The sequence below is a fragment of the Carboxylicivirga linearis genome (assembly GCF_018271995.1).
Lineage (GTDB): Bacteria > Bacteroidota > Bacteroidia > Bacteroidales > Marinilabiliaceae > Carboxylicivirga > Carboxylicivirga linearis.
In genome coordinates this window covers 57,672-115,342 of the sequence record NZ_JAGUCO010000016.1, presented here as the reverse complement: position 1 = coordinate 115,342, position 57,671 = coordinate 57,672, and the positions used below count along the sequence as shown (strand labels likewise).

The following is a 57,671-nucleotide window of genomic DNA, read 5'->3' as shown; positions in this document are numbered from 1 at the left end:
GTATAAGTGGTCAGGATTTTCCGGATCAAGATGCATTTGATCTATATCCGCGTGGATTTACAACCGATAAAAAGGAAGATTGGCGCAGAGATAACGTAGATTTAATCATTAAGCAACTGCATGATACAATTAAGAGGGTGGCTCCGCAGGTTGAATTTGGGATTTCACCTTTTGGTGTTTGGCGCAATAATGATAAAGATCCCAGAGGTTCAGCTACAAAAGCTGGTCAGACCAATTATGATGACTTATATGCCGATGTGTTAAAATGGCAGGCAGAAGGATGGATAGATTATGTTACGCCTCAAATTTATTGGCCGATAGGTAAAAAGGTAGCTGATTATGCTGTGTTGGTTGATTGGTGGAATAAAAATGCGTTTGATTGTCCAATGTATATTGGGCATGGTTTGTACCGACTTAATGCGCAATCAAATGAAAAAGCATGGCAAAAATCAAAAGAGATTGATAAGCAGATTAAACTTATCAGGAAGTCGGAAAATGTAGATGGAAGCATGTTTTTTAGTGCAAAATATTTACGTACTAATCCGCTTGGGTTTAAGGAACGTATTCAAAAAAAACGATATAAGTACGAAGCATTACCTCCCAAAAATAAAAGAGTAGAACAGATAATTCCCGAAAGTCCGCTAAATGCGCAGTGGGATAGCAACGAAAAAGAGGTAGTTCTTACATGGGAAGCCGGTGAAAACAATGTGGGTTATGTCATTTACAAGTGTAAAAAAAATAATGAACCTAAACTTGATGAGGTCCGATCGATTGTAGCAATTACAGGTGGAACCGAATTGAGATTTCAAGTTGAAAAGAAAAATTCTCCATTTAAATACAAGTATTTTATTACAGCAGTTAGCCTTACAAACAATGAGTCAAATGCTGTAATGTTTGAATAAAAAAATGGAAGAGATCCCGATAGCCTCTTCCATTAACTTCACCCCTTTTTAGTATTAAACCAGGAATTAATTTATTATCATCTATAATACATAGTTCTCCTATGTCATATTTTATTCAATAATTACCTTAGAAACAGATCTTCCTTTACTTGATTTTATCTCAATTAAATAAAGACCTTTAGTTAGGTGAGATACTGGTAATCTAACCTTATTATCAATAGCTACAGTATTATAAACGCAGGTGCCAGTTGAGCTATAAATACATATGGAAGCACCTTTGTTTTCTCCCAGATCAATATGTAATTGATCACTTGCCGGATTTGGATATACCTTAATATTAATTAAATAGTTATTCGCTGCTGAAGTTGGAATATAATCGTATAAACCATTAATTTCTTCAGTTGACAATGCTCGTTTATATATTCTTATATCATCCAAACTGCCTGTAAAATATTGTGCAATATTTGCACCACAACCAATAAATAAGTCTGTTGAGTTGGTTGTATTACCTGTATAACTAACTGTTTGCTGAATATCTAACTGATTATCGATAAATATAGAGATGCTTTCTCCAGGTTTGTAAACCGCAACATAATGATGCCAGTTACCATCGTTAAGCTCAATTGCACCTCTGTTTTCGGTACCTCCGTCATCATTAAAATACAACCAGCTATACGCATCTCCGGTATAACCTGTGCCAAAACCATAAGCACCATTAGATCCCAGTGATGGGTTGTATTTCGAAAGAAAATACTTATCGGTATTGGCTCCTTCTTGTTTTAACCAAAGTGAAACTGAAAATGACTCATTGTTATTAATGTCAAGATGATCAGCATCAGAAATTCGTATGTAATCATTATCTCCATCAAAATAGATAGCTGCATTAGCATTTCCAAACCGGTCTGTTGTGGATGTCGTCTCATTCAATGTGCCATGGTGTTGATATACACTCTGATCTTCTCCATTTGCATCCAACGGGTAATGAGCAATTAAGCCATCCTCAATGGACAAAGATTCTTTGATAAAAGTATTACTGATGGCACTACTCCAAACATCCGATTTGTCTAAAAATCTGAAGTGTATGGTGTGTGTGCCTGCTACCAAAGTGGTAAAATCAATTGCGTCGGTAATGGTTAGCGATTGGTTGGATTCAAGTATTTCTGTGTATGTGTTTTCAAGATTATCATCCAGCCAATATTGGATTGCAACCATGGAATTTGGCAGGTCAGGATTACTCTCTTTTAAGTAGAAGAATTTACTAACAGGAGAACTCCACTTGTTTTGGTCATCTTTAAAACGAATATTTAAGATATGCATGCCCGTAGCAAGATTGCTGATATCGATAGATGTACTTAAATCATAGGAATTGGTCGATGTGAAATCAGTTGTAGTTGCTGTTTCGATATTATTATCGAACCAATATTGCCACGAAATTAAGTTAGCAGTTGCTGTGTTGGGTTTAACTATGAAAAATTTACTGGTAATAGCACTCCACTTGTTGTTACTATCTTTTGCTCTAATATTAATGGTATGCAAACCATTCTGTAGCCCTGCTAAATTTATTTCAGGTTCCCAAATTATGGTTTGTCCATTAATAGCTTCTGATTTTGTGTTTGATCTATCATTATCTATCCAGTATTCAACTTCTGTCAGACTTACTTCTTCGCTAACCGCACTATACTTATAGAACAGTTGACTTGCTATTGAGCTGCATAAATCGTTTTCATCAATAAATCTAAATTGAATACAATGCAGTCCATCCTCCAAAAAGTTTGTATTAATATTGGTTGATAAAGTAAATTCTTCAACTGGTGTTATCAAAGTCTGCACCAGAGATGAACTACCATCATCAAACCAATATTCCCATGCTTTTATTTTGTTTTGAGCCCGGCATATTGAAAAAGATATAACAATCAGCAGGACTGATATCAATTTTTTCATATCTATTCCTGTTGAGCACTTACTGTGATGCTGATATTTAACATGCCATTTTCATCGGTTGAGGTAGCAATGGATTGTGAACTGATATGTGGATTAGATGGTATTGCTTCCTCCTTATAAGGGAATAAACCACCATAAATACCAACTTGTGTTCCGTCATTACCAAGGTAAGTCTCCGTATTGGTTAAATTATAATCTTGTTCGTAAGTAAAGGTTGATTCATCACCCTGATTCACAAATAGCGAAGCGAAATCAACATTTTCGTAGTTATTTATAAAGGTATTTACTCCGGGTAGTGCTGTTGTCTTAAAAACATTGTTTGAGAATGTTGAAGTTTCACAATCTGATTGAATCAGATTATTTACTCGTCGGAATATATTATTTGCTATAGTTGAGTTGTTAACTGAACGTATTGTGCCGGAACTTGTAGAAGTTGAGGAGTATAGGAAGATATTGTTTAGTAGGGCAATTTTTATACCTCCTACTACTGTAGTTGCAATAATATTATTAGTAAATGTGCAATTATAGGCATTGCTAAGGGTAATATTGGAGGTAATAACACAATTTTTAATAGTGGTATTTACACAGGGGGTAGTTCCATCACCTTGAAGATATACCTGATTTAACTTGCAGCGCGTAATAGTTGCGCTATCGATCTTCTGATTATTATTAAAGAGGAGAGTGCCGGTAATCTCAACACCTTCTATTCTAATGTTATCCGAGTTTTCATTAATATAAACATGACCGTTAATAACAGTTTTATTGGTAGCAATAGTAGCTTCTGGATAATGACCTACACCGTAAATGGTTAATTGTTTATCGATGGTGCTTGGTGGAGTTAGAACCGCACCGGGTAAGTAAATGGTGTCACCATCAAGCGCACTTTCATATGCATCAATAAAAGGCTGTTCGCTATCAAAAGCAGTTGTTGTTCCGTTACTTTGTAGAATAACAATTTGTTGTGCCGATACATAGGTTGTAGCTACAACAACCATAAGGGTAAGTAAAATTTGTTTCATGACTCTGAGTTTAGATTGTCAATAAAACTAGGTTGTTTGCTTTATTATTTCAGATGATTAATAATAAGTGGGCATTTGGCGTAATAAGTGGGTGTTGTTTCCAAAGTACATGTTATTAATGTTTGTCCGGTTATTATTACATACGACCATCTGTTATTAATCTTCATGCCGAAGCAGATAATATCCTTATATTGTATCATTAAGCTTACACTCAATCTTAATGAAAGGAATTATAATTCTTATTTTATATCTCTTCAGTCTTGTGTCATTATTTGGCAAGGATCTGCCTTACAGAATTTATAACACTCATAATGGGTTGCCTCAAATTCAGGTAACTGCTGTTTATCAGGATAATTATGGATATGTATGGGTAGGAACTAAAGCCGGACTTGCTCAGTTTAATGGTGAGCATTTTCATCAATATTTGGGTAATGAGTATATCTATTCAATTGATAGTGATGCATTGGGTAATGTTTTTGTCAAAGCAAGTTCGGGAGTTTATAAGTTTGATGGTGCTCAATTCAGATTGATGAATAGTATTAATGAGCCTTTTCAATTAATGGTTGCGGATAGTTGTTATTTTATATATTCCAAAGATTGGATTGAGCATTATTGTAATGATACCTTAGTTGAGCAATACCAAGTAGGAGTTGATTTTTCGGTTGGAGGTGTTGAATCAGTGGTATATGATCCGAAGCTTAAATTGTTGTATTGCACCGATTTTGTTTCGAATGAGGTCTTTCGTATTAAAGCAAACAAGTTATTAAAAATATATACTGCTCCGAAAGGATGGAAAGTAAACGTTGGACGATTATCACACAATATTCCGGTCATTTTATTGAATAACGAAAACGAAGTAAAGTGTCTTTCTTTACCTAATGGAGAATTACTGTTTACATTTCGTTATGCCAATAATGAAATTAAGAATGTGAAAGTAAATAGCCTGCCAGTACAATCATATTTGCTGAATTATATGTACGATTATTTTCTTCTGGATAGTGCTACAAATAGAGCAAATAAGTTACAGTTAGATTTTATAAAAGCACCTTATCCTGTTATTATCGACAAGGATAATCAGTTATGGGCCGGATCAGATAATGGTTTATACCAAATTTGGGAGGATCCGTTTGAGGTGTATCCTGAATCTTTTATGAAAGACTTCTGGACGTTGATTCAGTCTGATGAAGGCAATTTATATGGTGCTGCCTTTAAACAAGGCTTGTATCTTTTAGATATGGAAAGAAAAGCCAAAAAGGAAATTACAGCTACAGGTTTTTATAACCACAAAGAAACGGATTATTATTATGGAGCATCAAAAGATAAGAATGGCAATTTGTATTTTCCAACTCATTATGGTTTGGTGAAATATAATCAAAAACAAACCATCAAGTTAAATACAGGCATTGTGCTTGTTACATGTTATGATGCTTTTTCAGATCGAATCATTTTCGGTCAGGAAAATGGTTTGGGATTTCTTGATGTGAATGGACAGATTGAATACATAAAGGATGAAACAAAAAGTAAAATTAAGTCACATCCATCAGCTATTGAGTTTTCGGGAGATACGTTAATTTGGATTGGTACAGGGCGATCATTGGCTGTTTACGATCGTAAAAAAAACACATTTTTTAATTCTGAAGAATTGTTTGCTGATGGACCAACTGCTGGTATTATTTCTATGGCAAAAGACCATAAAGATAATATCTGGATGGGAGGAAGAGAGGGCTTATGGATTTTTGATTCAGGAGAAAAAAAGTTTAAAAAAGTTCCGCTTTTGCATTCGGGTTACATAACAGCTATAATGGCTTATTCTGAAGATAAATTACTGTTAGGAACAACCCGTGAATTAATGGTTTTTAAATTAGATGAATACTTAAATAATGAAAAATTAATAATTAAGACATATAATTTCCGAAATGGATTATTGGCTCAGGAGATTGCTCAGAACGGTTTTATTAAATGGGATGATAAAGTACTGTTTCCTTCAACAACCAATACAACTGCTATCAATCCGGAACAGGTACGTTTCTACTCAGAGTTCTTCAATGTTGAGATCACTCACTATAATAATACGCCCATTACATATGCAATGCGCAAATTGGGACAACCTTTATTACTTAGTAATCATGAAAATGATTTGGAGCTGGATTTCGAAACCGTCGGGTTTGGTTTGCCAACCATGCCTGAATATAGATATCGATTAAAAGGAGTTAATAAGGATTGGAGCGAATGGAGTCGTCAGAACTATGCCGTGTATCATAATCTGTCATCGGGCAAATATACTTTTGAGGTGATGGTAAAGCCTGCATTTGTCAGCGGGATAGAAGACTTTAAAACATCATCAATTAATATTGTTGTTCAACTACCTTTTTATAAAGAGCCTCATTTTTATAAATATGCCTTTTTTGTTTTGCTTCTTTTAGGGTTGATCATTGCCTATATTTCACGATCGAGATATTTGTTTAAAGTAAAAGCCATTGAGCAGGAGCGAAAGAAACGCTATCTCGAGATTGCTTCGTTACAGGCTAATCTGAATCCACATTTCATTTTTAATCTTCTGGCTTCGGTTCAAAACTTGGTTACACAGCATAAACCTGAACTTGCGAATCAATACATTATTAAATTCTCTCGTTTAATAAGAGCCTATATGGAGGCAACCATTAAGTCATCTCAGGTTATGGATCAATCTCAGGAAAAAAATGAAATTTCCATCAAAGATGAGGTGGATTTACTAAAAATGTATATCGAGTTTGAACAAATAAAATACCGTGCCAAAGCATTTGATTATGAGCTGGAAGTTTCTGATCCGGATTTGTTGAATAAGACAATTCCGCCAATGATTATTCAACCGTTTGTTGAAAATGCCATCAAACATGGTCTTTATCCGGCTAATAAGGATGGCAAACTGGTTATTCAAATTACATCAGATCATGAAGCTCTTATTTGTACTATTACAGATAATGGTATCGGTAGAAAGAAATCAGAAGAACTAAAGAAAGATTCAATAAAAGTATACGAGTCGCGTGGCATTGAATTGATTCAAAAACGGATTGATATATTAAATGAATTGGGATATAATATCAGAATTCGATACGAAGATCCTGACTTGGGAGGCACGAAAGTAATTATCACTTTTAACTGATTGGTATGGAGCAAATTATTAACGCCTTAGTTGTTGAAGATATTCAGGACACTTCTGATTATATATGTCAGCGTATTCAACAATTGTTTCCTCAAATTAAAAAGGTTAATCAGGCATATGATATAGAAGAGGCGTACGATATAATTAAACGAGAGAATATTCAATTGGTATTTTTAGATATACAACTGACAACAGGTACTGGATTTGATTTATTAAAGAAACTATCTGAAGAGAATTGTATCGATTTTGAAATCATATTTATTACCGGAGAGAGCGCTAAAGAATATACATTAAGAGCCATTAAATATTCAGCTATCGATTTTTTATATAAACCATTGGACGATTCAGAATTGGTTCAAGCTGTAAATAAGGCACTATCCAAGATCAGTTCCCGGAATTTTAATCATCAGATTAAATTATTACTCGAAAGGGTGGGAGGGGCTCAGCAGATTCCCAGTAATAAAATGGCATTTCATCTTCACAATGGTATTATCGAATTTGTTAATATCTCTGATATTGTTTATTTAAAAGCGGATGGAGTAATCTGCTATGTTTTTCTTAAGGATGGTGTTCAGTTGTCGGTTACTCGTAATATAGGTTTTTATAAAGAAATGCTGGTTAGTGATTATCATTTTCATGCAATCAGTAATAGTTTGCTTGTTAATCAGGAGTTTATAAAAAAATACAATCACCGTGAGTTAACCGTAGAACTTACTAACGGAACTGTTTTGTATGCATCAAAACGATTTGGTAAAGATTTTAAAGATCAGTTTGGCAAAAAAGGGGGAATAAACAGTTTTACCCGAACTATTCGTCAATTATTTGGTAGGTAAACTGCTTAATGGATTAATGAAATGCCGACATGTAAGTAATATGATACCATTCCAGATTAACTTCGAAAAGTTTCATGCCCTCATTCGATAATTCTTCTAATTGCGGGAACTTTTGTTTTGCCAAATCCAGAACCACTTCAAATACTTTTTTGCTTATAGGATTAGAAATAATATGTTCGTACTTTTTATTGTATACGCTTAATGCCTCAATTTCGTCTTTTACACGATAAGCGGGAGAAGTAGCATCTTTGTCTAACACAGATCTTATTGCACTTACAACCTGTAGTGCATAATTACGGGTTAACGATTTTAACTCAATAGGTAATATAATGTGCTTATTTTCTTCTTTAATTACAGTATGAATGGTTTGTTTAAATAGCTCCGCAAAATCATTTCTGAAAGAATCTTCCTTTCTAAATTCTTCTTGAAGGCTGTTAATATGCTCTTTGGCGTTATATCTAAACTTAAATAACATAAACTTCCGCTTTTTATTTAAACAGAGAAGGATCTAAAAAGGTTTAGCGATGTGTTGATTTTCAGAATTGAAGATGAATGTGAAAAATATATAATAAACTACATATTTAGGTAACACTATTGCTTAATATTCGTATCGAATTTCGATAGGGGAACAGTCATTATTTTACTAACAATTGTTGATTAGAAAGAGTTTGCAATATGCATTGAGGGATTACAATGTAGTTGAGTAATGACATTATTTTAGGGGTGATAATGTTGAGTATAACAGTAGACAATATTGAGAAGGAATTTAGAAGTTTAACTTTAAACAAAGGCATTGTTATATCGTTTTTTGTGTATCTGGGGTATCTCGTGTTTTACCTCTTTTATTCATTTAAGCAGTTTCTTCCTGTTAGTATTACCATATTTGTATATCTCATTATTCATGGTGCGTTATATTTGTTTTTGAAAAAGGGGAAGTATCTGCTGGTGAGAATTTCGTTTCTCATTTTAAGCGTTCTTTTTTTAGTAAACCTTACATTTTTCATTGCTGGCCCTAAAACAGGAGTTCATTACTTTTTACTTATATTTTCATTGTTGGCACTATCGATGGCGCGTCCTGAGCGCTTATGGATTTCAGTTCTTTACTTTTCGGTGAGTTTGTTCTTTTTCGCCGGGGCTGAATTTGGTTTTTTGCCAGATATGTCAATAGCGGATTATCCTGAAGATTTAGCCTATATCATACGAGTACAGTGTATCATCTCAAGTTTTGTCATTATTTATTACGTTTCGTATATGTTTTATCGAATAAATATTGAGAAAGAAAGGCACATTGTTAGTCAAAACAATGAATTGTATCGAGTAAATGAAAAACTGGAACAGTCACAAAAAGAGATATCTCTTCAGAATGAACAAATGAGGAGTTTAAATGACGAGTTAATTGCAAACATCGATATTATTTCCAAGCAGAAAAAGGAATTAGAAGTAGCTAATTCTACAAAAGAGAAGTTCTTTTCTATCATAGCCCATGATGTAAAAAATCCTCTCTCTTCAATTATTGGATTAACTGAATTGTTACAGTTAAATGTAGAAGATTATCCAATAGAGAAGATGAAAGAATACCTGAAAGTCGTTCATGAATCTGCAAATAGGATTGATGTTTTATTAATGAACTTGCTTAATTGGGCTAAAGCTCAAACGGGTAGTATTGAGGCAAATAAATTAAGTTTTAATCTAAAAGAAGTAATAGATACAAATCAGAAGCTGTTTTGTCAAAATTTGAATGATAAGAATATTAAACTGCTAAATAATTGTTCCGCCAACATTCCGGTGGTGGTTGATAGATATATGATTGATACAGTTATTCGTAACCTGATAAGTAATGCAATTAAATTTACTCCTTCTCACGGATCAATTACTCTACAGGATGAGGTGAGTGATGACTCCCTTAAATTACATATTATTGATACAGGAATTGGAATGGATGATCAAGCAATAAAAGATGCATTCAAAAACAATAAAAGTATTTCATACGGAACTAATGATGAAAGAGGGATGGGATTAGGATTGCTAATTTGTAAAGAGTTTCTGGAAATGAATAATTGTCTATTACAAATCGAAAGTACTCCGCATAAAGGTTCAACTTTTAGTATCCTTTTTTCCAATTGATACGGGCAAAATAGTGCTTTTTGCAGCCAGCTCCTTAATCAATAAAAAAGGGGCTAATTTTCCAACATCATTTTAATAATTTCCTGATCGGTTTCACGCATTCCAATCTTACCTAGTCTTCCAATATTTTTGATTGTGTTTTCAACACCTTTCACAACTATACCGTCGCCTCCATAAAACTGTTGACCATTTTTATACATTTCGTATCCTAAAATTCCGGCTTCAACAGCAGAAGCAATTTTGCCTGCACAAGAAGGTTTAGCTCCGTCGCAAACGATACCTGAAACAATTGCCAAGGCATTAACAATGGTATGAGCTATTTCTTTGTATCCGCCACCGTTTAACCAGGCAATGCCTGCTCCGGCACCTACACCGGCTGAGATAGCTCCACAATAGGCCGATAATCGTCCAATACCGGTTTTTTGATGAATAGTTACCAGATTAGAAATTAACAATGCCCGATACAATTTATCATCATCAACCTTTAATTCTTTGGCATACTCAATTACCGGAACCGAGGCTGTTAATCCCTGATTGCCGCTTCCTGAAACAATCATAACTGGTAACTCACAACCACTCATGCGCGCGTCTGATCCGGCAGCAGCAAAAGCACGGGCCCGGTTTTTTATATCGTTGCCCCAGGTATTTAAAAGAACACTTCCCACATTTGCACCCCAGCTGTTTTTAATTCCTTCAGTGGCAATGGTATAATTAAAATCAATTTGTTGTTGCAAAGCTTCCTTCACCTTTGCCAAGTCAACGGACTCAGCAAAATCTATTATACCATGCACAGTCATCAACGATCGGTCGGTTTTAGTTGACATATTTACTTCATCGCAATCGCTGTTCATGCGCAATACCTCATTATTTTTGACAATACGTGTAATATTGGTATGAAAATGTGAAATTTGAACCGTTACGGAAGAATCACCACAATAAGCATGGATGGTAATATCGAAAATTAAACCACTTTGTGAAGCTTTAACAGAAATATCCTTTGACGATAGATACTCTTTTATTGAGGCTCGTTCATCATCATTAACAACAGAAATTACTTCCAGAACCTTGTCTGCATCGCCGGCAATAATACCGGCTACAGCTGCTGCTTCAATCCCTTTTAAATTTCCGGTATTTGGAACAACTACACTCTTAACATTTTTGATGATGTTATCACTGGCTTCAATAACAATGCGCTCAGGCATTTCATCAAGTACTTTTTTAGCCATAGCAGCAGCATAGGCAATGGCAATAGGTTCAGTACAGCCCATGGCTGGCATTAATTCTTCATGAAGAATATCAATGTAAGCCGAATGTTGATTGGTGTTGTTCATTATCTTTTTATATAAACTTTCAGTTTATAAATATTCCATATTTTGGGAGATGAACACAAAAGTATACAACCATAATTATTAGAAATATGATTATTCGCAATGAAAGACCATTCTTATTAGTGTTGCGGATAATTAGTTTTGATATTCAGTGAATTATTGTCGGTGTTTGAAGCTAAAAAAACGCCTGCTCTGTTAAGAGCAGGCGCACAATATTTAAATATATGTCTTTAAAATTTCAAAGCAAGACGCACCATAAAGTTGGTACCGGCTTGAGGATAATAACCATCTAACACATTATGCTCTCCACCATAATAGTAGCGGTATACCCAAGCGTTAGATTCATACTTTTCATTGAATAAATTATTTACCTTAACCCCAAATGTAACATCACCTAAGCTATTAATTGTAAAATCGTAATTGAATAGCAGGTCATTTACAAACCAGGCATCAAGCTTACGCTCTTCATTGGATGTGTTATCGATGTATTGATCGCTTACATATTTACTGATTAACGAAACAGTAAAACCTTTTGCTGGCATGTAATTAAATTGGCTGGCTGCTGTTACGTCTGGTGAAAAAGCAATATCTGTTTTTCCTAAGTTTTTTACTTCCTGCCCCCAGGTATCCCAGTTGTCAACGTATTCAGTAAAGTTGTTAATTTTATTGGTTGATAAGCTTACATTACCAGTCCAATTAAGGTTTGAAAGTATCATTACGCCTCCGCTTAATTCTATACCTGCACGATAGCTTTCCGGAACATTTTCCATCATAGGAGCCCCTACATCATTAATTTGACCTGTTAAAACAAGTTGATCCTTATAATTCATGTAATAGGCATTCAAATTAAAGAAAGCATGATTGCTTGTGAATGAATATCCTAGTTCATAGTCGAATAGTTGCTCAGGATCAGGTTTTTTATCAACAGGCGCATCTCTGAAATCGCTTCTGGTTGGCTCGCGTTGCGTGGTGGCAAATGATGCAAAAAGACGATGAGAATCATTTATTTGATAATTAATACCGAATTTAGGATTTACAAAATTGAAATTGTATGACTGGGTTAAATCTGCAAAATCATCATGAAGCCCACTCATATCAAATCTTACATTTCTATATTGGATGTCTCCGTAAATGCTAAAAGCATCTGAAAGAATATAATTCAACTTAGCATAAATATTAAAATCCTTTTTAAGACCATTGTTTCGGTACCATTCGTGGTTTTCGGGTATTCCATTATTGGTTTCCCACCAAGTAACCTTACCGTAATGATCTCCATCATATTCGTTATATCCACCTCCTACAATAAGGTGTATGTTGTTGTTTTGATAGTTGGCTGCAAAAGTTGCTCCATAAAAGTGATTATCTAACCATTTTTGTTGTATTAAATCAGATCTTGTGATCGTGTCGTTGGGTTGCAAAACAATGTAATCGAAACCAACATCGTAATCGCTATATTTTCTATCGTACTTAAAAGATTCATAATAGCCTCTTCCATAAGTGTAATGAAGTGCAGCAGTTAAATTAAATTGCTCATTCACTTCATGAGTGAGGTGTAATTGGTAATGATCTTGTTGATAGTTATCGGTTTGATTATCGTAAAGGTAGCGATTGAATGTTCTGGCATCTGACTTAAAAAGATTTTCAGCTTCTTCATCTGTCCAGCCATCGTGAGATATTAATTTCTCCATTCCTGCCTGATCATTTTCAAGTTTTACTTTTGGAACTCCATTCCATGCCTGATAAGTTTGCTCGGTGCCAGAAAAATTAATAAACTTGATGGTTGTATTTTCACCATAGTACCCTCCCGAAAAATAGTATGATTTTAGGTCTGATGATCCACGATCAATAAAACCGTCTGATTTAATACGACTCAATCTTACATCAAAGGCCATATTGTTTTTAAGTAATCCGGTTGACGCAGCAACAGAGTTTTTGATGGTTCCAAATGATCCATAACTGTTATCCACAAAAGCACCTGCCTTAGATGCAGAGTTTAGTGTGTTTAAATTAATAGATGCTCCAAATGATGCGGCACCGTTGGTGCTTGTTCCAATACCTCGCTGTACCTGAATTTTATCAACAGAAGCAGCGAAATCAGGCATGTTTACCCAAAAGACGCCTTGAGATTCGGCATCGTTTAAAGGAATACCATTAACTGTTACGTTAATTCGGGTCATGTCAGTACCTCTGATTCTAAGATTGGTATACCCCACGCCAGCACCGGCATCAGAGTTTGTTACAACACTTGGCATCTGGTCAAGCAAAAATGGCAAATCTTGTCCATAATTCTTTTTCTGCAATTCTTCTTTTGAAATCTCAGAATAAGCTACCGGGTCATTTTTTCCGGCTCTAATGGCTGAAACAACAACTTCGCTTGTCACAACTACATTGGGTTCTAGAACTACCTGCATATTTTTGCTAGCTTTTTGTTCTTTAGTTTCATACCCAATAAAAGAGAAAACCAATGTTTGATCGCCTGACGGTAAAATATTTATGCTGAACTCTCCATTGGCATTGCTAATAGTACCCTGATAGCTATGTTTTTCAACTACATTAACACCAATCAAAGGATTCCCTTTAACGTCGGTTATTTTACCATTAATTTGATTTTGCGCATATGCGCCAGCAGACAATAGTATTGATGTCAATACTAAAAATAAATTCTTCATCTAATAGCAGTTTAAGTTAATAACTAATACCGCAATGAGGATCAAAAGGAGATAACTCTTTCCTTGTCGGAATTACCCGGCCAGGTTCGAAGGGTATGATCTCAGCCCGTAATATTAAGGCACCCCATTGTACTAAATCGGCGCAAATGTACAACACCGATATTAATTCACAAATTTTAATAAGACCTTTTTATCTTAAATATTTTTGAAGATCAATTCAATGTATTGAAAATGAATGTAAAATTCAATTGTTTGTGGAGAAGATTTTATCTTCCCCACATGCCTTCATCCCAATCTTTCCAAACAACTTCATAACCTTGGGTTCGAATAGCAGAACTCACTTCTTCTGGTGTGCGTGCATCGGCAATTTCAAATTGCTCCAAAGCCTTATTATAAACAGCATATCCGCCGGGTTCGGTTTTAGATCCTGCACTCATGGCAGTAATACCCAATTGCATCATATTATCTCTGAATATTTGATTTTCTCGGGTTGATAAGGATAAATCAACATCCGGATCGAAAATACGATAGGCCATAATCAATTGAGCCAACTCCTTATCGTTGATAGGATGATTGGGATTAAATGAACCAACATGTGGACGCAGGCGAGGGAAGGAGAGGCTATATTTGGTGCGCCAATAGGTTTTCTCCAGATAGTTGAGGTGCAAGGCCGTGAAAAACGAATCGGTTCTCCAATCTTCCAAGCCTAGTAAACAACCTAATCCCATTTTATGGATGCCGGCTTTCCCCAATCGATCGCCTGTCTCTAAACGATATTCAAAATTAGCTTTTTTACCTCTTGGATGATAAACAGGATATTGAGCCTGGTTGTAGGTTTCCTGATACACATATACAGTATGGACTCCCATTTCAGATAATTCCTCATATTGATGAGCATCCATTGGTTGTACCTCAATTGAGATAAGGGAAAAATGAGGTTTAACTATTTCAATTATTTCTTTTAAATAATCAAAACCACAATGAGCCGGATGTTCACCAGTAACCAGTAACAAATGCTCAAATCCCATGTCTTTTATCACTTTAATTTCTTCCAGTACCTGTTCTTTGTTTAAAGTGATTCGGGTAATGTCGTTTTTATGATTAAATCCGCAATAAATGCAGGCATTGGCACATGCATTCGATAGGTACAGAGGAATATACATCTGCATGGTTTTCCCAAAGCGTCGTTGTGTAATACTTCGGCTTTTCTGGGCCATTTTTTCCAGAAAAGGTTCAGCAGCCGGCGAAATCAATGCCATGAAATCATCTAAAGTAGCCTTGTTGGTATTCAAAGCTCTTTCAACATCGGTAGCTGTTTTATTGTAGATCGCTTTTTTACATTCATCCCAATTGTAGGATGCATGTACATCATTAAAAGTAAAGCTATTCATTTGGATGGCGATTAATTATCAAGAAAAGCGGTTAACGGACTGGATGCTTCCGCTCCTGTGTTTTTTTCGGCCAATTGAGCTTCAAAAGCCATTCTGCCCGATTCCACAGCCAGTTTAAAGGCCTGAGCCATTTTAACAGGATTGGGCGATACTGCAATGGCCGTATTTACCAAAACAGCGTCAGCTCCCATTTCCATAGCATCAGCAGCATGAGAAGGAGATCCAATTCCGGCATCAACTACAACCGGCACATTGCTTTGTTCAATAATGATGCGCAACATTTCTTTGGTTTGTAATCCCTGGTTGGAACCGATAGGTGCCCCCAATGGCATCACAGCAGAAGTTCCGGCTTCTTCCAATAATTTACAAAGAACAGGATCGGCCTGAATATAAGGTAAAACCGTGAAGCCAAGTTTGGCTAATTCTTCAGTTGCTTTTAATGTTTCAATAGGGTCGGGCAGTAAATATTTAGGATCGGGATGAATCTCCAGTTTAATCAGATCTGTTTCCAATGCTTCGCGAGCCAATTGTGCTGCAAATACAGCTTCTTTAGCCGTTCTTACTCCCGATGTATTAGGTAATAGATGGATGCGTGGATGCTTAAGGTGTTGAAGAATATCATCCGCAGTATTATTTATTTCAACCCTGCGTAATGCAACAGTCACCAATTCCGATTCGCTTATATTGATTGCTTCTTCCATGGTGTTGTTAGAAGCAAATTTTCCAGTTCCGGTAAATAACCTTGATTGGAAGGTGTAATTACCAATTTTTAGTTCTGACATATTTTCTGATGAGTCTAGTTAATGTTTTCTTCGCCAATTTGATGAGCTGAGCTTTCCAATTGTCTTTAATAATTCCAGCGTAGAAGCTCCAGGCTGATCTTGCTGATTAATATATGATGATAAAGCAACACCATAAATTCCGGCATCAAAGAGTTCGTTGAAATCTTCAGGAGTTAATCCGCCAATAGCAATAATGGGAATATGGATGTTGTTCTGCTCACACTGTTGAATTATTTGTTCATATCCTTCAATGCCTAAAACGGGGCTGAGCTTTTTCTTGGTTCCGGTAAACCTGAAAGGCCCCAAGCCAACATAATCTACTCCTTGTGAGACCAGTCTCTTGATGTCCTCAAAAGTATTTGCGGTTCCTCCGATGACTGCTTGAGGTCCTAAAATTTCACGAGCTTCAGTAGGTGCCATATCTTCTTTTCCTAAATGCACTCCGTCAGCTCCAATTCGGGCAGCCAGTTCAACCCGATCGTTAATAATCAGTTTCGCTCCGTTGTCCATGCAAAAGCTTAATGCCTGAACGGCGGTTTTTTCAACTTCCTTTTCAGCTTCTTCTTTCATGCGTAACTGAATCCAGTTACCTCCACCCATTACAACTTGCTGAATCTGCGATAGGATGTTGTGTTTTTCAGATGGTGAAGTGATAAAGTGAAGTCGTGCTATATTTGTTTTCATATCAATTTTATTTTGAATGATACCCTAGTAATCCAGATGTGCTTGCAATAAACGATTTTACATAGAAGTGTGCCTCGCGACAGGCTTCTTTCAGAGAAAGTTGATTCGCTAAATTAGATGCAATAACAGAAGATAAAATACAGCCTGTACCATGTTTTTGTATATTATCTTCAACTTTATCGGACAAAATGAAATATGGTTTTTCATCAGGTATATATAATTCGTCGCAAACAGATGTATCTGTTGAATGACCGCCTTTTATTAGTAGAGAGCAATTGAATTGATCAACAAAGGACTGTGGATCTAATTCTTTAAATAGCTCCTTATATTCAGGAATATTGGGTGTGATCAGATGAATACCTTTCTTTAGCAAATTTTTGATGGAGTTTGAGATATTGTTGTGAAACTCAAATCCGGCCGTGGCTTTTAATATTGGGTCCCATATTACATAGGCTTCTGGCCAGTTTTCGTTAATAAAATCCAGAATGCCAGAAAGTACTTCAACAGATTCGACCAAACCAATTTTAATGCACTTTGGTTTGTATTTCGAAGCCAGGCTATCGAGTTGCATTTTAATTTCATCAAAAGACAACCAGCGAACACCATGGAATTCACTTTCATTCTGAAAAGTGACAGCTGTTATCACACTTAAACCATAGGCGTTATTTTGCTCCATCGCTTTTATATCGCTGCCAATACCTGCACCGTTACTAGGATCAAAACCTGCTATGGTAAGAATAGTTGGTCGTGTCATATCAACTCCATTTATTTGCGATTTCATTATATCGTCTAATAAGTTTATTAATATTGTGGTCTTTTTCAAATTCACTCCAAAGCGAACCCAAAATGGCAAGACCCTCAAAGCCTGCCTCTTTTACTTTATCTGCATTATGAGAATCAATTCCCCCAAGTGCTATTACAGGTACTTTGCATTTTGTATCTAAAAAATTATGGATAGCATTTAGTTTTATAGTTGGCATGTAACCCTTTTTTGAGATGCTTTCGAAAACAGGACTCAAAAAGGCATAATCAACGTGTTCACCCCATTGTTTTAGTTCGTCTAACGAATGAGTAGAGGTGCTTTTCTGATAATTACAATCTATATATTTATCAAGCAAATGACGATTGTATGATGTAAAATGCACTCCCTTCAAATTCATTTCTTCAACTAACGATAAATGGCTGTGAATCATTATATGCTTATGAAACCTTTCGTCAACGGATTTTATCCATTGCTGCAATTTTTCTTTATTGAAATCAGGTTTGCGCACATGAAGTATCTCCAACCCGTTTTCAAAAAGTGCATTAATTGCTTCAAACTCATTGCTGAGTTGCGATGGATGTGTAATAACGATAGGTCTCATAAAAAAATAACAGTGTCTACAAGTAAAGCTCTCCGCCTGATTCCTTGAATACTTCTTTTCGTTCTTCCATTTTTTTAGCCATGTCACGAACTTCATGAGTTGATTTCATGGAGCAGAATTTTTCTCCGCACATCGAGCAGAAGTGAGATGATTTATAGCCTTCATCAGGTAAAGTAGTATCATGAAATTTCATAGCCGTTTCAGAATCAAGAGCCAAGGCAAACTGATCTTTCCAACGAAACTCAAAGCGAGCTTTGCTCATAGCATAATCACGTAGCTGTGCTCCCGGAAATCCTTTGGCAATATCAGCAGCATGAGCAGCCAGTTTATAAGTGATAACACCTGTTTTAACATCATGCTTGTCTGGTAAGCCCAAGTGTTCTTTAGGTGTTACGTAGCAAAGCATAGCTGTTCCCTGCCAGGCAATCATAGCACCTCCAATTGCCGAAGTAATATGATCGTAGCCCGGAGAAACATCGGTGGTTAAAGGACCTAAAGTGTAAAAGGGAGCTTCATCGCAATGCTTTAACTGTCGTTCCATATTTTCTTTGATAGCCTGCATCGGCACATGACCTGGTCCCTCAATAATGGTTTGAACGTATTTGGCACGAGCTCTCCTGTTTAGTTCACCCAGTACTTCCAACTCGCCAAATTGTGCTCTGTCATTCGCATCGGCAATAGAGCCCGGACGTAAACCATCACCCAAAGAAACACCTACATCATAAGCTGCCAGAATGTCGCAAATATCGTCGTAATGAGTATATAAGAAATTCTCTTTATGATGATGCAACATCCACTTCGCCATGATGGCGCCACCACGCGAAACAATTCCTGTTACACGCTTTATGGTTGTTGGAATATGACGCATTAATAAACCGGCATGAATGGTAAAGTAATCCACACCTTGCTCTGCCTGCTCAATTAATGTATCGCGATAAATTTCCCATGATAGTTTTTCTACTTCACCACCCACTTTTTCAAGAGCCTGATAGAGAGGAACCGTTCCAACGGGAACAGGTGAATTTCGGATGATCCATTCTCGGGTTTCATGAATATTATTTCCTGTTGATAAGTCCATAATAGTGTCAGCTCCCCAACGAACAGCCCAAACAGCTTTCTCCACTTCTTCTTCGATGGATGAGGTGGTTGGAGAATTACCAATATTGGCATTAATCTTCACCAGAAAGTTACGACCAATAATCATTGGCTCCGCTTCGGGGTGATTAATGTTTGCTGGTAAAATGGCTCTTCCTGCAGCAATTTCATCCCTTACAAATTCTGGTGTGATTTCTTTTTCTGGAATATTAGCCCCAAATGTTTCGCCCTGATGAAGGCGATATTTCTCTTTAACTTCTTTTAGTTGTTGATTCTCACGAATAGCCACATACTCCATCTCGGGAGTAATATGTCCCTGGCAGGCGTAGTAATATTGCGATACACATTTGCCAGTTTTGGCTTTTAGCGGAGTATGATTTACATGATCGAATCGCAAATGATTCAACGCTTCATCTTTCAGGCGCTCTCTTCCGTATTCTGAAGACAGATGAGGTAACTTTTCTATGTCATCACGTTCTTCAATCCATTTTTTACGAAGTTTGGGTAAGCCTTTTTCTAAGTCAACTTTATAGTCAGGATCGGTATACGGACCACTGGTGTCATAAACCGTTATAGGAGGATTTTTAATTATTTCTCCCTCTGATGTTTTGGTGTCACTTAATTCTATACATCGGTGAGCAACCTCAATATCGAAGATGGAACCTTTTTCATATATCTTTTTTGATGAATGAAAAGGACCAGAGGTAATTCCCTTCTGTGAGATTTTTTGTTGTGTCATTAGTTTAGTTTTTTATCGTCGGAGTAATCTGTATTAGTTGAATTTTAAACTTGGTTTAACCTCCCTGACTGGCTTTTATAATCAGAATTTTATCTCCATCAGAAAGTTGTGAGTTGTTCCAATTGCTTTTAGGAACAACGCAGTCATTTAAAGCAACAGCAATACCGCCCTGATCATGTTGATTCAGTTGTGTGAGAACATCTAATACAGTGTTTGACTCAGAAAATGTATGCTCCTGTCCATTTACAGTTATGGTCATTTGTTTAAAAAATTTGAGAGGAGCCTATGAAAGGTGTAATTCACGTCCCTGCGACAGCATTACCTGCATCAGGTTCAATGGGTATAATCTCAGCCTGTTATTTAAGGCACCCCTGTAATTAAAATATGTATGAGTATTATCAGTCTTGTCTGACAATTTCAAGTCAAAGGTAAAGGAAAATGTTTTTATTAAACAAAAAAGCCGAAGAATATTTTCTTCGGCTTTTTTTGAGAATGCTTTATTTGTTAAAAGAATTTTATGCGTCTTGCAAAGAGACTACTGCCTAAAATCTATAAAACTAATTGTCTATTTCTCAACTTTAAGTATTTCTTTTATCATTTCTTCCATATCAGCTTTTGGTCTAAATCCCATAGCTGCTTGTGGATCTCCTTCTAAAGGAACAAAAACTATGGTTGGCAAGCTTCTTATTCCAAATGTAGCAGCCAACTCACGTTCTTTTTCGGTGTCGATTTTATACACCTGAATTTTTCCGTCATACTCTTTCTGAAGGTCTTTCAATACCGGAGATAACATTTTGCAAGGTCCACACCAATCAGCATAAAAATCCAGAATAGCAGGCACTTTTCCTTCGTACTTCCAGGTTTGATTTTTTTCGTAATCAAACACATATTCTTTAAACGATTGTGCGCTTAAATAAATTACTCCTCCTTCTTCTTCCTCTGAGGTGCTTGCGGTAGTGGTATCTATATTAGTATTACTGCTTTTAGATGTAATTGCAAATGTAACAGCTGATACTAATAGGATACCCAAAATTAATGGATACTTAAATTTTTGCATCTGACTAATATTAATGTGGTTATCGTTTATTTTTCCACTTTCAACACTTCTTTGATAGCTTGCTCAAAAGTGTCTTTTGGTAGTGCACCTTGTGCCATTTGAGGTTGTCCGTCTTTAGGTACAAACAGTAATGATGGGATACTTTGGATACCGAAAGCTCCTGCCAACTCACGCTCAGCTTCTGTATCCACTTTGTATACATTTAATTTTCCATCGTACTCTTGTGCCAACTCTTCCAAAATAGGAGCTACTACTTTACATGGTCCACACCAGTCGGCGTAAAAGTCTATTAAACATGGAACATCACCTTCAAATTTCCATTCTTTATTTTCTGTATAATTGAACACTTTAGTTTTGAAAGTGTCGTTTGTCAATTTCTCTAGCATAATTTTAAATTTAGAAATTAATATATCTATAAATGTCGATAAATGAATATCAAGTTTTGTGCCAAACTGAGTTTATACAATATAACGTCAATATGCCATAAAAAGTTGTAATTTTGTCAGCGATATGACAGAAAATGGCAGGATAAAGATTGAAAAACTGTTAAAGAATCCGGTTTTTCACACAATTCGAGATATAAGTGATGAAATGGGACTACGGTCGTATGTGATCGGAGGTTTTGTTCGTGATATATTTTTAGATCGTCCTTCTAAAGATATTGATGTGGTAGTAATTGGAAGCGGTATAGAATTAGCGGAGAGTGTAGCCAAAAAATTAGGAGGTCTTAAATTATCGGTATTTAAAAACTTTGGGACGGCCATGTTAAAATATCGCGATTTAGAGGTTGAATTTGTTGGTGCCCGCAAGGAATCGTATCAACGACACTCGCGAAAGCCCATTGTTGAGAATGGAACTCTCGAGGATGATCAAAACCGACGCGATTTTTCAATAAATGCATTGGCTTTAAGTTTAAATAAGGAAACGTACGGAGAATTGCTTGACCCATTCAATGGTATGAAAGATATGCAGAAGGGAATTATTCGTACGCCTCAAGATCCGGATATAACCTTTTCTGATGATCCCTTACGAATGATGCGAGCCATTCGTTTTGCTACACAGCTTCAATTTCGTATTGAAGAATCGACTTTTGAAGGGATCAAGAATAACAAAGAAAGGATTGATATTATCTCTGGTGAGAGAATAGCAGATGAGCTGAATAAGATTGTAATGGCAGAAAAACCTTCTATCGGTTTTAAATTACTTGAATTAACTGGTTTGTTGTCGATAATATTTCCTGAGTTGCAGGCAATGAAAGGGGTTGACAAGGTGGATGGAAGAGCTCATAAAGATAATTTCTACCATACTCTTGAAGTATTAGATCGAATTGTTCCAACAACTGATAACCTTTGGCTGCGCTGGTCTGCTATATTACACGATATAGCAAAACCTGTCACAAAACGTTACGATAAAAAGCTTGGCTGGACATTTCATAATCATAACTTTATTGGCACAAAAATGATTCCTAAGATATTTAAAAGGATGAAGTTGCCTTTGAATGAAAAGATGAAGTTTGTTCAAAAGATGGTTGATTTACATATGCGGCCTATCATATTAAGTGAGGACATTGTGTCAGATTCTGCTGTCAGGCGGTTGCTTTTTGAGGCTGGTGATGATATTGATGAGTTAATGACATTGTGTGAAGCTGATATTACTTCAAAAAATCCAGAGAAGGTAAAGCGTTATATGCGCAATTTTAAGGTGGTGCGCCGAAAATTAAAAGAAATTGAAGAGAAAGATAAAGTTCGGAATTTTCAGCCTCCTGTAACAGGAGAGGAAATTATGAAGACATTTGGTATTGAGCCTTGTAAAGCCATTGGTGATTTAAAAGCGATTATAAAAGATGCTATCTTAGACGGAGAGATAGGTAATAATCATGAAGAGGCTTTTGCGCTTCTGTTAAAAAAAGGTGAAGAGATAGGATTAAGGCCGGTAAAAAAGTAAAGATGGAAACACACTCGAAGTATTTTTTTTCAAATTTTAAGGTGCCATCATTAGTTAGTGATATCAAACCAATCATTATTGCCGACTCGTTTTCAACACCATCAAATATTGGAAGTATTATTCGTTTGGGTGCTAATATTGGTGTTTCAAAGATAATTGTGCTAAATTCATCTCAACTTAGAGATAGTAAAATTAAAAAAACGGCAGGTGCTGCAATACAACATGTTGAAATAGTATTTGCAGAAACAAATGAATTGCCAGAATTGATTCCCGATGGATATGTTTTAACAGGTATTGAAACTGTTGAAGGAGCAACCAGTATCTTTGATCCTTTACCTCAGCAAATTGCTTTTGTTATGGGGAATGAGAAGTTTGGTTTAAGTGATGATTTACTTAAGATGTGTAATGATTATAGGTTTATTCCCATGCCTGGAGCTATCAAATCAATGAATGTATCTCATGCAGCCAGTGTTTGCTTATTTGAATGGTACAGGCAAATTATTAATTAAAGAAATATATCCTTAAACATTGAGCTCTTTAAAACATTTATCTATATTTGTTCTAAAGAATTCCGAAATTTAAGATTTTAAGATAAACAGGTTGGCCTTGTCCACTTGTTTTAGGGTTAGTTTTTAAGGGTTAATGGGGAGCGTTTGTTCCCCATCCTTTTTATATTGTATTGAGAGAATTACAGGTAAGTGATCGCTGGCACCTTTCAAATACCTTGGACCAGAGTATGTTCGTTTAGGTTTTATTCCACTATAACTGATATCATCTTCCAGCAACCAATTTAAATGACCTATTTTGTGAGTGAGATTTACACTGCTATTACGCGTCAAACTTGAGGAGATAAGAATGTGATCAATAAGAGACCAGTGTCCCTGGTATTTATGCGAACCTCCAATGGCTTGAAATTTTATTTCATCAGGATTTAATAATGAATAAAAGCTGTTATCTTCCAATAGGTATTGAAGTGAGGTGCTTGTTAGCTCAGCATTGAAATCACCTATTAAGATTATTTTTGAATCAATGTTTACGGCTTTGATAGAGTCGGTATGAGATTTAATTATTTTAGCTACTCTCAATCGCTTTTGTTCTGAAGCTTTTTCGCCTCCGCGTTTGGATGGCCAATGGTTAACTATGATATGTAATGTGTCATTATTATTAGCAATGCCTTTTACATAAAGTGCATCGCGTGTATAAAAATGGAGTGTTGAATCCGATAAGTATATAGGATAAGAGATTAATGGAGTGAATTGGTTCTTCTGATACAGCAGAGCTACGTCAATCCCTCTCTTATCGGGTGAATTATAATGGATATATTTATAGCCAATATTATTAAGGCCTGTTTCGTATATTAATTGACTTAATACTTTTTTATTTTCAATTTCACAGAGGCCAATAATGGCTGGAGTATTCCACTTGTTTACATTTAATATTACTTTACTAATTTGATTGAGTTTATGTTTGTATCTACCATAACTCCAATGTTTATCCCCTTCGTAAGTAAATTCATCGTCAAGTGTCAAAGAATCATTATCGCAGTCAAAAAGGTTTTCAACATTATAAAACATTACTGAGAATTCGCTTCCCGTATTGTTTTGTGCAATAATGTTGATGGAAAATAAAAAGGCTGCTATTAGAGTGATTTTTATCATTCGTCTTTACGTTCCTGACGCTCGTATGCTCCTAAATCGGGTGCATCATCATCTAACCTGCTCATATTTAAAATGTCAACAGGGAATTGTTCAGCAATACTCCTTTTTCCTACATCTTTTGCTGGAGATAAGGTGTCGAGCTGATAATTATATTCTTCTGTATTGATAAAATTAGGAGCTTTGTCAGTAATGGTATTCACAAATATATTTTCGTTTGAAGTATCGTAAGTAGAATCTAGTTTAAGCAAACTGTGATCAAATTTATAATTAACATCTGCTTCCGGAAATTCATCATCACGATATTCAAAATCAGTATCTAACTCATTTAAGAAAGATCCATAAATAATACAATTATTAAAGTTTGCTTTTTTAAGTGGAATCACCTGGGTATTCCCATTCTCATCTTTGTAGTAATTATTTAGGAAAATACTAGATCCATTCCTTGATCCAAATAAATACTCATTAGTTGTAAATGTGCAATGAGAAAATTCGTACTCGCCACCCACAGTAAGAGCTACGGAGCTGTTGCCACATTGTCCGATTACACCATTGTTCATATTAACAACTGAAGATTCAGCCAATAGGCCAAATGTACTAATATGTTCTATTTTAGTGTTGCTTATTTCTATTGGGCTTTCGTTTTCTCCAACAGAATCGGCTAAAATACCCATCAAGCCATTTCGAATAATGGCATTATCAAATGAACTTTGACCTGATCCGGGAAGAAGATGTATATACCCCCATTGTCCAGGCACATCTGCGTACCAATCTTCAAGGCGATGACTGGCAAATAGAACAGGTTCTTCTGTCGTTCCTTCCACATTTAGGGTCCCTAAAACTAATAAGCTGGCATCTTTATAAAAGTAAAGTCTGGCTCCGGGATCAATTGTAACTGTTTGAGCAGAGTCAACAACTAAATAGTCATAAATCAGGTATGGCTTTTCTTTTGTCAGGTGTTGAGTTTCTAACCATTCTTGTTTCATCAAAACAATATCCTGACCATAAGCTATAAGCTTAACAGACTGTATTCGCTGGCTTGTTTCAAACAGTATCGAGTCCGTTACAATAAAGGGTTCATTATCTCCAGATGGATTTATAGTTACATCAACAAAAATATATAAGCTGTCTCTGGCTCTGATTGGAATCTCATTGACAGAATGATCAGAAAAGCCATTAACATTTATTCTAAAGTTGCTTTCTTCTCCACCAGCTAACGATATATTGGTAATGGTAAGGTCTTCGTTGTATGGATTGTATACTCGAAAGTTCTGAGTAGTGGAACCTATTGACGAGAATATAGTGTCGAACATTACGGTGTCATTCGAGAATGATAACCCTTCTTCACTGCCTCTGAAATCAAACTCCCGCTCGCACGAAATGAAGCCTAATAAGCTGAAAAATAATAATATAGTGCTTAAATGTTTCTTCATTTGTACTTCGTAATCAACTGTAACAGTAATGGTTGTTTAAAAATCTTCGTTGGTAGAATCAGTGTGCAAAAATAAAAAATGGAATTGAACTTCTTGCTATAACCTTTCCCATATGCAAAATAAGTAAAGGTTGAAGAAAAATCAATAAAAAAATTAAATAATTGCAATAAAAATAAACAAATATTAACAAATAAATTCTAAATGCTTCACTCAGAAAATAACTACATCTTTACAACGGAATTTTAGCTAAAATTATTATGTGATAAGTTAATTTGCTAAAAGCAAAATTATTAGCTTCCTCAATATGGGGAAGTTTAATGGGATTGATAGGAAGGCATTTAGCCTTGCCAATTAAAGCGTTATTGATGTTGTATTATAAAAGATTTGCATTGCATCATGAGGCCGTTGAGATAAATGATAAAGGTAAGGGGTAATTAGATTGAACAAAGGGAAATAAAAAAGCGAAGAAAGTTTCTTCGCTTTAGGGGGAGAATATAGTCTTAATGAGTTGTTACTTATATGTTAAGGGTGTTCTCCCAATCGGAAATGTTTAACATCCATGATTCTATTGCTATATCAGCTTCCTCGTAATGAACATTTTGTAATTCTATATCTTGCCAAGTAGAAGTTGAAAGCATCCAGTTTTCCAAGGGAATATCTGCTTCAGTAAAGTTTTCATCATAGGTTACGCCCCAGCTTTCAACGCTAAGCATCCAACTTTCTAACGGAATGGTTTCTTCCATTAGGGCAGATTCACTAAAGTAGCTGTTATTTACTAAATTCCATTCTGATGTATTTAACATCCAACTCTCAATAGGTATTGCTGTTTCTGTAACTTCTATATCGGTTGCTACATTCCATGACTCTGTTGATACCATCCACTCTTGAACAGGTATTGCTTCTTCAATATAATCAGCATTAATATAATCTAAAGTAGTAGTGGTTGAAGTCCATGATGCATCTGTCATCCAGTTATCTATTGCTATAGGCTCTTCAACGACGTCGGTTAAATATTCTTTTAAATCAATTGGTGTAACTTCAGTAACGGGTATGGTGGTTGTTGCCTGACGGTTTAATATTGATGTTACACTTGCACTAGTGTATAGTTCTGTACCTTTTTGAACAAATGAAAAGTAAATGCTCAAAGTAAAAATACTCAAAGTAATACCAAAGAAAATGTAATTAGCAGTTGAGTTTTTGTGGGTGTGATTAATTTCAGTTTTCATGACTATATCCTCCATTATTTAGTTGTTAAATTAATAACAGACTTTATGCCATTTTATGTAATTATTAGTTTAACAGGGTGTTATGTGGTGAAAGGTGCTGTCTGGAGGTTTTAAAAATGAACGATATTAAACAATTTCATGTTCATTTTCGAACAATAAAAAACCCATCTTTTAGAAAGATGGGTTCTTATTTAATATCTCAAGGGAATTACTTTCCTGATTTTTCAAGAACTTCCATTACTTCACGAACGTGCTTGCGACTTTCAAGTAATAGTTCTTTTTCTTCATCGTTAAGTTGAAGCTCAATTACTTTTTCTACACCATTCTTACCTAATACAACAGGTACTCCAAGATAACAGTCATCTATTCCGTATTCTCCATCAAGTTTAATACATACAGGGAAAACGCGTTTCTGATCTTTGATAATTGCTTCAACCATTTGAGCAGCAGCCGAACCAGGAGCATACCATGCTGAGGTGCCCATTAATTTTACTAACTCTCCACCACCAAATTTTGTACGTTCAATAATAGCATCCAATTTTTCGGCATCAATCAATTCAGTTACTGGAATACCACCAACAGTAGTGTAGCGAGGAAGTGGTACCATAGTATCTCCATGACCACCCATTAATACTGCCTGAATATCTTTTGGTGAAACATTCAATTCTTCAGCAAGGAAAGCTCTGTAGCGAGCGGTATCTAAGATTCCGGCCATACCCATTACTTTGGTGCGTGGAAATTTAGATGTTAGGTGTGCCTGATAAGTCATTACGTCCAATGGGTTGGAAACGATAACAATTTTAGCTTCAGGTGAATATTTTACAACTTGCTCTGTAACAGATTTAACAATTCCGGCGTTGGTCTCAATTAAGTCGTCACGTGTCATTCCTGGTTTGCGAGGAAGACCGGAAGTAATAACCACAACATCCGAGTCAGCAGTTTTAGAGTAATCATTGGTAACCCCTACTGTTCTGGTATCATATAAGTTAATTGGTGCTTTTTGCCATATATCCAAAGCTTTACCTTCGGCAACACCCTCTTTAATGTCAACTAAAATTACCTCATTGGCAATTTCTCGATACGCTAAAACATCTGCACATGTTGCACCTACATTACCGGCTCCTACAACGGTTACTTTCATAATGAATTATATTTTTTAGTGTTATGAATTTGCAATATTTACTCTCTAATTATTTAATAATATTTCAAGGGACGGTAAAATTAAAAATTAATCCAGATTACTGAATTTTTTCCTTATTCTTTAACATTCTTTTAGATTCAGGCGGGTTGACGTCTATTCAACAAGTAACTAGCTTTCTTGTTCAAATTCAAACTGTTGACCTTATAGTTTTATTAAAGATTTACTCAATTTAAAATACATGGATTATATTAAGATGTAATATATCTATATGTGCATCAGTGTGTTTGTTTGTGTTGTGAGTTTTTGTGATAAATTTAGATTAATTCTAAATATGATTCATATTTCTCAGTTAATCCTTGTTATATGCTGAATCGTTATAATATGATCAGGTCAATATTCATTAAGTATCGTTAACATTTTATTAAGCTTGTTTGAAAACCTAAAAATAAAAACCTATATTAGCTGCCTGTTGTAAAAGTGTATAAATAACACTAACACAATTGGTGTATATTTTGACCCAAAAAATGAGTGACTATTCTTTATGTCTAATAGAAAATTAAATAATTATATTTCAGTTGACTGTGTAATATTTGGTTTTGATTCGGAGAAACTAAATGTTCTTGTTGTAGATCGAACACTTAAAGCTGACGATGGAAGCGATGAATTTTCTGATTTAACACTTACAGGTAATCATATTTACGAAGATGAGACTATAGTAGAAGCCGCTGATAGGATTTTATATGATTTAACCGGGCTGAGAAATATTTATCTTGAACAGTTTAAGACCTTTGCGGCACCTGATCGGTTAAAGAAGGAAAATGATCGAAAATGGTTGCTTCACGATAATAGAGATCCTGACAAAAGGATTGTATCGATTGGCTTTTTTGCATTGTTGGCAACGCAAAAAGTAACATTAGAGTGGAAGGGAAGAAATGTGCGCTGGATGCCGGTTGAAGAAGTTGGAGAGTTGGGATTTGACCATAATTTGATTCTGTCAGAGGCGCTTGTTGCAATGCGTAATAAATTAATACATGAACCAATTGGGTTTGAATTATTGCCGGATAAATTTACGCTTTCACAATTACAAAAAGTATACGAGATAATATTAGATACCACCTTTGATAAAAGAAACTTCCGAAAAAAAGTAGGGCGTATGAAGTATTTAATTCCTTTGGATGAAAAGCAAAAAGGAGTGGCTCATAAACCTGCTCGTTTATATATGTTTAGCCGCGAAGTTTATGAAAAAACCAGGAAGGAAATACTTAATTTCTTAGTATAAAGCCAAATAATGGACAAAAGAACAAACAAAGTCTCAGTTTTTGAGAAAGTTGGTTATGCTTTAGGCGACGGTGCTGCAAACATTGCATGGCGTGGCGTATCTACTTTTTTACTATTTTTTTATACAGATGTATTTGGACTAGCACCAGCTGCAGCTGGATTATTGTTGTTAGTTGCCCGCTTTAGCGATGGTGTAAGTGATGTTGGTATGGGGGTTATTGGTGATATGACCAATTCGAAATATGGAAAGTTCAGACCTTGGGTATTATGGACAGCCATTCCATTAGCTGTTATTTTATCTCTGCTATTTACCACTCCTGATTTGGGGCCAACCGGTAAATTGATCTATGCCTATTCGACTTACATTCTATTTACACTGATTTACACAGCTAATAATATCCCTTATGGAGCTTTGATGGCTGTGATGACAGGAGATAACAAAGAACGAACCAGTATAGGATCATATCGAATGGTTGGGGCATTTGCAGGTGGAATGATAGTACAAGGTGCTTTGTTGTATTTAGTTGCTCATTTTGGTAATGTGAATCCGGAAATTAATATTACCGAACTCAACCAATCAAAGTATGAAGTGGTGGTTTCAACACCTCAGAATGTACCCAATGCCAATATTAAAACGGAAGATGGTATTGCTACTATAATATGGTCTGATGTAAGTAAGAATCCAGATAAGGAACCGGGAAAATATATAAGTTTCTCAATGGAGGCCGATCAGGATTATTCCTTTATTGTGGAAGGAGAAGAAAGCTTATCAGCAGATAAAATTCGATTAATTAACCAAAAAAAGGGCTACAGTTATTCAATATACGTAATGTCGGTTTTTCTGGCTCTTTTTATGTTTATCACATTTGCCAGTACAAAGGAGCGAATTGCTCCACCAATGGAGCAGAAGACAAACTTGTTAAGAGATCTGAAAGATTTAGTTAAGAATAAGCCATGGTTGGTTTTATTGATAGTTGGGTTATTATGGACCATTTATAATTCAACAAAGCAAGGTATGGTAATGTATTATTTTACTTTATATGTAAATAATCAATTATTAGCCGCTTCATTCCTTGTAGGACTAATGATAGCATCTATAGTTGGAGCAATGGTAACGGCTCCGCTTAGTAAAATCTTTGGAAAAAGAAGATTATTTATCTATGCTTTATTGTTTTCAGGTGGAGTAAATGCTTTGTTTCTTTTCTGTGGCTCAGATGATATAGGCGCCATATTTACTATTGGTATTGTTTCTGAATTTGGAGCAGCCATTTTTCCTACACTGTTTTTTACGATGCTTGGAGATGCTGCTGATTATTCAGAATATAAAAATGGTCGTCGTGCTACTGGTTTAATCTATTCCGCTGGATCATTTGTAACCAAGTTTGGTGGAGGTTTGGCAGCTGCGCTTATTGGTGCTGTTTTGGCTGCATATCATTATGACGGAATGGATTCATCAACGATTGAAGGAGCGATACCTGCAATTAAAATGTTGATGAGCTGGATACCCGCTTTGGTTGCTTTGTTGGCAGCTGTTTTAATGACGATTTATCCGCTTAATCAATCTAAAATGGATGAGATTAATATTGAGCTGGATGCACGAAGAGCTGCAAAATAAATTATTTGAACTAGTTATAATACAGATAAAATGAAATTTGGATTTTTTGATGATGTAGCGAAAGAGTATGTAATTACTACTCCTCAAACACCCTGGCCCTGGATTAATTATTTGGGTAATGAGGATTTCTTTTCTTTGATCTCCAATACGGCAGGTGGTTATTCTTTTTATAAAGATGCCAAATTCAGACGTATTACCAGGTATAGATATAATAACGTGCCCATGGATAACGGAGGGCGTTACTTCTATATCAATGATGGTGATTCGGTATGGTCTCCGGGATGGAAGCCTTGTAAAACTCCTTTGGATAATTATGAGTGTCGTCACGGTATGAACTATACCAAAATAAAAGGTGAAAAAGATGGTGTGACAGCTGATTTGTTGTTTTTTGTTCCATTAAAAACATGGGCAGAAGTACAAAAAATGACACTTACCAATAATTCCGACGAAACTAAAAAGCTTAAGTTGTTTTCTTTTATGGAGTGGGCGCTATGGAATGCGGCTACTGACATGGAAAACTTCCAGCGTAATTTCTCAACCGGGGAGGTAGAGGTTGAAGGATCTACTATTTATCACAAAACAGAATATAAGGAGCGTCGCAACCATTATGCTTATTACTCGGTGAATACCGAGATTGATGGTTATGATACCGATCGTGAAACTTTCTTTGGTTTGTATAATGGCTTTCATGAGCCTCAAAAAGTATTAGAAGGGAAGCCGGGGATGAGTGTGGCTCATGGATGGTCGCCTGTAGCTTCGCATTATATTGAGGTGGAATTAAAACCTGGTGAGAGCAAAGATTTTGTTTTTGTTTTGGGATATGTTGAAAATGCTCAGGACGAAAAGTGGGAGAGTAAGGGGGTGATCAATAAAACAAAAGCTAAGGCAACTTTAGCTAAGTTTGATACAGCCGAAAAAGTAGATACTGCTTTTACTGAATTGAAAGCTTATTGGGAAGATTTGTTGGATGTTTATACTGTTGATTCGGGTGATGAAAAGCTGGACAGGATGGTGAACATCTGGAATCAGTATCAATGTATGATTACCTTTAATTTCTCTCGTTCAGCTTCTTATTTCGAAAGTGGAATAGGTCGCGGAATGGGATTCCGCGATTCAAATCAAGATTTAATAGGATTTGTACATCAAATTCCGGAACGCGCCCGTGAGCGTATTATTGATATTGCTTCCACTCAATTCCCTGATGGTGGATGTTATCACCAATATCAACCATTAACCAAACGAGGTAATAACGACATTGGTGGTGGATTTAATGACGATCCGATGTGGTTGATTTTAGGTGTTGTTAGCTATATTAAAGAAAGTGGCGATTTTACTATTTTGGATGAAATGGTGCCTTTTGATAATGATATGAGTGTTGCCAAATCAATGTTCGATCATTTGACTATTTCTTTTGATCATGTTATCAATAATTTAGGTCCTCACGGATTGCCATTGATTGGTCGTGCGGATTGGAACGACTGTTTAAATCTAAACTGTTTCTCTAATGATCCTAATGAATCATTCCAAACCACTGAAAATAAAACGGAAGGTTCAAAAGCTGAATCATTAATGATTGCAGGTTTGTTTGTGGTTTATGGTCGCGATTATATCGAGCTGTGTAAAGTGTTGGGTAAAGAAGAGGAAGCAGCTCGCGCTCAGAAACATGTTGATGCTATGATTGAAGCTGTAAAACAACATGGTTGGGATGGTGATTGGTACCTTCGTGCATATGACTTTTACGGTAAAAAAGTAGGAAGTAAAGAAAATAAGGAAGGTCAGATTTTTATCGAATCGCAAGGCTGGTGTACAATGGCCGAGATTGGTAAAGAAGAAGGAATGACTACCAAAGCACTGGATGCGGTTAAAGAGCGTCTTGACTGCGAATATGGGATTGTATTAAATAATCCTCCTTTTTCGGAGTACGTGGTTGAGTATGGAGAAATTTCATCTTATCCTGCCGGATATAAAGAAAATGCAGGTATCTTCTGTCATAATAACCCTTGGGTAATTATTGGTGAAGTTTTAAATGGAAATGCAGATAGAGCCTGGGATTATTTTAGGAAAATATGTCCGGCATATCTCGAAGAAATCAGTGATCTGCATAAAACAGAACCGTATGTATACTCGCAAATGATTGCCGGTAAGGATGCTTTCAAACCAGGGGAAGCTAAAAATTCGTGGCTAACAGGTACTGCTGCCTGGAATTTCTATACCATCAGTCAGTATATATTAGGGATCCGACCGCATTATAATGGTTTAATTGTGGATCCATGTATTCCGGCCGATTGGAATGGATTTAAGGTGAAACGTAAATTCAGAGGAACTCAATATAATATTGAAGTAATTAATAAAGGTGGCTCTTCTACATCAAGTAAAAAAACATGGGTGAATGGCGAACTAATTACTGGTAATATAATTCCTATTCAGGACGCTGAAACTGTTGAGGTAAAAGTCGAAATTTAGAAATGTAGATTCAAAAATGATTTGCAACAATTTCATATTATCAAATTAATATGAGATATAAATAATATGAAGGCTGTCATTTTTTAATGGCAGCCTTTTTAGTTCCTTTCTAGGAAAAATAAATTCATCTTATGAAACATATAGTAGGTATTTTAATCGTTATGCTTTTATTGTTGAATGCATGTTCGTCATCTTCCGGAAGTAATTCAGAGGAAGAACGCTTTGTTGAGGCTCTTTTAGGGAAAATGACCTTGGAGGAAAAAATCGGACAGATGAATCAACGAACTGGTCAATGGGAGATGACAGGTCCGGCTCCTAAAAATAACAACTCTCAACAATTGTTGGAAGATCTTAAAAATGGACATGTTGGGTCGATGTTGAATGTTGTGGGGGCTGAAGCAACACGTAAGGCTCAACAACTGGTGGTTGATAACAGTAGATTGGGTATTCCTTTAATTTTTGGTTACGATGTAGTGCATGGTCATCAAACGATGTTCCCTATTCCACTGGGTGAAGCAGCTTCATGGGATCCGGAATTGGCTATGTTATCCGCATCTGTAGCTGCAAAAGAAGCTGCCGCTACAGGTTTGCAATGGACATTTGCTCCAATGGTTGATGTTGGTCGTGATGCTCGCTGGGGGCGTGTTATGGAAGGAGCTGGTGAGGATGCTTATTTAGGATCAGCCTTTGCAAAAGCCAGAGTTGAAGGTTTTCAAGGGAGTGATTTAAGTAATGAGAATACCATTGCAGCATGCGCCAAACACTTTGCAGGTTATGCTTTTTCGGAGTCTGGAAGAGATTATAATGCGGTTGAGATCGGAGGAGAATCCTTGCATAATGTAGTGCTTCCTCCTTTTAAAGCGGCAAGTGATGCTGGGGTAGCTACATTTATGAATTCGTTTAATACTATTGATGGAATGCCGGCTACAGCCAGTTCTTATCTTCAACGTACTTTATTAAAAGGGCAATGGGGATTTGATGGTTTTGTGGTTTCAGACTGGAATAGTATTGGTGAAATGATTCAACATGGTGCGGCAGCTGATTTGAAAGAAGCCGCCTTAAGGGCTGTTAAAGGAGGTTCTGATATGGATATGGAAGCTCATGCTTATTTAGCCTATCTTAAGGAATTGGTTGAATCAGGAGAGGTTGATGTAAAATACATTGATGATGCAGTTCGCCGTATTCTAAGAATTAAATATCGTTTAGGGTTGTTCGATGACCCATATAAATATTGTAATGATGAGCGTGAGAAGAATAATTTATTAACCGATGAGCATAAAGAAGCAGCTCGAAAAGTAGCGCGCGAATCAATGGTATTGTTAAGGAATGAGAAGCAAATTTTACCAATTGATGAGGCTGTTAAATCCATCGCAGTTATAGGTCCATTGGCAGATGATAAAGATTCACCTTTGGGTAATTGGAGAGCTCAGGCTATTTCTAATTCTGCTGTTTCCTTGCTTGAAGGTGTGAAGTCTGCTGTAGGAACCGGCATAAAAGTTAACTATGCCAAAGGTTGTGATTTGGTAACTGGTGATCGTACTTTTGGCAATATCCTTAATTTTAATAATGATGATCGATCTGCTTTTAAAGAAGCGGTAAGGGCTGCCAAAAAATCGGATGTTGTATTGCTGGCAATTGGTGAAGATGCTTATCAATCGGGTGAAGGTCGGAGTCAAACAGATATTACTTTGTCTGGCCTTCAGAATGAGTTGTTCGAGGCGATTTATAAAGTCAATAAAAATGTTGTAGTGGTTCTGATGACAGGCCGTCCTGTTGTTATTCCTGAGTTGGCAGAAAAAGCACCGGCAATTTTGGAAACCTGGCACGCTGGTTCAGAAGCTGGAAATGCCATAGCTGATGTCTTGTTTGGTAAATACAATCCATCTGGTAAATTGCCAATGACTTTTCCTCGTAATGTTGGTCAGGTTCCTATCTACTACAATCATAAAAATACAGGGAGACCTGTTGGTGATGACATGGGCAACCTATGGTCGCGCTATACCGACTCTCCTAATACACCATTGTATCCATTCGGCTATGGATTAAGTTATACTTCTTTTATGTATTCAAATCTGCATTTAGATAAAAATGAGATATCAACAGGAGATGAGGTTAAGGTGATGGTCACAGTTACCAATTCGGGTAAAGTGAAGGGGAAAGAAGTGATTCAATTGTATATTCGTGATGAAGTAGCAACCTATGCTCGACCTGTTAAAGAATTAAAAGGATTTAAGAAGGTGGAGCTTGCTCCTGGCGAGTCGAAAGAAGTTTCTTTTACATTAGGTAAAGATGAATTGGGTTACTTTCATCCAAATGGAGCTTATGTTTTAGAGTCCGGAAAGTTTAAGATAATGGTTGGAGGAAATTCAATCGAAACAATTGATACTACATTCACAATGAATTAAGTTGCTTTGTATTGAAATGAATCACCAAATAGAAAATAGCTTATAAATTGTAATTGTATCTGTTTTTTAAATTAGGGTATATAACTTGTTTAAAATAAGTGTTGAGAAATGGGGTAATAAAAAAGTTACCCCATTTTTTATGCTCTTAAACATTTATTTTGTGTATAATTTTTTCAAAAGGTTGATAATATTCATGATTTTATTCAAATCGTCTCTTTTAATTTGAAACATGATTTAATAACTAACAACCACTATTTATTAGAGATGATAATAGGTATTCCAAAAGAGATTAAACCCGCAGAAAATCGGGTAGGTATGACTCCATCGGGAGTGTTGGAGCTAACCAAGGCAGGTCATACTGTGTATGTTCAATCAGGTGCTGGTGTGGGGACCGATTTTTTTGATGAGGACTACATCGGAGCTGGGGCACAAATTCTTCCTACTATTGAGGACGTTTATGCAACAGCGGAAATGATTATAAAGGTGAAAGAGCCAATTGAGCCTGAATATAAACTGATTAAAGAGAATCAGTTGTTATTTACCTATTTTCATTTTGCTTCGTGTGAAGCTTTAACAAATGCAATGATTGAGCAAAAAGCAATTTGTTTAAGCTACGAAACAGTTGAAACACCTGACAGAAGACTTCCATTGCTAATTCCAATGTCAGAGGTTGCAGGTAGAATGGCAACGCAGGAAGGTGCTAAATATTTAGAGCGCACGTACCGAGGCCGTGGTATTTTAATGGGCGGTGTTCCGGGTGTTCCTCCAGCACGAGTATTGGTTATTGGAGGTGGTGTAGTTGGTACTCAAGCCGCTAAAATTGCTGCAGGTATGGGAGCTGATGTAACCATTATGGATTTAAATCTTGAGCGTCTGCGTTATTTGGATGATACAATGCCTGCTAATGTGCACACACAGGTAGGTAATGAAATGCGCATCCGTGAAGCTATTCAGGAGAATGATCTGATTATTGGGGCTGTGTTAATTCCTGGTGCAAAAGCGCCTAAATTAATTACTCGTGACATGTTGCCAACCATGCGTCAGGGAACTGTTTTGGTGGATGTGGCAATAGACCAGGGAGGATGTTTTGAAACATCAAAACCTACAACTCACGATGATCCAACCTATATTATCGATGATGTTATTCACTATACTGTTGCCAATATGCCTGGCGCAGTGCCATTTACTTCAACTTTGGCATTAACCAATGCAACATTGCCTTATGCAATGCAATTGGCTAATAAAGGATGGGTGAAGGCTTGTAATGAAAACTCAGCTTTAAAACTTGGTTTAAATATTGTAAAAGGTGAAGTTGTTTACAGAGGAGTGTCAGAAGCCTTTGATTTACCTTATGTTCCGGTAGAAGCTGTGCTTCAAAAAGAGGCTGTGGAAATTTAATTGCTTTTAAATAATATTGTGTGATAGAGACCGTCATTTGGCGGTCTTTATTTTTATTGTACAATTAATAATCCGCTTATCCAGAAAAAAGGAATTCCTTCAATCCAAAAGCTATAATACAACGGTTTTTGATGAATTGAATAATGTATCAGAGTAATGCTTGTAATTGTGAAGAACAAGTGACTCAATTTTTCAGTAAGAGTGGGAGTATAGACAAAAAGGATAAAGCCAATAATAAAGAGTATTATCTCAGATAATCGTACTGCATTCTTAGTTCCAATTATCTGAGGTAAGGTTTTTAAAGTCTTTGCATCATCTCGGATGTCGCGTAAATCAAATGGTATTGCTAAAGCTATTACGAAAAAAAAGACAATAGCCCCTTGTATAAAAAGTGTATGGGTTGATAATAATTTATCAAAACTAAAAGGTACAATCAGCAACGACCAACTCAATGCTATAATTTGCATCTTTAAACCCGGTAACCAGCGAATTCCGCGATCAGATCTAGAGGGGATTATATAAAAGATTGATAAAACAGATAAGATCAATAAAATAAACCATTGAGTAAGGCTCAATAAGTAAATCTTTATAGCTATGTAAATAATAGCTATAATAATTAGAGCTGGTGGTATCCATTTATTATTATCCATCCACCTTTTTCTATCGCTATCCATTTTTTCAGGGTTTGATCTGTTCCCTATCCAATAAATGTAATTATAGGATAAAAAAGTGAGACAAATATTAAGAAGTACTGCAGAGGGAGATATGTTAATGTTGTTAATTATAAATATTACAATAGTTATTGATCCGGCAGATATAGCAACCCACAAGTTAGAATAAACAATAAAGTGGATTATAACACTTGTTATTCTATTAAAAGAAGTATTTGATAGTTTAATCAATTATCCGGCCTGACTTATTTTTTGTAGAGTGGTTGAGGCTTGAATCTTAAATTGGTTTCCTTCAACCAAGATGATACCACTTTCCTTAAAATCTTTTAAGATGCGAATCAGGCTCTCTTTTGATACACTTGATAGATCAGCCATATCTTGTCTTGATAAGGTGGTATAGAATACATTTGATTGATATACTTCACCAGATAAATATAATAAAGTATCCGCGACTCTTCCTGTCATTTTCTTGTGAGACAAATTAATTAATTGGTGATAAAGAGCCTGCATTAATTGGTGGTTGTGCTTTAAAATAGATTCCGCAAATTTATGATTGGTATGAAATACTTTTGAAAAGGCATCAATACTTATCAGGCAGGTATTTACATCTGTTATTGCAGATGCTGAAAAATGATTTCGATTGTCATCAAAAATACCAGGGCTGATAATGAAATCTCCTGGTTTTAAAACTTTAATAATTACACTTCTTCCCCCCAAACCCTCAACATGCATTTTTACATAACCTGATTTGATGCAAACAAGGTTGCTGCACCTTGCACCTTGCTTTATAATGGTTTCTCCCTTTTTGTACTCAACCCTGCAATGCGATTCTTTAAAAACACTCAGCTGTTCGTTATCCATAGTGTCAAAGCCCGCGAATTTTAGGTTGCAGGTTGCACAATTGTTTGTGAGCATTTGAGCTTTATTCATTGAATTTGAGATTAATTACAGATGCACGTATTTATACTTATAAATGTAATCATTATAGAATAAGTAACAAAAATTAACAAAAATAGTTGTGTTGATAGATCAACTATTTTCTATTTGAGATATTTAGATAGTGTAATTATAATAGTCAGATAGTTAGTTTGAATAACTTATAATCATTCTAGATAATATAAAAAGGTAAAAAAAATACCAAAATAGATAATGACAAGTAAATCAGTAATAAAAGGTAAATCTATTGATTTTTGTCAATGGCTAAATGCAAATATTCCATCGCTCTTTGTTTGTTAAAAAGTATTAAACTTGTTAAAACTGAAATTAAAAAATAAGGGTTAACATTTTAATTCCAAAAGTATGAAAGAGCTGAAAAAATTAATGTACCTATTTATAGCTTTATTAGCTGTTTTAACTATAAGTTGTACCAAAGAAGGTCCTGCTGGTCCTGCAGGCAAGGATGGTGTAGATGGAGTTGATGGTGCTGACGGTAGCGTGACTTGTCTTGAGTGTCACGGTGGTGATGTAATGGAACAAGTTAGGTTCCAGTTCAATAGTTCTGCACATAATGTGGGGGCCATTGCTGTAGATTATGCTGGGGGAAGATCCTATTGTGCACAATGTCATTCACACGAAGGTTTTGTTGAATGGGCAACAAACGGAATGGTAGCTGATGATATTACGGCACCAAGTGCATGGAAATGTAATACATGTCATAGTTTACACAAAACGTTTGAGGCAACTGATTACGCTTTTAGAGCCGGTGATGCAGTTACATTAATGGCTGATGGAGCAACTGTAGTTGATCATGGTAATAATAATACTTGTATGAATTGTCACCAGTCAAGAGGAAATGGCGATAGATACGATAATGCAACGGAAGATATGCAATATACCAGAACTTTTACAGGTGAAGACGCAGATGCCTATTTAAATGCAGCTGTTGGACCTAATGGTTCTGTAACAGACAATGGAGATGGTTCGATAACAGTACTATTTGATGTGCCAACAACACATGTTTACATCAGTAGTACACATGCAGGTCCTCACCATGGTCCTCAAACAAATACCTTTGCTGGAGTTGGAGGCTATTCAACTGAGAGTGGTGAAGTGTTTGGTCCTCACTCAGATGGTTGTGTTACTTGTCACATGGGAGAGGCTAGTGGACATAGCTTCAAACCAGAAGATGATAATTGTTTAGTTTGTCATACTAGTGTTCCTACATCATCAATGGATAATACTGCTGATCGTATTCATGCTGTTGGAGAAGCTTTAGAAGCGATTCATGCCGTACATTTCGATGGAGAAGCATGGCATCCAGTGTATGCGTCTCTATCAAGAGAAAATTTCCAGGCATTTTGGAACTTTATGATTGTTTTGGAAGATAGAAGTAATGGAGCACACAATCCTCCTTATGTCAAAGCATTGCTAAGTGAAGCGGAAGCAACTTTAGGAATCAACTAGGCTAAGCATCGTCTGTTTTTGAACGAAAATTTTTAACGATGAAAAAGACCATAATATTGATATTGGGATTAGTTCTAATTGGGTTTGCATCATGTGAATATAAGTTTATTGAACCTGATAAAGGTGAACCGGTCGATCCGGAAGTGCCAATTAGCTTTTCAGAACAAATAGAGCCTATCTGGTCAACACAGAATTGTACGGCGTGTCATGATGGGAATCCTTTTAGTTTATTGCCAGGCGAAGCCTATCAGTCACTAACAACACGCAGTCTTATTAATTTGGAATCTCCTGAAGATAGTGAGATTCTGACCAAACCAGAAGGAGGTCATGGGGATGGTTATGTGAGTAACCAGAGTGAGTTGATAAAGGTATGGATCGAACAAGGAGCAAAAGATAACTAAAACCTGAAAAGTATGAAGAATATTATTATAACCTTGGTTTTAGCTCTACTTTCAAGTAGTATGTTATTTGCTCAGGAAGAAGCTGAAACAGAGAAAAAAGTAGATAAGCCGGTTCGCACGCCTTGGGAATCGGGTACATTAATAAACCATCAGACCAGTGTGACGCAGTATAAAAACACATTGGAAATGTTAATTAGTCACCGATTTGGTCCAATGGAGAATGGTATTAGTGACGTGTTCGGTATTATGGCACCGGGAGCTAATATTAGAATAGGCTTCAATTATACTATACTTGATAATGTAAGTGTTGGGTTTGGAACAAATAGCCAAAAGAAATATCAGGATTTTCAACTGAAATACACTCCGTTAGAGCAAACAAGGGAAAACACTATTCCTGTTAGCGTTACCTTGTTTGGTAATGCAGCTATTAATGCTCAGGATGAGACTGTATTCGGTAATAGTTACGAGTTTTCTGATCGTATGTCTTATTTCTCTGAATTGATTGTAGGACGTAAATTTAATGACTGGTTATCAATGCAGGCCAGTGTTAATTTTTCCCATTTCAATGCAGTAGATAGTCTAATGGATCATGATAAAATAGGAATTGGATTTGGTGGTCGTATTAAATTCAGTCCACAGTCCTCATTGACTTTCGAGGGAGGTATACCTTTGCAAATTGAGAGTATATCGGAGCAGACTGACTTTTATTATAACCACAAGATGCATTTCTCTATTGGGTATGAGGTTTCAACAAGTACTCATGCTTTCCAGATATTTGTGTCGAATGGCATTGGAATTGTACCACAAGAACTGTATATGTTCAATGATGCTGAGTGGGATGCAAAAAGTATTCGCTTTGGATTTAACATTACAAGGTTGTGGAATTTTTAGAGATGTGTAAAATTAAAAATGATAGAAATATGAAAAGAGCTAAGGTTTTTACAGGAAGTTTAGTGGTGTTGTTTGCCCTTTTGCTAATGTCTTTTGGACAAGAAAAGAAGCCATGGGATATTCCAGATAAGTATATGAGCATGAAAAACCCTAATGCGGCAGATGATGCTGATGCATTAAAATTGGGTAAAATGATGTATTCGAAACATTGTAAGTCATGTCATGGTAATTTTGGACAAGGTGATGGACCTAAAGCCCGAAGTATCGATGCTGATTTAGGTGACTTTACTTCTGCGGAATTTAAAGCAGAAAAGGACGGTGTTGTTTACTATCAGTCGATAATTGGTAGAGATGATATGCCTAATTTCGAAAAGAAATTAATTGATGAAGAAGAACGTTGGGCTGTCATTACATACATTCAAAGTCTTGAAAAAAAATAGGTAATTTACCTAATAATATTACTGCCCGCTTGAAGAATTGTATCACTTCTTGATGGGCAGTTTTTATATAGTAGTATCTCTAAACCAATGAGTATGAAACAAAGGTATAAATTCACTTGGTTATTAATTATGCTGTTGGGGTTGTTTGTTCATAGCCAAGCTCAGCAAAACCAGCAATGCTTGAAATGTCATGGGCAGGTTTTTTATCAATATGATAATGAATGGACAGGACAGGTAGATAAGCGCCCTATGAATCCCTTTTACCATATTGATAGTGTTAAAATGCATACATCGGTTCATAAGGAGTTTTCGTGTACCGATTGTCATAGTCCCGATTATGAAACATTCCCTCATTCCGGCGAATTAAGAATGGAGGAAAAGTATGCCTGTATCGATTGTCATGGCGGAGATGAAAATTTTGCCAAATACAATTTTGAGGGTATTGAAGAAGCCTTTATGGAAAGTGTTCATTTTAAAGCAAATGATGAGAAGTTTAATTGCTGGATGTGTCATGATCCACATGGATACCAGTTGGCTTTAAGAAGCCAGGAGAGTATCAAAGATGTTGTTTCGTTAAGCAATCAAATGTGCTTAGACTGCCATGATAATAAGTTTAAGTATGGATTGATAAGTGATGAAATGCCTAAAGATTTGATGGAAACTCATGCATGGTTACCCAATCAGGCGAATCATTTTACAAAAGTGCGTTGTGTGGATTGTCATACTCAGGTTCAGAGTGATATTTTAGTGTCGCATAAGATATTAGCCAAAGAAGAAGCTTTAAGAAATTGTGTGCAGTGCCATAGTACAAATTCAGTTTTGATGGAATCATTGTATTCACATAAAGTTAGAGAGAGTAGGGAAGAAAGTGGTTTTATCAATGCTGCCATCTTAAATGAAGGATATATGATTGGAGCTAATAGAAATGTTGTACTGAATTATGTAAGTGTAATTTTGTTTGGGCTGCTGATTATAGGTCTTTTAATACACCTTATTCTTCGTTTCACCATCTTAAAAAAGAAGTAAAATGAGCGAAAAGTTATTTTTATATCCAACCTGGTTAAGAGTATGGCATGCAATTAATGCTGTTTTTTTTCTGGTATTACTTCTTACCGGAATTAGTATGCAGTATTCAAATCCTAATTGGGTTTTAGTTCCATTTGATATTGCTGTGGCCAGTCATAATATCTCGGGTGTTGTTATCTTAATTGCGTATTTCTTTTATCTGTTCTTTTTTATTACCACCGGAAATAAACGACATTATAAAATTGAGTTTAAAGGATTGATGGGGAGAGTGATTACACAAGTTCGCTATTATGTTTTTGGTGTGTTTAAAAAGGAGGAAGCACCTTTTCCAACTTCCTGGAATATGAAGTTTAATCCTCTTCAACAATTGACCTATGTTTTGGTAATGTTTGTTCTTTACCCAATATTAATAGCAACCGGTGTTGCTTTGTTGTTTCCTGAATTAATTATTGATAACTTTTTTGGAATAGGAGGAACGCTTTTAACTGCTTTGTTGCATGCTTCAGCTGGCTTTTTAACTAGTATGTTTTTAATTATTCATTTGTATTTTGCTACAATGGGTGCTACTTTTTTTGCTAACTTTAAAAGCATCATAAATGGGTATCACGAAGTTCATTAATTAAGTTTTATTTATGGAGAAAACTAAAAAAGGAACCATATGGTTATCTGGAATACTTATCACCCTGTTGCTATTAGCAATGGGGTTATTATTTGATTCAGTAGTTGGACAGTTTAGTTGGTTTAAACCAACCTGGCCGCAAAATTTATATTTCTATCTGGTATTACTGGTTGTTGGTATGGCAGTTGGAATAATCACTGAAAAAGTTTTTATAAAACAATTAGCTTCATTTCCAGCTTTTATTCCAAGTCTGGTAGTTTTGGCTTCAATTGGAGTTGCCCTTATTTTTGATCCGCTGGCAGAAGAAATTCCTTTTTTAAGTTATGTCAAAGGTCTTTCTGCAACTTTAATGTTGATATATGTTGTTGTAATATCGGGTGTTGCCATTATTTTAATAGGAAAAAAATACAGTGGGTGGAATAAAATGTTTGCTATACTGCCTCTGATTGGTTATCTGGTTTTTGTTATGGCAACGGTTAATGGTCAGTATGATTATTACCATATGACAATGATAATTGGAAAAGACAGAGCAATCTTTGAAGGAAGAAATCATGATGGGCGAGCCTTGCGAACTCCTTTTGCGCTGAAATTAATGAATTTAGAATTACCTGATCAGGAAGTTGATTTTGCACTTCGAAAGAGTAATTCAGAGGATTTGTCTATTCTCGAGTCTGTCCCCTTTTCTCAATCAGGTTTGTTAAACTTAGGTGATTATGAAGTTAAGGTGGAACAATTTTTACCGAGGGCAGTATCAACCGATTCTGGCTTTGTTTCAAAAGATACCATTAATTGTGTTCAGGCTGCTATGATTATTGTTTTGAAAGGTAATGAAGAAGTAGCAAACGGTTGGGTTACCAGTGGTAGTAGTGATCAGATGCCGTTATCATTAAATATCAATAATAATTCAAAAATATCTATATTATATAGTCAGGATCAGAAGTATGTGTCTCAGGTTCGGATATTTGATACGGTATCAAAATATGATGATCATATATTAAGTCCGGGGCAGACGCAATATTTTAAGGGATGGGAAATATCTGTACATAGCTTTGATCCCCGCTTCGGAGAATCTTCACCACTATTGGTAATGGATCTGGTTTTTGATAGATGGGTAGAGGCAAAGTACATTGGATTAGTTATTCTGCTTTTGGGATTAATAGGATTGTATAGAGTTAAGAAATAACCATATCAGGTACCTCTGACCGAATTTTGTTGCTAACAATCGCAATAACTCTTGGTGTGCATCATTTCTAATTACTACCTTTGCAGGTCGCTATTATCTAAATTTAAAGATCTACGATAACGATGTTAATAGCCGTCAGGCATAAAAAATTGGAAAAATGTCAGTAGCAAAGGAACGCCCAAGAAGAGTTACTACTCATGTTTTAAGTGAGATGAAAATGAAAGGCGAAAAGATAGCCATGCTAACCGCTTACGACTACTCTTTAGCCCATATTGTTGATCGTGCAGGAGTTGATGTTATATTAGTTGGTGATTCAGCATCTAACGTAATGGCCGGTTGGGAAACCACTTTACCTATTACTCTTGATCAAATGATATATCACGGAGCTTCTGTGGTAAGAGCAGTTGAAAGATCATTGGTGGTAGTTGATCTTCCATTTGGTAGCTATCAAGGCAATTCAAAAGAAGCTTTAACTTCATCTATTCGTATCATGAAAGAAACAGCTGCAGATGCTGTAAAGATTGAAGGCGGAAGTGAAGTTATAGAGTCGGTTCAGCGTATTTTATCAGCGGGTATTCCTGTTATGGGACACTTGGGCCTAACGCCACAATCTATTCATAAATTCGGAACCTATGCTGTTCGTGCTCGTCAGGAAGAGGAAGCTAATAAGTTAATAGAAGATGCACACCTATTGCAGGAAGCGGGTTGTTTTGCCATTGTATTAGAGAAAATACCAGCTGATTTAGCAGGACGTGTAGCTCAAGAATTACATATTCCTATAATTGGTATTGGTGCAGGAAATCAGGTTGATGGTCAGGTGTTGGTAATACATGATATGCTAGGTATTAATCAGGAATTTTCACCTCGTTTCTTACGTCGTTATCATAACTTATATGCTGAAATTACTGGAGCTGTAGGTAATTATATTGATGATGTGAAGAGTGTAGACTTTCCAAATGAAAGAGAGCAATATTAATAAAAATAATTGATGAGTAAACTCGATATTCTTTACGAAGATAACCATATCATTGCGGTTAATAAATCCGGTTCTGATATTGTACAAGGTGATAAAACCGGAGACCAAACGCTGAGTGATAAGGTGAAGGAATATATCAAGAAGAAATACAATAAACCCGGTGATGTATTTCTTGGGGTGGTTCATCGTTTGGACCGACCAGTAAGTGGCGTTGTTTTATTTGCTCGGACCAGCAAGGCTTTGTCGCGTTTGAATAAGATGTTTCAGGACAAAGAGATTAAGAAAACCTATTGGGCTATTGTTGGAGAATTGCCAGAGCTGGATGAGGCTCAGTTAAAGCATTATATTCTTAAGAATTCAGAGAAAAATAAATCATATGCTTTTCCAAAGATGCGTTCAGGAGCCAAAGAAGCCATTCTGAATTATCGTTTGGTTTCTGGTTTGAAGAATTATTACCTTTTGGAGGTCGATCTTCAAACTGGACGTCATCATCAGATTCGTTGTCAGTTAGCTAAAATTGGCTGTCCTATTAAAGGAGATTTAAAGTATGGTTTTAGCCGATCAAATAAAGGTGGAGGAATCTCTTTGCATGCACGCAGAATTTCATTTCTTCATCCGGTAAAAAAGGAAGCCGTTGAAATTATTGCTGATACACCCGAAGATGAACCTTTATGGAAGGAATTTAAGAATGTAAACTAGCTTATGGCTTTTTACGTTTTAATCCTTCTCCGGTAAATGATAAAGGTAACAAAGCTGCCGAACTATCTATTTTGTATATTTCGGTAGCACCCACCAAAAGAGTATAAAATTCTTGCTTCATGCGTAATTCTGTTTCAAGTAAAACTTGTCGGCATGATCCGCATGGAGCAATTGGATTTTTTAATATGCCATCATCATTCATGGCAATAATGGCAATGCCCACTACAGCTACATCCGGATATTTCGAGTTTGCATAAAACATGGCAACACGTTCGGCGCATAAGCCAGATGGATAAGCTGCATTCTCCTGATTATTTCCTTTCACAATAACACCGTTTGCCAGTCGAATGGCAGCTCCAACATTAAATCTAGAATAAGGAGCGTATGCTTTTGAACAAGCTTCCTTAGCCGCTTCTACCAGTTCCAGATCTTCTTCAGGTAATTCAGATGGAGATTCAAAAGCTGTTATATTGGTGTTGATATGTATGTTTTTCATCTGTTGTGCTTCTATTGTATTAACTTATAATTGAATAAAAATGAAATAATGAATTTATTTCATGATTTGATATTAGAACGTGATGTCAATAATCAGTTCTGTATGCAGGCACATTTTATGTTATCCTTATATAAGTTTTGGTTAAGTTTTTCGTTTCAAAATTACAATATTGTTTTTAAAGGCTAAATATTTGGTAGCAAGGCTAAATTTTTATCTTTGTCCGAAGCTTAGCCTTGTAATGTAATTAAAATTTAGCAAATGAGTCGTATAACGGTTTTATTATTTACTGTTTTTACTTTCTGTTATTATAGTGTTGATGCGCAATCCACAAGAAAATACTCTACTACCGATTATATTGAGTTGTATAAGGATTTGGCCATTAAAGAGATGAAAAGAACCCGAATACCTGCAAGTATTACAATGGCGCAGGGTATTCTGGAATCGGGTAGCGGTAATAGCACATTAGCACGTAAATCTAATAATCACTTTGGAATTAAATGCCATAGCGATTGGAAAGGGAAGAAGGTTTATCATGATGATGACCGCAGGAATGAATGCTTCAGAAAATATAAAACCGTTTATGAATCGTATATAGACCATTCTGATTTTTTAACCACTAAAGGTAGATATTCGTCTTTGTTTGATTTAAAAACAACTGACTACAAAGGTTGGGCAAAAGGGTTGAAGAAAGCAGGTTATGCAACAGATCCCAAATATTCTCATCGGTTGATTAAGATTATTGAAGATTATAAATTGTATTTGCTTGATGAAGAACAGGAATGGACGCGAGAAGATGGGAAAGCTGAGACAAGAGGTAATGATAATTTTATAATCAGTCCGTATAATACGCATGTGCCAGATTATAATAATGGGGTGAAATACATTAGAACAGAGGAAGGTGATTCGTTTGACGCCATTGCGAAAGAGTTTGGGTTACGCGATTGGGAATTATATAAGTATAACGATCTTCCCAAAAATGCCGACATAAGTAAATATCGCTATTTATATATTCAGTCGAAAAAAGGTAAGGCCAATAGAAAGCATGAATATCACATTGTTAAACAAGGTGAAACTTTGCACTATATTTCTCAGAAATATGGTGTGAAAATGAAAAAGCTTTTGCGTTATAATGGTTTAAATGAGAATGCCAAGCTTAAAGGCGGAGAGAAGTTGAATCTTAGAAGAAAGAAGAAATAGGGGTTTCTTCTGCTTGATATAAGAATGAAATACAGGCACAAAAACTATCTAATTATATGTTTTTGTGCCTTGTTTTTTATTGCTGTAAGCCATTGATTTGAGTAGTGTCAAATCCTCTAAGTAAATCTTCTGTTAGCATTCTTTTTTTGCCGGCTAACTGCAGATCTTTTATTATAATAGCATTGTCTTCTGTACCAATGGCGATATAAGTTTTGTTGTCGCTTTTAATGGTGCCGGGTGTTAATTGAATATCTTTACTCACTTCAGAGTTAAATATTTTGGTACTTATTTTTTTGCCATTAACCATTTCTAATTCAGTCCAGGCTGTTGGATAGGGAGATAATCCGCGAATCTTATTTCTGATAGATTCAGAAGAATCGTACCAATTGATTTTGCAATCGTCTTTGAATATTTTGGGCGCTGGTCGTAATGTCGTTGCGTCTGAGAATTCATTCTGAGGGATTGCTTTTGCAGTATTACTTTGAATGGCTTTAACGGTTTTCACAACTACTTGTGCACCCATAACCATCATTTTATCATGAACAGAACCGGCAGTGTCATCATCTTCAATAGGCATCTCTTTTTGCATGATAATGTTGCCAGTATCAATTTCGTGTTGCAAAAAGAAAGTAGTTACACCTGTTTTTTTGTCGCCGTTAATTACAGCCCAGTTAATTGGTGCAGCCCCCCGGTATTGAGGTAAAAGTGAACCATGTAGATTTAACGATCCCAATGGTGGCATATTCCATACTACTTCTGGCAACATACGAAATGCTACAATTACCTGTAAATCGGCTTTTAAGGCACGAAGTTCATTTAGGAAGTCTTCATTTTTTAGTTTTTCGGGCTGTAAAACAGGTAACCCCACTGTTAGAGCATATTCTTTAACCGGTGATTGCTTTAATTTTTGTCCTCGTCCGGCAGGGCGATCAGGGGCAGTTATCACGCCCACAACATTAAAATCATTCTCAACCAGTGCTTTCAGGCTTTCAACCGCAAAATCGGGCGTGCCCATAAATACGATGCGTAAGTTTTTATTTTCCATTGACAACAGTTATTCTTTTAATTCGCGATTACCTTTTTGATGAGGTGGGAAATAGGGGCAGTGTTTGCATCCGTTTCCACAGCAATAGCCTCTTTGGGTTAAATACTTGGCTGTCATAACCCGAAAGCCTTTAGGATCCATGTAAAAATCTTCGCCTTCCTTTAAGGGGTCGGCCATATAAAAATCGTCTATGTACATTGATGTCTTCAAAAGTGTATCATCTGCGAAATTATCTATTTGAAGGCAATAAAAAAAGCCGGAGCTGAGTCCGGCCATCTTTTATTTATTACTGAAGTGTTTCATAAACTGGAGTCTGAAATATCCAGCCGGATTGCTTACCTGTTTTTGACTAAGTATTCCCCAGAACTGATCTATGGTTTCAAATTCTTTTTTATTCATCCATTTTTCAATTTCACGATTGTATCGTTCAATGGTTTCCACGCCATTCTGATAAAGCGAACTTGCGATCTGAACGGTTTTAGCTCCCGCTAGAATCATTTTAATCATTGTGTTTGAATCATGAACACCTGTAGTGGCTGATAGGTCGCATTTTGCGGTTCCTGAACTTATTCCAATCCAACGTAGGGGCAATATATAGTCTTTTTTGTCGCTAAAAATATGTGTTGGAACCACCTCTAAACTTTCAGTATCAATATCGGGTGAATAGAAACGGTTAAAAAGAACTAAACCAGCAATTCCAGTAGCTGATAATTTTTGAATTATACCGGCCAGATTCGAAAAGTAATAACTGATTTTAATTGAAACCGGTATTTTAACATTTTTCAAAACCTCTTTTATTATTGAAAAGTGAGTCGTTTCGTATTCTTCACTTGACTGCTCAAAGTTATCAGGTGAGATGGAGATATTCAATTCAAGTGCATCGGCACCTGCATCTTCTAAAGATTTGGCAAAGTAAGGCCAGTTGTGCGCTGTAATTGCATTTATACTAGCAATAACCGGGATGTTAGATTCTCGTTTAACATCGTTAATCAGCTTCAGGTAACTGGTTAGGGTGTCGTCTACATCATAATTCTCATAAAATTCCATTGTTTCAGGATAGAGATAGTTTTCGGAGTGCATCTTGTTCATCTGACGATCCATCTCAGTAATAATCTCTTCTTCAAATAATGATTTGAGAACGACGGCCCCGGCTCCGGCGGCTTCAATTTTTTTTATGTCTTCCAACGAATTGGTTAAGCCTGAGCTGGCTGCTATGATTGGACTTTTTAACTTCAGTCCCATGTAGGTTGTTGAAATGTCTGGCATAATAGAAAATGTTGTTGATTTAAGGGTGAATCATTTATTATTTACTTTCTTTAATCACACGTTTGTATGTTGGTGTATGATAGAACAAATTAATAAATCCTATTGTTGTGTTGGCCTTATGTCCGGAACCTCGTTAGATGGACTGGATATTGCCATGTGTAATTTACGTATAAATGATGGAAAATGGACGTATTCGTTTATAAAAACACAGACTGTTGAGTACACTTCAGAATTGGAGCAGAAACTAAAAAATGCTTTTTATTTGAGTGGGGCAGAATTGATGCAACTCCATCGTGATTACGGGAAGTGGCTGGGGCAACAGGTAAATCATTTTCTTGAAGGAGTAGGGGAAAAGCCTGATTTTATTGCTTCGCATGGACATACGATCTTTCATGAACCTCATAATCAAATGAACTTTCAACTGGGTGACGGAGGTATGTTGGCAGCCACATCGGGTATTACAGTTGTAAGTGATTTTCGTACGCTAGATATTTGTCTCGGAGGACAAGGTGCTCCTTTGGTTCCGGTTGGTGATCAATTATTGTTTGAAAGCTATTCGGCTTGTATCAATCTGGGTGGTTTTGCTAATGTTTCAGTTGTTAAAGATGGAAAAAGATTAGCCTGGGATATATGTGCGTTAAATTTTGTTTTAAATAAGTTGGCTAAACAGGTAGGAGAAGATTATGATGAAGGTGGAGCGTTGGGGCGAAGAGGGAAAATTATACGATCTCTATTAGATGATTTAAGTAATTTAGAATACTATAAGGGGCGAGCTCCCAAATCACTTGGGCAGGAATGGGTAGAAAAAGAGTTGTGGCCGATTATAGATAAATATAATTCTGAACCGGTAGAGAATATTGCTCATACTTATTATCATCATGTAGCAGAGGTAATAAGTTGCGAATTAGAGGTTGTGGGTGATGGCTCAGTACTTATAACAGGCGGTGGAGTTTATAACAGTTACCTGATAGAGCTACTTCAAAACAAAATGAGACAATTCATTGAAATACCTGATAGGAATTTAATAGAGTATAAAGAGGCCCTAGTGTTTGCACTTTTGGGAGCATTGCGTATGCAAGGAGAAGTAAACTGCTGGTCTTCAGTTACAGGAGCCAAAAAGAATTCATCTTCAGGAGTAATTCACAGAATATAAGAAGAACCGGTGGGTCCAACAGTGTTTATTACATTCATACACCCATCTAACCCTTTATAAACACATATTACTTGACCGCAAAATAAGTAATGGTACCCACCAGAACTATACTATAAACACATATTGTGGGAATATGTTTTTATTGTTTGCAGAATTGCATAAAAAAAGGAGGCTTAACCTCCTTTCTGTTTTTTTTTGAATTATTTCTTGTACTTGAAGAATTGTAGGTTGTGTCCCATTCTCTCCAATTTAGTCTTCATGTAAAATTCATTATGAGGATTGGGGTTTACTTCAATAGGTATATTTTCTACAACCTGCAGCCCGTATCCTTCCAGTCCAATACGTTTAATAGGATTGTTTGACATTAAACGCATCTTTCTTATTCCTAATTCGCGTAATATTTGGGCGCCAACACCATAGTCACGTTCGTCGGCATCAAAACCTAATTCAGTATTAGCGTCAACGGTGTCTAAACCTTCCTCCTGTAGCTTGTAAGCGGCAATTTTATTCATCAAACCAATGCCTCTACCTTCCTGATTCATGTATACAATTACACCTTTTCCTTCTTTGTCGATGGTTTCCATCGCTTTATGAAGCTGTTCTCCGCACTCGCATCGTAATGAACCAAAAATATCACCGGTAGCACATGATGAATGAACACGAACCAATACGGCTTCATCTTCTTTCCATTCACCTTTTATCAAAGCCATGTGCTCAATACCATTCGATTTTTGTTTGAACGGGATAAATCTAAAATCACCGTAAGCTGTTGGTAGATTAACTTCAACACCTTTAATGATCAGGCTTTCTTTTTTAAGACGATAAGCAATCAGATCTTTAATGGTGACAATCTTTAAATTGAATTTTTCAGCAATCTTAATCAATTCAGGCATACGAGCCATTGTACCATCTTCATTCAGTATTTCAACCAATACGGCTGCTGGAGACAATTCAGCTAAACGAGCAAGATCAACACCTGCTTCAGTATGTCCGGCTCTACGTAAGACACCTTTATTTTTTGCTTTTAACGGGAAGATGTGTCCTGGTCGGCCTAATTCTTCCGGTTCTGTTTTGGGATCAGCCAAGGCAGCAATGGTTTTAGCTCTATCGGAAGCAGATATACCTGTGGTACATCCATGTCCTAATAAATCAACCGAAACGGTAAAAGGAGTTGCGTGACTGGAAGTGTTTTTTCCAACCATTAATTCCAAATCTAACTCATTGCAACGCTCTTCGGTTAATGGGGCGCAAATCAGGCCTCTGCCATGCGTTGCCATAAAGTTAACTTTCTCGGGAGTAATGAGTTCTGCCGCTGCTATAAAATCGCCTTCGTTCTCACGATCTTCATCATCAACAACAATAATTAATTCACCATTTTTGATCGCATCAATTGCTTCCTCAATGGTGTTAAGTTTAAATTCCTGAGCTTCTGGCATTTTTAATTGTTTTATCGGAATCATCCGTTTTCAGACTGCAAAATTAGTCAAAATATTTGCATCAGAACAATGAAAATGTTCACTTAGTCTGTTTTATTGTCTTCTGGCTTATCCATTTTGTTAGATAAATCATATTTCTCACGCTTAAATAATTTACGGAAGAAAATGATATAGGCATCAGCATTTAGTAATGTTGAATCGGTTGCAGACTTATAAGTAAGGAATATTCCCAGAGGTAACAGAACCGATGAGGATAGCCACATGCCTTGATATACAGGCCATATGCCTTCGCGCGCCATTTTTGCACCCATGGTGTCGATGATGTAATAAACAATAAAGAACAATACCGAAATTACTACAGGCATACCCAGCCCTCCTTTACGTATAATTGCTCCTAGCGGGGCCCCAATAAAGAAGAAAATAAAACAGGCAAATGACAAAGTAAATTTTCGATGAACCTCAATGGTATGTTTCCTTATTTTACTATCCTGAGCATTGATATGTCTTTTTGCATCGTCCATTTGGTTTTTGTTGTCGCGCGCTTTTCGTAAGGCACTTTCAATAGCCATTTTCTTCTGATGAATGGTTAGTTTCTCATACAGCGAATCAGGGTTCATTACACTGACAGAATCCATAAACGACAGATTTGTGTCCATCTTTTTTTTGCGAGCAGCGTATCTGGCATTCTGGAAATAAAAGTTTTCAGATGTTTGAGCCAACCTTTCAACATGGGTGTTACGTTGTACATTAAACGAATCAATGTCGTAAGTTAATTGGTTCAGGTTTTTCATTCTGTCGTAATTGGCAAATAAATTTTCGTCAGTTCTATCGAAATTTAAACCTTGCAACTCAATTAAAGCAATTTGCTCCTTAAAGATATCTCGTCGGAAACGTTGTTGATCCCGGTCTCGAAGGCGTTTGTTGTTATCGCTTATTTTTTCATCATATCGAACTCCATCAAACAAGGTGAGTACCATGTTTCGTTTGTCCTGTGATACTTGAAGACGACCAGAGTCTGCTAATGTTACGTTGGAGTTTTTATTAAATCTGTCGCGATGATCATAGATCATAATATCATGAAGCAGATTCGTTTCGTTATCTTTTCTATCAATTTTAATACGAAAATTATCAAAGCCATCGTAAAACACCTGCTCTTTTATCTCCAGTTCAGGCTTGGCTTGTTTTACATCGTATAAAAGTGAATATAGTTTTAAATTGGCATATGGCATTACATTGTTTGAGAACCAGAAAGCAGCTATTGATATTCCTATTGTTATGTATATCAATGGTTTCATGGTGCGAGGTAAGGAGACCCCGGCAGCTTTAATAGCTGTTAGTTCGTAGTTTTCTCCAAGGTTTCCAAAAGTCATTAAGGAGGCTAATAGTATTGCCAAAGGAAGTGCCATGGGAACAACTTGCAGGGTTGCATAAAACAGTAACTCGGCCAGAACCAAAGTGTCTAGTCCTTTCCCAACCATGTCATCTACATATTTCCAAAGAAATTGCATCACTAATATAAATAGTGAAATAAAGAATGTCATGGCCAACGGCCCCAAGTAACTTTTAACTATAAATAAGTGTAATTTCTTCATTCCTTACGTTGTGTGCCGAACTATTAATATTCGTTACAAAGGTAGTTGAAAGCAGGTGTAATTTTTAAGTATCAGATATTTTTTTGCATTTATAGACTAAAAATATCAAGGCTTAGAATACAAGTCGGAGACTAAAAAGGGCTGTTAAAAGTAACAACCCCTGATAATTAATTTCTTTAAACTGATTAAACAGAACCCAAACCATGCTTAAGTTCATCAACCTGCTGATTCCATAATTCAATGGCATCTTCCTTTTCATCTGGTTCGGCATGATCAATAACCAATAATGCTGTTTCGCCCGTAAGATCATCAACATTTATTCTGAACTCGAAATATGATTTTTCATCATCGTCATCCAACCAATGAAAACGTACCATTTTGTTTTCTTTTTTCAAAGTTTGTTCAGCTTGCTGTTCTGAACCATCCCATACAAAGGTGAAAATCTTACCTTTAAGATTAACATCATCGGCAAACCATTCTGATAAGCCACTAGGAGAACTCAATCGTGCGTACAAGATAGAAGGAGAGGTCTTGATAATATATTCTAATTCAAATCTTTCTTTTTGAATTGACATGGTGTTATATTTTTAAAGTAACGGTTCACAATATAGTGTAATTCTCCAAAAAATAAAACCTATATTTATTTCGAACCCGTAAATGACAAATTATTAAAGAGATAAGGAGAGTATAGTAATGTTAAGATTATTTATTTTAGTTGCAATGAATGGAGTTGCAGGGCGTTTTTGTAAATACGATCCAAATGGTGAAAATTATTACATTGATGATCAGGAGGTTTTAAATTAAAATGATTTTTTTTTGATTTTTAGTTGGAAGTTTGATACTATTTCTTGTACATTTGCAACCGCAAAAACGGAGAGATGCAGCGGCATCAATAGCCTCCGAAAAATAATGCCGAGGTAGCTCAGCTGGTTAGAGCGCAGGATTCATAATCCTGAGGTCGGCGGTTCAAGCCCGCCTCTCGGTACGTAAATTAAGAAGCACTTACAAGAAATTGTAGGTGCTTTTATTTTAAATACATATCTATTCTATGGATTTGTAATGATTTACAAATAATAAAAAAGCACTCACCCAGAAGTAAAGTGCTTTATTTAATTATTGAATAATTAGAGGAATTTAATAATTACCTCATTATTCGATCCTTTAGTAATTTTAAGATTTTCGTTATAAAACTTACCAACGCTCTTTACCAGACCTATAAAAATGTCAATTAAGTTTCTATCAGAAATGTAAGTCATAACTAATGTTGAGTCGTCTTTCCAGTCATATGAAAATTTTGGCGGACGGGCATTCGGCATGCTCTTCGTTACTTTTAAATGAATGTTATCCAACATTAGAAGAAGCTCTTTAGCTGAATTTGCTTTTGCCATGTATGCAGAATAGATTTTTGACGCATAATAATTCATCCAATAATCACCAAAAGCTTCTGCAGCTTGTTCAATGCTTAGGTTTAATACTTTACAAGTTGAATGTATTAAACTAATTGCTGTTTTGTCATCGAAATCGATTGTTGATAAAATTGTTTCGTTAGGTTTTAATCCCGAATCTACTAATATGTCCGACCACTGATCTGTTCCAAATTCTTTTGAAACTAAATTTCTTAAGCAATCTATAATAACCCCTTTCATATCTCAATTTTAATATTAATTCTTCGATAGTTGTATTGCTTAACTATCGTGTTGTTCCCCAAATAATATTTTATTCAAACATATGTTAATCCATCAATAGGTATATATGTAGAATGTAGCATTTAAATAGATATACGATTGGTTCCACGCTTTATGGTGTTAACATGTAATATTGCCTTTAGTAATAAAGAATAACTCTTGTTACAGCGTGCAGAGTTGCCTTATTAAAATGATGCAATGCTATAAAATATCTAAATAAATGATTGAAAATGTTCCCCTTTGTTTAATGCCAGATACTGCTAATAGTCATTAATTAAATGGATTAAACAACTGTTATACGTTATAGGAATAAATCAGTTACATTAAAATTGAATAACTATTTATAGAAATTACTTCTTAGTAAGAGAGGATCTTAATTGACAGGTGTTTGAAGTGTGTTATTTGATTTGTTTTTGTTTGAAAAATTTATCGATTAGACCGCTACTAACTATTGTGTAGGCTAGTAAACTTCCCATTAAGGCACCAATGGTTATATCGGTAGGAGAATGCACGCCAAGAATAACACGTGAAAAAGCTACGAGTGTAGCCCAAAGAAGTGGAAGAATAAAAAAGCTTCGTCTTCGGAAATCATGATATGTAAACAACAGTATATAGGCCATTAGTGTGGCCATTAGAAAGGCATTAACCGAATGGCCGGAAGGAAAAGAAAAACCGGTTTCATGCAGCCAGTGATTCAATACTTCGGGGTGAAGTGTTTTGTCGTTAAAAGTAATGAATTCAGACCCTTTCTCATTCAAATAAACTTCGAGGTATTGTCTACGTTCTGCTTTTGAAGGTAAATTATAAAACGTTTCACTATCAAATCCTTTTTGGTTGTGCAGATAAATAATGTTAGGTCGTTCA

51 protein-coding genes, 1 tRNA gene and 1 riboswitch (2 of these 53 cut by a window edge) are annotated in these 57,671 nt (G+C 36.0%); of the genes, 23 read left to right on the top strand and 29 right to left on the bottom strand.

Annotated features, from left to right (window positions below; translation table 11 throughout):
• Positions 1-902 carry the 3' portion of a glycoside hydrolase family 10 protein gene (locus KEM10_RS16720; protein ID WP_212217174.1) on the top strand. It extends 595 nt beyond the left edge of the window, so 902 of the gene's 1,497 nt are visible here — the last part of the coding sequence; its start codon lies off the left edge, out of view; the stop codon is at positions 900-902.
• A gap of 111 nt (positions 903-1,013) precedes the next feature.
• Here KEM10_RS16720 and KEM10_RS16715 read toward each other — a convergent pair whose 3' ends face one another.
• Together KEM10_RS16715 and KEM10_RS16710 are read right to left on the bottom strand one after the other, a co-directional pair.
• Positions 1,014-2,843 carry a LamG-like jellyroll fold domain-containing protein gene (locus KEM10_RS16715; RefSeq protein ID WP_212217173.1) on the bottom strand — a complete coding sequence of 610 codons (1,830 nt, stop codon included), beginning with the start codon at positions 2,841-2,843 and terminating at the stop codon, positions 1,014-1,016.
• Between the two features lie 2 nt (positions 2,844-2,845).
• Positions 2,846-3,862: a right-handed parallel beta-helix repeat-containing protein gene (locus KEM10_RS16710; RefSeq protein WP_212217172.1), complete on the bottom strand. Its 1,017-nt coding sequence runs from the start codon at positions 3,860-3,862 to the stop codon at positions 2,846-2,848.
• Positions 3,863-4,082: 220 nt separating this feature from the next.
• Here KEM10_RS16710 and KEM10_RS16705 point away from each other — a divergent pair, with 220 nt between their 5' ends.
• Positions 4,083-7,004, top strand: coding sequence for a sensor histidine kinase (locus tag KEM10_RS16705; protein ID WP_212217171.1), 2,922 nt, complete (start codon positions 4,083-4,085; stop codon positions 7,002-7,004).
• 5 nt (positions 7,005-7,009) lie between these two features.
• Positions 7,010-7,837, top strand: coding sequence for a LytR/AlgR family response regulator transcription factor (locus KEM10_RS16700; RefSeq protein ID WP_212217170.1), 828 nt, complete (start codon positions 7,010-7,012; stop codon positions 7,835-7,837).
• Positions 7,838-7,850: 13 nt separating this feature from the next.
• Here the strand turns inward: KEM10_RS16700 and KEM10_RS16695 are convergent, their stop codons facing one another.
• A complete protein-coding gene (locus KEM10_RS16695) occupies positions 7,851-8,312 on the bottom strand; it encodes a hypothetical protein (protein WP_212217169.1) in 462 nt (153 codons plus the stop codon).
• A 254-nt stretch (positions 8,313-8,566) separates the two neighbouring features.
• On the opposite strand from KEM10_RS16695, the gene KEM10_RS16690 reads away from it, so the two are divergent.
• On the top strand, positions 8,567-9,961 hold the full coding sequence (locus KEM10_RS16690; RefSeq protein ID WP_212217168.1) for a sensor histidine kinase: 1,395 nt from the start codon (positions 8,567-8,569) through the stop codon (positions 9,959-9,961).
• Between the two features lie 53 nt (positions 9,962-10,014).
• On the opposite strand, the gene KEM10_RS16685 is transcribed toward KEM10_RS16690, so the two are convergent.
• From KEM10_RS16685 to trxA (KEM10_RS16635), 11 genes are all read right to left on the bottom strand, one after another.
• Positions 10,015-11,292, bottom strand: a complete 1,278-nt coding sequence (locus tag KEM10_RS16685; protein WP_212217167.1) for an L-cysteine desulfidase family protein — start codon at positions 11,290-11,292, stop codon at positions 10,015-10,017.
• A 227-nt stretch (positions 11,293-11,519) separates the two neighbouring features.
• Positions 11,520-13,958, bottom strand: a complete 2,439-nt coding sequence (locus KEM10_RS16680) for a TonB-dependent receptor (protein WP_212217166.1) — start codon at positions 13,956-13,958, stop codon at positions 11,520-11,522.
• 266 nt (positions 13,959-14,224) lie between these two features.
• Entirely contained in the window at positions 14,225-15,349 is a 1,125-nt protein-coding gene (gene thiH / locus KEM10_RS16675) for a 2-iminoacetate synthase ThiH (protein WP_212217165.1), read from the bottom strand.
• An 11-nt stretch (positions 15,350-15,360) separates the two neighbouring features.
• On the bottom strand, positions 15,361-16,131 hold the full coding sequence (locus tag KEM10_RS16670; RefSeq protein WP_212217164.1) for a thiazole synthase: 771 nt from the start codon (positions 16,129-16,131) through the stop codon (positions 15,361-15,363).
• Positions 16,132-16,149: 18 nt separating this feature from the next.
• A complete protein-coding gene (locus KEM10_RS16665) occupies positions 16,150-16,815 on the bottom strand; it encodes a thiamine phosphate synthase (protein ID WP_212217163.1) in 666 nt (221 codons plus the stop codon).
• 7 nt (positions 16,816-16,822) lie between these two features.
• Positions 16,823-17,596: a hydroxymethylpyrimidine/phosphomethylpyrimidine kinase gene (locus tag KEM10_RS16660; protein ID WP_212217162.1), complete on the bottom strand. Its 774-nt coding sequence runs from the start codon at positions 17,594-17,596 to the stop codon at positions 16,823-16,825.
• Positions 17,571-18,179 (bottom strand): thiamine phosphate synthase, encoded by a 609-nt coding sequence (locus KEM10_RS16655; RefSeq protein WP_212217161.1) that lies wholly within the window; start codon positions 18,177-18,179, stop codon positions 17,571-17,573. Before KEM10_RS16655 ends, KEM10_RS16660 begins: the two co-directional genes overlap by 26 nt.
• 16 nt (positions 18,180-18,195) lie before the next feature.
• Positions 18,196-20,013 carry a phosphomethylpyrimidine synthase ThiC gene (thiC, locus tag KEM10_RS16650; protein WP_212217160.1) on the bottom strand — a complete coding sequence of 606 codons (1,818 nt, stop codon included), beginning with the start codon at positions 20,011-20,013 and terminating at the stop codon, positions 18,196-18,198.
• A 55-nt stretch (positions 20,014-20,068) separates the two neighbouring features.
• Complete coding sequence (gene thiS / locus KEM10_RS16645) at positions 20,069-20,272, bottom strand: sulfur carrier protein ThiS (RefSeq protein ID WP_212217159.1); 204 nt, start codon at positions 20,270-20,272, stop codon at positions 20,069-20,071.
• 27 nt (positions 20,273-20,299) lie between these two features.
• A riboswitch (TPP riboswitch) is annotated at positions 20,300-20,396 on the bottom strand.
• A 182-nt stretch (positions 20,397-20,578) separates the two neighbouring features.
• Positions 20,579-21,070, bottom strand: a complete 492-nt coding sequence (gene trxA, locus KEM10_RS16640; RefSeq protein ID WP_212217158.1) for a thioredoxin — start codon at positions 21,068-21,070, stop codon at positions 20,579-20,581.
• A 26-nt stretch (positions 21,071-21,096) separates the two neighbouring features.
• Positions 21,097-21,456 (bottom strand): thioredoxin, encoded by a 360-nt coding sequence (gene trxA / locus KEM10_RS16635; RefSeq protein WP_212217157.1) that lies wholly within the window; start codon positions 21,454-21,456, stop codon positions 21,097-21,099.
• 124 nt (positions 21,457-21,580) lie between these two features.
• Between trxA (KEM10_RS16635) and KEM10_RS16630 the strand changes: the two genes are divergently transcribed.
• Both KEM10_RS16630 and KEM10_RS16625 read left to right on the top strand, forming a co-directional pair.
• Entirely contained in the window at positions 21,581-23,014 is a 1,434-nt protein-coding gene (locus tag KEM10_RS16630; protein WP_244825957.1) for a CCA tRNA nucleotidyltransferase, read from the top strand.
• A gap of 2 nt (positions 23,015-23,016) precedes the next feature.
• Positions 23,017-23,523, top strand: coding sequence for a TrmH family RNA methyltransferase (locus KEM10_RS16625; RefSeq protein WP_212217156.1), 507 nt, complete (start codon positions 23,017-23,019; stop codon positions 23,521-23,523).
• 123 nt (positions 23,524-23,646) lie between these two features.
• Here the strand turns inward: KEM10_RS16625 and KEM10_RS16620 are convergent, their stop codons facing one another.
• From KEM10_RS16620 to mdh, 4 genes are all read right to left on the bottom strand, one after another.
• Positions 23,647-24,672, bottom strand: coding sequence for an endonuclease/exonuclease/phosphatase family protein (locus KEM10_RS16620; protein WP_212217155.1), 1,026 nt, complete (start codon positions 24,670-24,672; stop codon positions 23,647-23,649).
• Positions 24,669-26,102, bottom strand: coding sequence for a hypothetical protein (locus KEM10_RS16615; RefSeq protein WP_212217154.1), 1,434 nt, complete (start codon positions 26,100-26,102; stop codon positions 24,669-24,671). Before KEM10_RS16615 ends, KEM10_RS16620 begins: the two co-directional genes overlap by 4 nt.
• 515 nt (positions 26,103-26,617) lie before the next feature.
• Complete coding sequence (locus tag KEM10_RS16610; protein ID WP_212217153.1) at positions 26,618-27,343, bottom strand: hypothetical protein; 726 nt, start codon at positions 27,341-27,343, stop codon at positions 26,618-26,620.
• A 193-nt stretch (positions 27,344-27,536) separates the two neighbouring features.
• On the bottom strand, positions 27,537-28,469 hold the full coding sequence (gene mdh / locus KEM10_RS16605) for a malate dehydrogenase (protein WP_212217152.1): 933 nt from the start codon (positions 28,467-28,469) through the stop codon (positions 27,537-27,539).
• Between the two features lie 541 nt (positions 28,470-29,010).
• Between mdh and KEM10_RS16600 the strand changes: the two genes are divergently transcribed.
• From KEM10_RS16600 to ald, 5 genes are all read left to right on the top strand, one after another.
• Positions 29,011-29,748: an NUDIX hydrolase gene (locus tag KEM10_RS16600; protein ID WP_212217151.1), complete on the top strand. Its 738-nt coding sequence runs from the start codon at positions 29,011-29,013 to the stop codon at positions 29,746-29,748.
• 9 nt (positions 29,749-29,757) lie between these two features.
• Positions 29,758-31,362 (top strand): MFS transporter, encoded by a 1,605-nt coding sequence (locus tag KEM10_RS16595; RefSeq protein WP_212217150.1) that lies wholly within the window; start codon positions 29,758-29,760, stop codon positions 31,360-31,362.
• 30 nt (positions 31,363-31,392) lie between these two features.
• Positions 31,393-33,825, top strand: coding sequence for a GH36-type glycosyl hydrolase domain-containing protein (locus KEM10_RS16590; RefSeq protein ID WP_212217149.1), 2,433 nt, complete (start codon positions 31,393-31,395; stop codon positions 33,823-33,825).
• 131 nt (positions 33,826-33,956) lie between these two features.
• Positions 33,957-36,230 carry a beta-glucosidase BglX gene (gene bglX / locus KEM10_RS16585; protein ID WP_244825954.1) on the top strand — a complete coding sequence of 758 codons (2,274 nt, stop codon included), beginning with the start codon at positions 33,957-33,959 and terminating at the stop codon, positions 36,228-36,230.
• Positions 36,231-36,494: 264 nt separating this feature from the next.
• On the top strand, positions 36,495-37,628 hold the full coding sequence (ald, locus tag KEM10_RS16580; RefSeq protein WP_212217148.1) for an alanine dehydrogenase: 1,134 nt from the start codon (positions 36,495-36,497) through the stop codon (positions 37,626-37,628).
• Positions 37,629-37,681: 53 nt separating this feature from the next.
• Here ald and KEM10_RS16575 read toward each other — a convergent pair whose 3' ends face one another.
• Positions 37,682-38,302, bottom strand: a complete 621-nt coding sequence (locus tag KEM10_RS16575; RefSeq protein WP_212217147.1) for a UbiA prenyltransferase family protein — start codon at positions 38,300-38,302, stop codon at positions 37,682-37,684.
• A 228-nt stretch (positions 38,303-38,530) separates the two neighbouring features.
• Positions 38,531-39,229: a Crp/Fnr family transcriptional regulator gene (locus KEM10_RS16570; protein ID WP_212217146.1), complete on the bottom strand. Its 699-nt coding sequence runs from the start codon at positions 39,227-39,229 to the stop codon at positions 38,531-38,533.
• A gap of 369 nt (positions 39,230-39,598) precedes the next feature.
• Here KEM10_RS16570 and KEM10_RS16565 point away from each other — a divergent pair, with 369 nt between their 5' ends.
• From KEM10_RS16565 to KEM10_RS16525, 9 genes are all read left to right on the top strand, one after another.
• Positions 39,599-40,702, top strand: coding sequence for a hypothetical protein (locus KEM10_RS16565; protein WP_212217145.1), 1,104 nt, complete (start codon positions 39,599-39,601; stop codon positions 40,700-40,702).
• Between the two features lie 38 nt (positions 40,703-40,740).
• Positions 40,741-41,103: a hypothetical protein gene (locus tag KEM10_RS16560; protein WP_212217144.1), complete on the top strand. Its 363-nt coding sequence runs from the start codon at positions 40,741-40,743 to the stop codon at positions 41,101-41,103.
• Between the two features lie 12 nt (positions 41,104-41,115).
• Positions 41,116-41,994: a DUF5777 family beta-barrel protein gene (locus tag KEM10_RS16555; RefSeq protein ID WP_212217143.1), complete on the top strand. Its 879-nt coding sequence runs from the start codon at positions 41,116-41,118 to the stop codon at positions 41,992-41,994.
• Between the two features lie 29 nt (positions 41,995-42,023).
• Positions 42,024-42,434, top strand: a complete 411-nt coding sequence (locus KEM10_RS16550) for a c-type cytochrome (protein WP_212217142.1) — start codon at positions 42,024-42,026, stop codon at positions 42,432-42,434.
• A gap of 93 nt (positions 42,435-42,527) precedes the next feature.
• On the top strand, positions 42,528-43,460 hold the full coding sequence (locus KEM10_RS16545; RefSeq protein ID WP_212217141.1) for a cytochrome c3 family protein: 933 nt from the start codon (positions 42,528-42,530) through the stop codon (positions 43,458-43,460).
• A gap of 1 nt (position 43,461) precedes the next feature.
• Positions 43,462-44,079 carry a cytochrome b/b6 domain-containing protein gene (locus KEM10_RS16540; RefSeq protein WP_212217140.1) on the top strand — a complete coding sequence of 206 codons (618 nt, stop codon included), beginning with the start codon at positions 43,462-43,464 and terminating at the stop codon, positions 44,077-44,079.
• 13 nt (positions 44,080-44,092) lie between these two features.
• Positions 44,093-45,262, top strand: coding sequence for a hypothetical protein (locus KEM10_RS16535; protein WP_212217139.1), 1,170 nt, complete (start codon positions 44,093-44,095; stop codon positions 45,260-45,262).
• Positions 45,263-45,419: 157 nt separating this feature from the next.
• Positions 45,420-46,238, top strand: coding sequence for a 3-methyl-2-oxobutanoate hydroxymethyltransferase (panB, locus tag KEM10_RS16530; protein WP_212217138.1), 819 nt, complete (start codon positions 45,420-45,422; stop codon positions 46,236-46,238).
• 12 nt (positions 46,239-46,250) lie between these two features.
• Complete coding sequence (locus KEM10_RS16525) at positions 46,251-46,937, top strand: RluA family pseudouridine synthase (RefSeq protein ID WP_212217137.1); 687 nt, start codon at positions 46,251-46,253, stop codon at positions 46,935-46,937.
• Between the two features lies 1 nt (position 46,938).
• Here KEM10_RS16525 and KEM10_RS16520 read toward each other — a convergent pair whose 3' ends face one another.
• The gene (locus tag KEM10_RS16520) at positions 46,939-47,433 is read right to left on the bottom strand and encodes a cytidine deaminase (RefSeq protein ID WP_212217136.1); all 495 of its coding nucleotides are present in this window, start codon (positions 47,431-47,433) and stop codon (positions 46,939-46,941) included.
• Positions 47,434-47,691: 258 nt separating this feature from the next.
• Here KEM10_RS16520 and KEM10_RS16515 point away from each other — a divergent pair, with 258 nt between their 5' ends.
• The gene (locus tag KEM10_RS16515; RefSeq protein ID WP_212217135.1) at positions 47,692-48,630 is read left to right on the top strand and encodes a glucosaminidase domain-containing protein; all 939 of its coding nucleotides are present in this window, start codon (positions 47,692-47,694) and stop codon (positions 48,628-48,630) included.
• A gap of 76 nt (positions 48,631-48,706) precedes the next feature.
• Here KEM10_RS16515 and fmt read toward each other — a convergent pair whose 3' ends face one another.
• The 3 genes from fmt to KEM10_RS16500 all read right to left on the bottom strand — a co-directional run bounded on the left by fmt (position 48,707) and on the right by KEM10_RS16500 (position 50,941).
• Positions 48,707-49,675 carry a methionyl-tRNA formyltransferase gene (gene fmt, locus KEM10_RS16510; RefSeq protein ID WP_244825952.1) on the bottom strand — a complete coding sequence of 323 codons (969 nt, stop codon included), beginning with the start codon at positions 49,673-49,675 and terminating at the stop codon, positions 48,707-48,709.
• 9 nt (positions 49,676-49,684) lie between these two features.
• Complete coding sequence (locus KEM10_RS16505) at positions 49,685-49,852, bottom strand: DUF5522 domain-containing protein (protein ID WP_212217134.1); 168 nt, start codon at positions 49,850-49,852, stop codon at positions 49,685-49,687.
• Between the two features lie 102 nt (positions 49,853-49,954).
• Positions 49,955-50,941, bottom strand: a complete 987-nt coding sequence (locus tag KEM10_RS16500; RefSeq protein WP_212217133.1) for a dihydroorotate dehydrogenase-like protein — start codon at positions 50,939-50,941, stop codon at positions 49,955-49,957.
• Between the two features lie 76 nt (positions 50,942-51,017).
• Here KEM10_RS16500 and KEM10_RS16495 point away from each other — a divergent pair, with 76 nt between their 5' ends.
• Positions 51,018-52,094, top strand: a complete 1,077-nt coding sequence (locus KEM10_RS16495) for an anhydro-N-acetylmuramic acid kinase (RefSeq protein WP_212217132.1) — start codon at positions 51,018-51,020, stop codon at positions 52,092-52,094.
• A gap of 200 nt (positions 52,095-52,294) precedes the next feature.
• Here KEM10_RS16495 and KEM10_RS16490 read toward each other — a convergent pair whose 3' ends face one another.
• The 3 genes from KEM10_RS16490 to KEM10_RS16480 all read right to left on the bottom strand — a co-directional run bounded on the left by KEM10_RS16490 (position 52,295) and on the right by KEM10_RS16480 (position 55,697).
• Complete coding sequence (locus tag KEM10_RS16490) at positions 52,295-53,530, bottom strand: bifunctional 3,4-dihydroxy-2-butanone-4-phosphate synthase/GTP cyclohydrolase II (protein ID WP_212217131.1); 1,236 nt, start codon at positions 53,528-53,530, stop codon at positions 52,295-52,297.
• 83 nt (positions 53,531-53,613) lie between these two features.
• Positions 53,614-55,122 carry an LptF/LptG family permease gene (locus KEM10_RS16485; protein WP_212217130.1) on the bottom strand — a complete coding sequence of 503 codons (1,509 nt, stop codon included), beginning with the start codon at positions 55,120-55,122 and terminating at the stop codon, positions 53,614-53,616.
• A 185-nt stretch (positions 55,123-55,307) separates the two neighbouring features.
• A complete protein-coding gene (locus KEM10_RS16480) occupies positions 55,308-55,697 on the bottom strand; it encodes an START-like domain-containing protein (protein WP_212217129.1) in 390 nt (129 codons plus the stop codon).
• 336 nt (positions 55,698-56,033) lie between these two features.
• Between KEM10_RS16480 and KEM10_RS16475 the strand changes: the two genes are divergently transcribed.
• A tRNA-Met gene (locus KEM10_RS16475) sits at positions 56,034-56,107 on the top strand.
• A gap of 139 nt (positions 56,108-56,246) precedes the next feature.
• Here KEM10_RS16475 and KEM10_RS16470 read toward each other — a convergent pair.
• Complete coding sequence (locus KEM10_RS16470) at positions 56,247-56,768, bottom strand: heme NO-binding domain-containing protein (protein ID WP_212217128.1); 522 nt, start codon at positions 56,766-56,768, stop codon at positions 56,247-56,249.
• A 437-nt stretch (positions 56,769-57,205) separates the two neighbouring features.
• Positions 57,206-57,671: the 3' portion of a phosphatase PAP2 family protein gene (locus KEM10_RS16465; protein ID WP_212217127.1), read on the bottom strand. It continues 317 nt past the right edge of the window; 466 of the gene's 783 nt are visible here — the last part of the coding sequence; its start codon lies beyond the right edge, outside the window; the stop codon is at positions 57,206-57,208.

Coding starts and splice junctions, on each gene's coding strand:
- KEM10_RS16570 (WP_212217146.1), bottom strand. CDS start 39,229: ATGAATAAAGCTCAAATGCTCACAAACAATTGTGCAACCTGCAACCTA.
- trxA (WP_212217157.1), bottom strand. CDS start 21,456: ATGCTAGAGAAATTGACAAACGACACTTTCAAAACTAAAGTGTTCAAT.
- KEM10_RS16680 (WP_212217166.1), bottom strand. CDS start 13,958: ATGAAGAATTTATTTTTAGTATTGACATCAATACTATTGTCTGCTGGC.
- KEM10_RS16550 (WP_212217142.1), top strand. CDS start 42,024: ATGAAAAGAGCTAAGGTTTTTACAGGAAGTTTAGTGGTGTTGTTTGCC.
- KEM10_RS16630 (WP_244825957.1), top strand. CDS start 21,581: ATGACAGAAAATGGCAGGATAAAGATTGAAAAACTGTTAAAGAATCCG.
- trxA (WP_212217158.1), bottom strand. CDS start 21,070: ATGCAAAAATTTAAGTATCCATTAATTTTGGGTATCCTATTAGTATCA.
- ald (WP_212217148.1), top strand. CDS start 36,495: ATGATAATAGGTATTCCAAAAGAGATTAAACCCGCAGAAAATCGGGTA.
- thiH (WP_212217165.1), bottom strand. CDS start 15,349: ATGAATAGCTTTACTTTTAATGATGTACATGCATCCTACAATTGGGAT.
- KEM10_RS16520 (WP_212217136.1), bottom strand. CDS start 47,433: ATGAAAAACATACATATCAACACCAATATAACAGCTTTTGAATCTCCA.
- KEM10_RS16555 (WP_212217143.1), top strand. CDS start 41,116: ATGAAGAATATTATTATAACCTTGGTTTTAGCTCTACTTTCAAGTAGT.
- KEM10_RS16620 (WP_212217155.1), bottom strand. CDS start 24,672: ATGATAAAAATCACTCTAATAGCAGCCTTTTTATTTTCCATCAACATT.
- KEM10_RS16625 (WP_212217156.1), top strand. CDS start 23,017: ATGGAAACACACTCGAAGTATTTTTTTTCAAATTTTAAGGTGCCATCA.
- KEM10_RS16690 (WP_212217168.1), top strand. CDS start 8,567: ATGTTGAGTATAACAGTAGACAATATTGAGAAGGAATTTAGAAGTTTA.
- KEM10_RS16535 (WP_212217139.1), top strand. CDS start 44,093: ATGGAGAAAACTAAAAAAGGAACCATATGGTTATCTGGAATACTTATC.
- KEM10_RS16660 (WP_212217162.1), bottom strand. CDS start 17,596: ATGAAATCGCAAATAAATGGAGTTGATATGACACGACCAACTATTCTT.
- KEM10_RS16700 (WP_212217170.1), top strand. CDS start 7,010: ATGGAGCAAATTATTAACGCCTTAGTTGTTGAAGATATTCAGGACACT.
- KEM10_RS16565 (WP_212217145.1), top strand. CDS start 39,599: ATGAAAGAGCTGAAAAAATTAATGTACCTATTTATAGCTTTATTAGCT.
- KEM10_RS16610 (WP_212217153.1), bottom strand. CDS start 27,343: ATGGAGGATATAGTCATGAAAACTGAAATTAATCACACCCACAAAAAC.
- thiS (WP_212217159.1), bottom strand. CDS start 20,272: ATGACCATAACTGTAAATGGACAGGAGCATACATTTTCTGAGTCAAAC.
- KEM10_RS16470 (WP_212217128.1), bottom strand. CDS start 56,768: ATGAAAGGGGTTATTATAGATTGCTTAAGAAATTTAGTTTCAAAAGAA.
- KEM10_RS16495 (WP_212217132.1), top strand. CDS start 51,018: ATGATAGAACAAATTAATAAATCCTATTGTTGTGTTGGCCTTATGTCC.
- KEM10_RS16480 (WP_212217129.1), bottom strand. CDS start 55,697: ATGTCAATTCAAAAAGAAAGATTTGAATTAGAATATATTATCAAGACC.
- KEM10_RS16560 (WP_212217144.1), top strand. CDS start 40,741: ATGAAAAAGACCATAATATTGATATTGGGATTAGTTCTAATTGGGTTT.
- KEM10_RS16515 (WP_212217135.1), top strand. CDS start 47,692: ATGAGTCGTATAACGGTTTTATTATTTACTGTTTTTACTTTCTGTTAT.
- panB (WP_212217138.1), top strand. CDS start 45,420: ATGTCAGTAGCAAAGGAACGCCCAAGAAGAGTTACTACTCATGTTTTA.
- KEM10_RS16575 (WP_212217147.1), bottom strand. CDS start 38,302: ATGGATAGCGATAGAAAAAGGTGGATGGATAATAATAAATGGATACCA.
- KEM10_RS16655 (WP_212217161.1), bottom strand. CDS start 18,179: ATGAGACCTATCGTTATTACACATCCATCGCAACTCAGCAATGAGTTT.
- KEM10_RS16715 (WP_212217173.1), bottom strand. CDS start 2,843: ATGAAAAAATTGATATCAGTCCTGCTGATTGTTATATCTTTTTCAATA.
- KEM10_RS16505 (WP_212217134.1), bottom strand. CDS start 49,852: ATGGCCGACCCCTTAAAGGAAGGCGAAGATTTTTACATGGATCCTAAA.
- KEM10_RS16710 (WP_212217172.1), bottom strand. CDS start 3,862: ATGAAACAAATTTTACTTACCCTTATGGTTGTTGTAGCTACAACCTAT.
- KEM10_RS16490 (WP_212217131.1), bottom strand. CDS start 53,530: ATGCCAGAAGCTCAGGAATTTAAACTTAACACCATTGAGGAAGCAATT.
- KEM10_RS16665 (WP_212217163.1), bottom strand. CDS start 16,815: ATGAAAACAAATATAGCACGACTTCACTTTATCACTTCACCATCTGAA.
- KEM10_RS16485 (WP_212217130.1), bottom strand. CDS start 55,122: ATGAAGAAATTACACTTATTTATAGTTAAAAGTTACTTGGGGCCGTTG.
- KEM10_RS16615 (WP_212217154.1), bottom strand. CDS start 26,102: ATGAAGAAACATTTAAGCACTATATTATTATTTTTCAGCTTATTAGGC.
- mdh (WP_212217152.1), bottom strand. CDS start 28,469: ATGAAAGTAACCGTTGTAGGAGCCGGTAATGTAGGTGCAACATGTGCA.
- KEM10_RS16600 (WP_212217151.1), top strand. CDS start 29,011: ATGTCTAATAGAAAATTAAATAATTATATTTCAGTTGACTGTGTAATA.
- thiC (WP_212217160.1), bottom strand. CDS start 20,013: ATGACACAACAAAAAATCTCACAGAAGGGAATTACCTCTGGTCCTTTT.
- KEM10_RS16525 (WP_212217137.1), top strand. CDS start 46,251: ATGAGTAAACTCGATATTCTTTACGAAGATAACCATATCATTGCGGTT.
- KEM10_RS16685 (WP_212217167.1), bottom strand. CDS start 11,292: ATGAACAACACCAATCAACATTCGGCTTACATTGATATTCTTCATGAA.
- fmt (WP_244825952.1), bottom strand. CDS start 49,675: ATGGAAAATAAAAACTTACGCATCGTATTTATGGGCACGCCCGATTTT.
- KEM10_RS16590 (WP_212217149.1), top strand. CDS start 31,393: ATGAAATTTGGATTTTTTGATGATGTAGCGAAAGAGTATGTAATTACT.
- KEM10_RS16705 (WP_212217171.1), top strand. CDS start 4,083: ATGAAAGGAATTATAATTCTTATTTTATATCTCTTCAGTCTTGTGTCA.
- bglX (WP_244825954.1), top strand. CDS start 33,957: ATGAAACATATAGTAGGTATTTTAATCGTTATGCTTTTATTGTTGAAT.
- KEM10_RS16670 (WP_212217164.1), bottom strand. CDS start 16,131: ATGTCAGAACTAAAAATTGGTAATTACACCTTCCAATCAAGGTTATTT.
- KEM10_RS16500 (WP_212217133.1), bottom strand. CDS start 50,941: ATGCCAGACATTTCAACAACCTACATGGGACTGAAGTTAAAAAGTCCA.
- KEM10_RS16595 (WP_212217150.1), top strand. CDS start 29,758: ATGGACAAAAGAACAAACAAAGTCTCAGTTTTTGAGAAAGTTGGTTAT.
- KEM10_RS16540 (WP_212217140.1), top strand. CDS start 43,462: ATGAGCGAAAAGTTATTTTTATATCCAACCTGGTTAAGAGTATGGCAT.
- KEM10_RS16695 (WP_212217169.1), bottom strand. CDS start 8,312: ATGTTATTTAAGTTTAGATATAACGCCAAAGAGCATATTAACAGCCTT.
- KEM10_RS16545 (WP_212217141.1), top strand. CDS start 42,528: ATGAAACAAAGGTATAAATTCACTTGGTTATTAATTATGCTGTTGGGG.